The sequence below is a fragment of the Streptomyces sp. C10-9-1 genome, from assembly GCF_024497955.1.
In the GTDB taxonomy this organism is placed as follows: domain Bacteria; phylum Actinomycetota; class Actinomycetes; order Streptomycetales; family Streptomycetaceae; genus Streptomyces; species Streptomyces sanyensis.
Genome location: NZ_JANHKP010000003.1, coordinates 285276 through 342241 on the forward strand (window position 1 = coordinate 285276; position 56966 = coordinate 342241).

Below are 56966 nucleotides of genomic sequence, written 5' to 3' on the forward strand. Positions count from 1 at the left end.
CGACGGTCTCGTTGGACATGCTGCGACTCGGGTTCGAAGAACACGAGACCGTACCGGTGCGCGATGAGCTCACCGGCGAGACCTATCACTGGGGCAGAGCCGTCTATGTGCGCCTAGAGCCGGGCGTCACGCCCGCGCACATCGTCGCCCTGCGACCGTCCCCGCAGACCGGAGGGTCACCCACATCATGATCGTCAACGAGCCCGTCCCCGACACGTTCGAGGACACCCCCGCCCGCGACCGCGACCCCGACTGGTTCAAGCGGGCCGTCTTCTACGAGGTCCTGGTCCGCTCCTTCCAGGACAGCAACGGCGACGGCATCGGCGACCTCAAGGGCATCACGGCCAAACTGGACTACCTCCAGTGGCTGGGGGTGGACTGCCTGTGGCTTCCGCCGTTCTTCAAGTCCCCGCTGAGGGACGGCGGCTACGACGTCGCCGACTACACCTCCGTACTACCCGAGTTCGGCGACCTGGCCGACTTCGTGGAGTTCGTCGACGCGGCGCACCAGCGCGGCATGCGCGTCATCATCGACTTCGTCATGAACCACACGAGTGACCAGCACCCGTGGTTCCAGCAGTCCCGGTCCGACCCGGACGGCCCCTACGGCGACTACTACATCTGGGCGGACGACGACAAGCAGTTCGAGGACGCCCGGATCATCTTCGTCGACACGGAGTCGTCCAACTGGACCTTCGACCCGGTGCGCAAGCAGTACTACTGGCACCGGTTCTTCTCCCACCAGCCGGACCTGAACTACGAGAACCCCACGGTGCAGGAGGAGATCATCTCCGCGCTGCGGTTCTGGCTGGACCTGGGGATCGACGGCTTCCGGCTGGACGCGGTGCCGTACCTCTACCAGGAGGAGGGCACCAACTGCGAGAACCTGCCGCGCACCCACTCCTTCCTGAAGCGGGTCCGCAAGGAGATCGACGCCCACTACCCGGACACGGTGCTGCTGGCCGAGGCCAACCAGTGGCCCGAGGACGTCGTCGACTACTTCGGCGACTACCCCTCCGGGGGGGACGAGTGCCACATGGCCTTCCACTTCCCCGTCATGCCGCGCATCTTCATGGCGGTGCGCCGGGAGTCGCGCTACCCGGTCTCCGAGATCCTGGCCAAGACGCCGTCGATCCCGAAGAACTGCCAGTGGGGCATCTTCCTGCGCAACCACGACGAGTTGACGCTGGAGATGGTCACCGACGAAGAACGCGACTACATGTACGCGGAGTACGCCAAGGACCCGCGGATGCGGGCCAACATCGGCATCCGCCGCCGCCTGGCGCCGCTGCTGGACAACGACCGCAACCAGATCGAGCTGTTCACCGCGCTGCTGCTGTCGCTGCCCGGCTCGCCGATCCTCTACTACGGGGACGAGATCGGCATGGGCGACAACATCTGGCTCGGCGACCGGGACGCCGTGCGCACCCCGATGCAGTGGACGCCCGACCGCAACGCCGGGTTCTCCTCCTGCGACCCGGGCCGGCTGTACCTGCCCACGATCATGGACCCGGTCTACGGCTACCAGGTGACCAACGTCGAGGCCTCGATGTCCTCGCCGTCCTCGCTGCTGCACTGGACCCGGCGGATGATCGAGATCCGCAAGCAGAACCCCGCCTTCGGCCTGGGCTCCTACACGGAACTGCCCTCGTCGAACCCGGCGGTGCTCGCCTTCCTGCGCGAGGCGCCCTCCCAGGACGGCGGCGGGGACGACGTGGTGCTGTGCGTGCACAACTTCTCCCGGTTCGCGCAGCCCACCGAGCTGGACCTGCGCGCGTTCAACGGGCGCCACCCGGTGGAGCTCATCGGCGGGGTGCGCTTCCCCGCGATCGGCGAGTGGCCCTACCTGCTCACCCTCGCCGGGCACGGCTTCTACTGGTTCCGGCTCCGCAAGGACGTCGCGACCGCGGCCCTCACCCCCGGCGCCGCGTCCGGGAAGGCCGCGGGCTCCCCGTCGGCGCGCACGCCGGGCGGCAGCCCGGCGGCCGAGGGCGGCCCACGGGCCTGACCCCCGGGGACCGGGGGCGTCCGAAACGGCGCCCCCTGCTCCAGCGGGGCGGTTTCCCCCGCCCCGCTCCGGGCACTCTCCTCCTCATCCCCGCGCGCCGCCGGACAGCAACCGCTGCAATCCGGGACACTTTGCGCATTCGTGGTGTACCCGGGGAAAGGACGCGATGCCCATGTCGGAGGCTGCATCCATCCGGACTCCGCTCGCCCTGCTTCCCTCCCTCGCACCACTGCTGGACCAATGGCTCCCCCGTCAGAGGTGGTTCGCCGGAAAGGGATCGGCCGTCACCGGATTCACCCTGGTGTCCGCCACCGAACTCCTGCCGGTGCGCGGCCCGGGCCCCGGGCTGCTGCACCTCCTCGTCCGCGTACGGCAGGCCGACCGGCCCCGCTCCGACGAGGGCGACTGCTACCAACTGCTCATCGGCACCCGCCGGGTGCTCCCCCCGGCGCTGGCCCCCGCGCTGATCGGCCCCGCCCGGCAGGGCCCGCTGCGGGGCCTCACCCTCTACGAGGGCACCCACGACCCGCGCCTCGCGGGCCTGCTGCTCGAACGCCTGCGCACCCCGGGAACCCTGGGGCCGCTGCGCTTCGAACGCTACGCGGGCGCGCCCGGCACGCCCGTCCCCCCGAGCGGGCTGGCCGCGCGTCCGCTCGGCGCGGAGCAGTCCAACTCCTCCCTCGTGTACGGCGACGCCTACATCCTCAAGGTCTTCCGGCGCCTGCACCCGGGGCACAACCCGGACCTGGAGCTGCCGCTGGCCCTGGCCCGCGCCGGATGCGACCGGGTGCCCGTCCCCGTGGCCTGGTACGCGTCCGCCGAGCCGGGGCCCTACACCCTGGGCGTCCTCCAGCCGTTCCTGCGCGGCTCGCGGGACGGCTGGGTGCTGGCACTGGAGGCGCTCGCCGCGGGCGACCCCTTCCGCGCCGAGGCGGCCGAACTGGGCCGGGTGACCGCCGAGGTGCACACGGCCCTGGCCGACGCCCTGCCCGTCGTCAAGCTCGGCGGCGCGCAGGCCGGGGAACTGGCCGCGGGGATGGCCGCGCGGCTGGAGGCCGCCGCGCGGACCGTGCCCGCGCTGCGCCCGTACGCGCCGCGGCTGAGGGCCGCCTTCGACGCGGTCGCCGCGCTGGGCCGCCGGGGCCGTATCTGGGCCGCCCAGCGGGTCCACGGCGACCTGCACCTCGGCCAGCTGCTGCGAGGCCCCGGAGGGGGCCCCTGGTCGGTGATCGACTTCGAGGGGGAGCCGACGCGGCCGCTCACCGAGCGCTGCCGCCCCCAGCCCGCCGTGCGCGACGTGGCGGGCATGCTCCGCTCCTTCGACTACGCGGCCCGCACCCACCGGCCGTGGAACCCCGCCTGGGCCCAGGCGTGCCGGGACGCCTACTGCACGGGCTACGCCCGCACCGCCGGTGCCGACCCCCGCGAGGAGCCCGCCCTGCTGCGCGCCTACGAGACCGACAAGGCCGTGTACGAGGCGGTGTACGAGGCCCGGCACCGGCCGGACTGGCTGCCCGTGCCGATGGCCGCCGTCGAGCGCCTCGCCGCCGACGACTGACCACCGCTCCCGTCACCCCGTCACCCCGAACTCGCGCCCCCTGGAGGCCGACCCCGTGACCCCCCGCCGCTCGACCGCCCCCCGCACGCCCCGACTCCCCGACCCCTCGGACGCCGACCCCGCGGCCGCGCCGGAGGCCTCCGCCGACGCGGCACCGGCTCCGGACACGGCTCCCGACCCGGCGGAGGGCGCGGCACCTCCCGCCCGGGAGGCCGCCGCCGGCGGAGAGCGGACCGCCCCGGCGGCGGACGGCGACCGCACGCCCGGCGGCGCGCCGCACGGGGCCTCCTCCGGCGGGGCGCCCGGCGCCCGGAAGCCGCCCGCGGCCCGCCGCGGCAGAAGGCGCGCCGCGGCGGAACCGGCCGCGGGCGCCCCGGGGCCGAAGGCCACCGAAGGGGCACCCGGTTCCGGGGACGGCACGGCCCCGGAACCGCTGGCCGACGTCCCGCCGCAGACGCACGGCGCCGAACCGCACCCCGCGCCCGCGGCGGTCGCGGCGGGCACCGGCCCGGCGCGCGGCGCCGCCCGCCGCGCACCGGCCCGCACCGCCGAGCCCGCGGCCCCCGGGGGCGCGCCCGCCGGAGCCGCGGCGGAGACCGCCGCCCCGGCCCGGCAGGCGTCCGCCGGGGGCGGCGGCCGCGCCGGAAGCGCCGGGGGCGGCGGCCGCGCCGGGGGCGGCCGACGCACGCCCGGCGGCGGCACGCCCCGCCCGCGCGGTCTGCGGGCCGCCGGCCCTCTCGGCGAGGAGGACCGCGGCCGGCTGCTGGGCGGCTGCCACCACGACCCCCACGCGGTCCTCGGCGCCCACACCGTGCGCGGCGGCATCCGGATCCGGGTGCTGCGCCCGCACGCCACCGCCGTCACGGTCCTGGCCAAGGGCCTGCGCACGGAGCTCAACGACGAGGGCGACGGCCTCTTCTCCGGTGTACTGCCGCTGCGCACCGCCCCCGCCTACCACCTGCTCGTCACCTACCCGGACCACCCGGAGGGCTTCGAGACCGAGGACCCCTACCGCTTCCTGCCCGCACTCGGCGACCTCGACCTGCACCTCATCGGCGAGGGGCGGCACGAGCAGCTGTGGACGGCGCTCGGCGCCCACCCCATGACCCACCAGGGCGTGTCCGGGACCCGGTTCACCCTCTGGGCGCCCGACGCGCAGGGCGTGCGGGTGGCGGGAGACTTCAACTACTGGGACGGCACCGGCTTCCCGATGCGCTCGCTGGGGGCCACCGGGGTGTGGGAGCTGTTCGTCCCCGGGGTCGGGGAGGGGGCGCTCTACAAGTTCGACATCGCCCGCCCCGACGGCAGCCACACCGTGCGGGCCGACCCCATGGCCCGCCGGACCGAGGTCCCGCCCGCCAACGCCTCCATCGTGACCGCCTCCCACCACACCTGGCAGGACGGGGAGTGGATGGCGCGCCGGGGCGAGCGGCCCGTCCACGAGGCGCCGTTCTCCGTGTACGAGGTGCACCTGCCCTCCTGGCGCCCGGGACTGAGCTACCGCCAGCTCGCCGAGCAGCTGCCGCGCTACGTGCGCGACCTGGGCTTCACCCACGTGGAGTTCATGCCCGTCGCCGAGCACCCCTTCGGCGGGTCCTGGGGCTACCAGGTCACCGGCTTCTACGCACCGACCGCGCGGATGGGCACCCCCGACGACTTCCGCCACCTGGTCGACAGCCTGCACCGCGCCGGGATCGGCGTGCTGGTGGACTGGGTGCCCGCCCACTTCCCCCGCGACGACTGGGCCCTGGCCGAGTTCGACGGCCGGCCGCTGTACGAGCACGGGGACCCGGCGAGGGCCGCCCACCCCGACTGGGGCACGCTGGAGTTCGACTACGGCCGCAAGGAGGTGCGCAACTTCCTGGTGGCCAACGCCGTCTACTGGTGCGAGGAGTTCCACATCGACGGCCTGAGGGTGGACGCGGTCGCCTCGATGCTCTACCTGGACTACTCCCGCGAGGACGGGCAGTGGTCCCCCAACGAGTTCGGCGGCCGGGAGAACCTGGACGCGGTCTCCTTCCTCCAGGAGATGAACGCCACGGTCTACCGGCGCTGCCCGGGGGTGGTGACCATCGCGGAGGAGTCCACGGCCTGGGACGGCGTGACCCGCCCCACCCACCACGGCGGCCTCGGCTTCGGTCTCAAGTGGAACATGGGCTGGATGCACGACTCCCTCGGCTACGTCGCGCACGAGCCGGTGCACCGCAAGTACCACCACAACGAGATGACCTTCTCGATGGTGTACGCCTACAGCGAGAACTACGTGCTGCCGATCTCGCACGACGAGGTGGTGCACGGCAAGCGCGCGCTGGTGGCCAAGATGCCCGGGGACTGGTGGCAGCAGCGGGCCAACCACCGCGCCTACCTGGGCTTCATGTGGGCCCACCCGGGCAAGCAGCTGCTCTTCATGGGACAGGAGTTCGCCCAGGGCGCGGAGTGGTCCGAGGGCCACGGCCCCGACTGGTGGCTGCTGGACCCCTCCTACGCCGCGGAGCCCGACCACCGGGGCGTGCGGGACCTGGTGCGCGAGCTGAACGCGGTGTACGGCTCGACACCGGCGCTGTGGGAGCGCGACACCGCCCCGGAGGGCTTCTCCTGGGTGGACGGCGGGGCGGCCGAGGACAACGTCTTCGCCTTCCTGCGCTTCGGCGCCTCGGGCGAACCGCTGCTGGCCGTGACGAACTTCTCCCCCGTGGTGCGCCACGGCTACCGGCTCGGGGTGCCCGAGTCGGTCCCGCTGTGGCGCGAGGTGCTCAACACCGACGAGGAGCGCTTCGGCGGTTCGGGGGTGGTCTGCGGGGAGCCGGTGAAGGCGGAGCCGGTGGAGTCGCACGGCCGGGGGACCTCCATCGCCCTCGCGCTGCCGCCGCTGGCCACGGTCTGGCTGGCGCCCGCCCGGATGTGACGGACCGCTTCGGGGGCGGGAGCGCGGTGGCGCTCCCGCCCCCGCCGGGTCACCCGGCGGCGGAGGACACCACCGCGAGGTGCCGGGTGGCCCGGGTGCAGGCGACGTACAGGTCGTTCACCCCGTACGCCGAGGCGGAGCGGATCAGGTCGGGCTCCGCGACGACCACGCTGTCGAACTCCAGGCCCTTGGCCGCCTTCGGGTCGAGCAGCACCAGGGGCCGGGTCAGGTCGGGTTCCCCGCCCGCGCGGACGCCCGGCAGCGCGGCGGCCAGCTCCGCGTGGAGGCGGGCGGGCGCGATCACCGCCGTGCGCCCCTCCTCGCCCTCCGGGCGCCCGTCGCGGGCGGCCCGGCGGCCCTCCGCCGCGGCGGCCGCCACGGCCCCGGCCAGCCCGCCCGGCCCCACCGCGGTCTCCCGCGGCGGAGCGCCGGTGGAGCGCACCGAGCGCGGGGGCTCGAAGCCGGGGTCCCGGTGGCGCCGCAGCTCCGCGGCGAACTCCATGATCTCGGCGGGTGTGCGGTAGTTGACACCCAGCCGGGCGTGCCGCCAGCGGTCCCCGACATGGGGGCCGAGGATCTCCTGCCAGGTCCCGCACCCGGCGGCGTCCCCGGTCTGCGCCGGATCCCCGACCAGGGTCATGGAGCGGGTCGGGCAGCGGCGCATCAGCAGCCGCCACGCCATCGCGGACAGCTCCTGGGCCTCGTCGACGATGACGTGCCCGAAGGCCCAGGTCCGGTCTGCGGCCGCGCGGGCGGCGGCGGAGCGGTGGTCGGCCTCCTCGTGCCGGTCGGCCATCCGTTCGGCGTCGATGACGTCGTGGGCGGCCAGGACCTCGGACTCCTCGTCCTCGAACTCGTACGTCTGGGAGCCGTGCGAGAGTTCCAGCACGCCCCGGGCGTAGGCGATGCGGTCCTGGCGCTCGGCCTCGGCGGCCGCGCGGGCGGCGCTGTCGTCGGAGCCGAGGAGTTCGGCGGCCTCGTCGAGCAGCGGGACGTCGGCCGGGGTCCAGGGGCCGTCCGTGCGGCGCACGGCCTCGGCGTCCCCGGGCGCCAGATAGGGCCCGGGGTCGGCGAGGAGGCCGGCGACCAGGCGCTGCGGGGTCAGCTCGGGCCACAGCTCCTCGACGGCGGCGTGGACGGCCGCGCTGGTGGCGACCTCCTTGGCGAGCTGGGCGACGTCGTCCGGGCCCAGCAGGTTCTCCCCGCCGTAGGGGTCGGCGCCGAGGCGGTCGGCGAGCTGCGCGGTGAGGGCGTCGACGACGCGGAAGGCGAAGTGCGGGCGGGCCAGGTTGTGCGGCAGACCGGTGGAGCGGGCCCGGTCGCGGGCCTCCTGGGCCATCTCGCGGTGCAGCAGGAGCGTGCCGTACTCCTCGTGGTCGATCTCCAGCGCCGGCTCGGGCAGGGTGCCGCCCTCCTCGCCGGCGCCCTCGGGCAGGGCCTCGGGCAGCGACTGCCGGTCGGCGACCGCGCGCACGAGGACCTCCGCCATCGCCGCCCGGCCCTTGACCTCGGCGGCCTCGGGGGTGTCGGTCCCGGTGGCGCGCACGCCGGGGAAGAGCTCGCCGGGGGTGGCCAGCAGCACCCCGGTCTCGCCGAGGGAGGGGAGCACCTCGCCGATGTACCCGAGGAAGGCGGGATTGGGGCCGACGATCAGCACCGCGCGCCGGGCGAGCTGCTCGCGGTGGGCGTACAGCAGGTAGGCGGCGCGGTGCAGGGCGACGGCGGTCTTGCCGGTGCCGGGTCCGCCCTCGACGACGAGCACGCCGTGGCGCGGGGCGCGGATGATGCGGTCCTGCTCGGCCTGGATGGTGCGCACGATGTCGGCCATGCGGCCGGTGCGCGCGGCGCCCAGCGCGGCGAGGAGCACCTCGTCGGCGTCGTGCGACTCGTGCCCGGTGCGGGTGGTGTCGGCGAGGTCGAGGATCTCGTCGTGGAGGGCGGTGACGGTGCGGTCCCGGGAGGTGATGTGCCGGCGGCGGCGCAGGCCCATCGGCTCGTGGCCGGTGGCGAGGTAGAAGGGGCGGGCGACGGGCGCCCTCCAGTCGACGAGGAGCGGGGTGTGCTGCGGGTCGCCGGCGCGCATGCCGATGCGGCCGATGTGGTGCCGGGATCCGTCCAGGTGGTCGATCCGCCCGAAGCACAGTCCCGTGTCGACCGCGTTCAGGGCGGCGAGCCGGCCGGTGTGCTCGGCGACCCCCACGTCCCGCTCGACGCGCGCCTGGAGGCCCGTGGTGACCTGGCCCATCGTGGTCGCGACGGCGTCCTCCGCCTGCTCCCGGAGCGTGTCGAGGCGCTCGTAGAGCCGGGTGACGAATTGCTGCTCGTTCCGCAATTCCTCGGTTGACAATTCTTCTCCTGCCGCGTTAAGGTAAAGCCAGTTGGATTTTCCAGCCTATCCGTCATGCAATTTCGACGGACGTGCCAAAACATTCAATATACGCACTGCCACCCCCCGACCGTCAATGCGGTGGGGGTTTTTTCGTGTGCGCGTCACCCGGTCCGCGCACGAACGGCCGCGAGGCGGGCGGCCGGGGCCGGGGCGCGTGCGGCACCGGTGTCAGTGGTCGCCCCTACCGTGGGGACCTGTTGGGAACGGGCAGCACAGGACTGCCGGTTCGGTCCTGGGGAGGGGTCTGCCATGTCTCGCACGACGACGTATCTGGAGCTGTCTCAGGAGGGCGGCGGCGCCCACAAGTTCTACGAGGTGACGGTGGAGGGGACGGCCGTCTCGGTGCGCTACGGGCGCATCGGCGCCCCGGGGCAGCTCCAGACCTCCTCGTTCCCCACCGAACAGAAGGCCCGCGACGCGGCGCGGCGGAAGATCGGGGAGAAGGTCCGCAAGGGCTACGCCCCCGCGGTGCAGGGCGGCCGCGCGGCGCGGCCGGTGACACGGCGCCAGGTGTCCTCCGCACCGTCCACGGCCCGTTCCGCCGCCCCGGTGCTGTGGCGTTTCCGCACGGGTTCCGCGGCCTTCGGCATCCACATCGGCGAGGACCGCTGCTGGGTGGGCAACCAGGCGGGGGACGTCCACACGCTCGGGCACGACGGCGAGGTGCTGGCCCGCTACTTGCTGCCCGACGGCGTCAAGTGCCTGGTCGCCGACGACTTCTGGATCTACGCGGGCTGCGACGACGGCACGGTCTACGACCTGTCCTCCAAGGTCCCGTTCGCGGCCTACGCCGTCGCACCGGACGTCGACATCTTCTGGCTCGACATCCACGAGGGCGTGCTGGACGTCTCCGACGCCGACGGCGGCCTGACCGTCATCGACCACGAGGACGAGTTCCAGTGGTCGCGCCGCTCCTCGGGCGGCCAGGCGTGGATGGTCCGCGCCGACGGCCGCGCCGTGTACCACGGCCACCAGCGGGGCGTGACGGCCTACGCGCCCGACGGAAACGGCGAGTTGTGGCACACCCCGACCGCCGGGGGCGTGCTGTTCGGCTGGCAGGAGGAGCACGCGGTCTACGCGGGAACCGCCCGCAACGTGGTGCAGCGGCTCGCCAAGGCGGACGGGGCCGTGGAGGCGACCTACCGGTGCGACGCCGCGGTGTACTCCTGCGCCACCTCGGCCGACGGCCGGCACGTGTTCGCGGGGGACTCCGCCTCGTCGGTCTACTGCTTCGACGCCGACGGCACCCGGCTGTGGAAGCTGCGCACCGGTGGTGGTTCCGCCCTGTCGATGCAGTACCGGGACGAGCGCCTGTACATGGTCACCACGGACGGGTCGCTGCTGTGCATGGACGCGAGCGAGGCGGCCGTCGCCGCCGCCCGGCGGGGTTCGGTCCCGGTCGCACGGGACGTGAAGTCGGCGGCCGCGCTGCCGACCTACACCCCGCCCTCCTCGGCGGCCGCCGTCGCCACCGTCTCCGTGCCCCCGGCGGGCGGCGTGGTCGTGGAGTGCGTCCCCTCGAACGGCCGCCTGCGCGTCCATGTGGTCTCCGAGGGCTACGAGCCCTCGTGGAACGTCCAGTTCCCGCGCGGCATCCGGGAGGCGGGGGCCCGGTACGTGGTCGACGCGCTGCACCCGGCGGACTCCGGCTTCTACCGGGTGCGCGGGGAGATACGCCGACTGGTCTGACGCCTCCGGCCCCGGGGGCGGACGGGGCCCGGCGGGGATCACGGCGCGTGGTCCCCGCCGGGGGGCGCTCGTCCGCCCCCCGGGGCCGGGGGAACGCGGGGGCCCCGGTGCACTTCGGGTGCGACCGGGGCCCGCGCGGCCACCGGGTCCGACCGCGCGGGGGAGGGGCGGCCGGACCGGCGGCGTTCGGGGGAGCCGCCGCCGGTCAGAGTGCGGCGGGCGTGCGCGCGTCGTCGCGGCGGCCCGTCGGGCCTTCGCCCTCCGGCCGTCCGGCCGGGTCCTGGGCGGGGGTGCCGTCCTGGGCCCGGTCCGGGGCCGCGTGGTGGTCGTCGACGAGCGTCCGCTCGTCGAAGGGCGCCTTGCCCGCCAGGACCAGCGCGACCCGCTCCTTGTCGATCTCCCTGGTCCAGGTGCCGACGAGGACGGTCGCCACCGCGTTGCCCGCGAAGTTCGTCAGGGCCCGCGCCTCGCTCATGAAGCGGTCGATCCCGACGATCAGGCCCACGCCGTCGACCAGTTCGGGCCGGTGCGACTGGAGGCCGCCGGCGAGGGTGGCGAGCCCCGCACCGGTCACCCCGGCCGCCCCCTTGGAGGCGATCACCATGAAGACCAGCAGGGAGATCTGCTCACCCGCACCGAGCGGCGTACCGGTGGCGTTGGCGATGAACAGGGAGGCCATCGTGAGGTAGATGGCGGTCCCGTCGAGGTTGAAGGAGTAGCCCGTCGGCACGGTGATGCCCACCACGGGCCTGCTGACGCCCAGGTGCTCCATCTTGGCGATCAGCCGGGGCAGCGCCGACTCGGAGGAGGAGGTGGAGAGGATCAGCAGGAACTCCCGGCCCAGGTACTTCAGGAGGGCGAGGATGCCGGTGCCCGCGCACAGCCGCAGCAGCAGCCCGAGCACGACGAAGACGAAGAGGGCGCAGGTGACATAGAAACCGATCATGATGACGGCGAGGGACTTCAGCGCGTCGAGTCCTGTCGCGCCGACCACCGCGGCGATCGCCCCGAAGGCGCCCACGGGGGCCACCCACATGATCATGGCCAGGATGCGGAAGACCAGCCGCTGGATGTGGCCGATGCCGCGCAGAACCGGTTCGCCCGCCGGGCCCATCGCCTGGAGCGCGAAGCCCGCCAGCAGGGCCACCAGCAGCGTCCCGAGGACCTCTCCCTCGGTGAAGGCGGAGACCAGCGTCGTCGGGATGATCCCGAGGAGGAAGTCGGCCGTGCTCTCGGCACCGCCCGCGGCCTGGGCCGCCCCCGCCTCGCGGGCCGCCTCGGTCAGATGGAGCCCCGACCCGGGCTCCAGCAGGTTGCCGACGAGCAGCCCGATGGCGAGGGCGACGGTGGACATGACCAGGAAGTAGCCGAGGGCCAGCCCGCCGACCGCGCCGACCTTGGCGGCCTTGCGCACCGAGCCGATCCCCAGCACGATCGTGCAGAAGATCACCGGCGAGATCATCATCTTGATGAGGCCCACGAAGCCGGTACCGAGGGGCTTCAGCCCGACGGCCGCCGCGGGGGCGGCGAACCCCACGGCGATGCCCAGGACCACCGCGGCGATCACCGCGAGGTAGAGGTAGTGGGTCCGGTCCCGTCCGGTGTCAGCTGCGGCCACGGGGGCCTCCCTGTCGTGTCGCGTGCGTCCCTGTCCCGATGGATCCCCGCGACTATCCACCAGCCCTGTGACCCCGGTCACCGTTGCGGTCGTTTCGTTCACGGGCCCGGTGCGCTCCCGGCCTCACCGCAACGGACGTCAGGAGACGGGAAACCACTCCGACAGGTGCCTGGCGATGACCGGTACGTCGACGCCGTCCTGCGCGACGCGCTCGACGAAGGGGCCCGCGACCGAGACGGGCGGCGGAGCGGTGGCGGCGCTGGCGCCGTTGAACCGCAGGAAGACGCGCATGGCAAGCCAGGCCGTGCGCTTGTTGCCGTCGACCAGCGCGTGGTTGCGGGCAACGGAGTGCAGCAGTGCCGCCGCCTTCTCGTGCAGCGCGGGATACAGCTCTACCCCGAAGACATGGGTCCGGGGACGCTCGATCGCCGACACCAGGAGTCCCATGTCACGCACGCTGTGCCCGGTACCGTTGACCGTGCGGGCGATGGTGAGGATCTCGTCGATCCGGACGGAGCGCACCTCGGTCACTTCAGGTAGTCCAGGATCTCCGCGTCGCTGTCCACGAGTTCGGCCAGGACGTCGTCGACCTTCAGTTCCGCCCGGTTCTGGGCGTCGCGGATGGCCTCGATGGCCAGTTCCTGCTTGCTGCGGCCCTCCCGGCGAGCGCGCTCGGTCAGCTTCGCGTCGAGGTCTTCGGGGAGTCGGAGTGTCATCGCCATACGGCGATGATACCGGGATGGTATCTGGGTGGCGAGACGATACCGGCCGCCCCGTGAAGCCGCGGCGGGACCGTTCCGTGCAGGCGGCCCTCGGCCGGCGCGTGCCACCGGCGAAGGCGCGTCGAAGCACCGTGAGCCTGTCGGGCGCGCGGGGCCACGGTGCAGACTGACCGGATGCGCCTCCCCCGCCCCCGCAGCCTCGCGGGACAGCTGTTCGCGATGCAGGCCGTCCTGGTCGCGGCGATCGTCGCGGGCTGCGCGCTGTTCACCTACACCGCCGACCGCTCGCAGGCCGAGGAGTCCGCCCGGCGGCAGACCGCCGCCACCGCGGCGGCCGCGGCCCGGTCCCCCTCGGTGGCGCAGGCCGTCCGGTCCGCCGACCCCTCCGCTCCGCTCCAGCCGTACGCCGAGGCGCTGCGCAGAGACGCGGGAGTGGACTTCGTCGTGGTCATGGACCCGCGGGGGGTGCGCTGGACCCACCCCGAGCCGGACCGGATCGGGCGCACCTACCTGGGCCACATAGGCCCCGCGCTGGAGGGCGAGGTGTTCAGCGAGCAGTACGCGGGCACGCTGGGCCCCTCCGTGCGGACCGTGGCGCCGGTACGCGACCCGCACAGCGGGGAGGTCGTCGCGATCGTGAGCGCGGGCATCACCGTCGAGGAGATCACCGAGCGGGTGGGACGGCAGGTCGGGGGGCTGCTGCTGGTCGCCGGGGCGGCCCTGGCTCTCGGCGGGCTGGGCACGTACGTGGTCAACGCCCGGCTGCGCCGCCACACCCACGGGATGAACGCCGCCGAGCTGGGCCGGATGTACGACTACCACCAGGCCGCGCTGCACGCCGTGCGCGAGGGACTGGTGATGCTCGACGGCGGACGCCGGATCGCCCTCGCCAACGACGGTGCCCGGGAACTGCTCGGCCTCGGGGAGGACGCCGTGGGCCGCCCGGTGGCGGAGCTCGGGCTGCCCGCGCCCCTGGCCGAGGCGCTGCTGTCCTCGGAACCGCGGGCCGACGAGGTGCATCTGACGGAGGAGCGGGTGGTCGTGGTGAGCACCCGGCCCGTGGTCGGCGGTGAGCGGCGCGGCACGGTGGTGACCCTGCGCGACCGCACGGAACTCCAGTGTCTGGCGGGCGAGCTGGACTCGGAGCGCGGGTTCACCCAGGCGCTGCGGTCGCAGGCGCACGAGGCCGCGAACCGGCTGCACACCGTGGTCTCCCTGATCGAGCTGGGCCGGGCCGACGAGGCGGCGGGCTTCGCCACCGCCGAGCTGGAACTGGCGCAGGCGCTGACCGACCGCGTGGTGGAGGCGGTGGCCGAGCCCGTACTCGCCGCGCTGCTGCTGGGCAAGGCGGCGCAGGCCAACGAGCGCGGTGTGGAGCTGCGCCTCACCGAGGACAGCAGGATCGACGACCGGCAGCTGCCCGACCGGATGTCGCCGCGGGACCTGGTGACGATCCTGGGGAACCTGGTCGACAACGCCGTCGACGCCGCCTCGGGCGCCCCCGGCGTCGGCGGCGGGAACGGGGGCGGCGCCACGGGGAGTGCCGTGCGGCCGCGGGTGACCGTGACGCTGCGGGCCGGGCACGGGGAGCTGCTCCTGCGCGTCCGCGACACCGGGCCCGGGATCGCCCCCGGGCACGTCGAGGCCGCCTTCCGGCGGGGCTGGTCCACGCGGGGCCCCGGGCGGGGCATCGGGCTGGCGCTCGTCCGGCAGGCCGTGCACCGGGGGCGGGGCACCGTCGACGTGGACCGGGGCGCGGAGGGCGGTGCCGTCCTCACGGTGCGGCTGCCGCTGCCGGGCCCCGCCCGGCCCGCACCGCACGGCCCCGCCGGACCGTCCTCCGCGGAAGGGGCGCTGCTGTGACCATCAGGGTGCTGGTCGTCGAGGACGAGGCCGTCGCCGCGGACGCCCACGCCCAGTACGTGGGCCGGGTCCCGGGCTTCGGCGTCGCGGGGGTCGCCCGCTCGCGCGCGGAGGCCGTCCGCGCGCTGGAGCGCACCCCGGTGGATCTGCTGCTGCTGGACCTGTACCTGCCCGACGGCCACGGCCTGCACCTGGTGCGCTCGCTGCGCGCCGCCGGGCACGGAGCCGACGTGATCGCGGTGACCTCGGCCCGCGACCTGGCCGTCGTCCGCGAGGGCGTCTCGCTCGGGGTCGTGCAGTACGTGCTCAAGCCGTTCACCTTCGCCACCCTGCGGGACCGGCTCGGGCGCTATGCCGAGTTCCGGGCGGCGGCGGGCGAGGCCAGCGGCCAGGAGGAGGTGGACCGGGCGCTGTCGGCACTGCGGTCGCCCGGCAGCGCCGCCACGGTCCCCAAGGGCCTCAGCGCACCGACCCTGGAGGCGGTGGCCCGGGCTCTGCGGGACACCCCCGAGGGACTGACGGCTGCCGGGGCCGCCAGCGCCCTCGGCATGTCCCGGATCACGGCGCGGCGCTATCTGGAGCACCTGGTGGCATCGGGCCGCGCGGCGCGGGCTCCGCAGTACGGGCAGGTGGGGAGGCCGGAGCTGCAGTACCGCTGGCTCTCCTCACGCCGCTGAGGCGCGGTACCGGAGTACCCCGCCCCCCGGCCCCGGCGAGCGGCATGCGGACACCGGCGTCCGGAGATCGGAAGATCACCTCGCATGTTCCTCCACCGGGACGGTTCGGAGCTTCCCACGAGCCGTGACTTGAGCCGAACACACCGTGGTCGCCCGTGGCCGGCCGCCCGTACGGTGTGCCGGTGCACCACACCCCGTCCCCACCCTTCAACGCCCTCGCCGCCCGCCGGCTGCGCGAAGCCCTCGGCATGGCCCACGTCCATGTCTCCTACGGGCTGCGCGCGCAGTACGGCCTCCATGTCCCGCCCGAGACGGTCGCCGCCTGGGAACGGGGGGCGGCCACGCCGGACGCGAGGGAACTCAGCGCCCTGGCGGGGGTGCTGTGGTGCTCCCCCGCCGAACTGCTCGCCGCCGCGACGACCCTGCGCGAGCACCGGATCGCCCGCGGCTGGTCCCCGGAGGAACTGGCGCGGAGCATCGGCATGGACGCCTCGTCCTACCTGCGCATGGAGGACTCCGGGCGCTGGCGGGGCAGCGAGCGGCAGACGGAGGCACTGGCCTCGGTCCTCCGGCTGACCCCGCGGGCCCTGCTCGCGGCCACCGGACGCGACGAGCAACTCGCCGAGCTGCTGCGCTCCGCGGTGGGGGCGCGCTGGCAGGCGTACGTGCGTCCGGTGTCCCGGATGGTGCCGCTGGGCCGGGAGCAGGTGGAGGACGTCCTGCGGCGACTGCACGCCGACTACCAGTCCCGCATGGTGGCGACACTGAGCTGGGGGGACGCCTCCGAGGACACGGGCGAGGCGGGGCGCGCCTTCGTGGAGCGGATCGTCGACCACTTCTGGGCGGTGGCGGAGGACCGCGGCCACGGCGGCTGAGCCCCGTCGGCCGCGGCGTCCGGGGCCCGCGGGGCGGCGTCCGCGAAGGCCCCCGTGCAGGGCGCCCCCGCCGGCGCACCCCGTCAGAAGACCGACTCGGCCTCGTCCATCCGGTCCTCCGGCACGGTCTTCAGCCGCGTCACCGCCTCGGCCAGCGGCACCATCACCACCCGCGTGCCGCGCAGGGCGGTCATCATGCCGAACTCTCCCCGGTGCGCGGCCTCCACCGCGTGCCACCCGAAGCGCGTCGCGAGGACCCGGTCGTAGGCGGTCGGGGTGCCGCCGCGCTGGACGTGGCCGAGGATGACCGGCTTGGCCTCCTTGCCCAGCCGCTGCTCCAGCTCCGAGGCCAGCCGGTTGCCGATGCCCTGGAAGCGCTCGTGGCCGAACTGGTCGATCTCCCCCTTGGCGTACTCCATCGACCCCTCGGCCGGGTGGGCGCCCTCGGCGACGCACACCACGGCGAACTTCTTGCCGCGCGCGAAGCGCTCCTCGACCATCTTCACCAGGTCGTCGACCTGGAAGGGCCGTTCCGGCAGGCAGATGCCGTGGGCTCCGCCCGCCATCCCCGACTCCAGGGCGATCCAGCCCGCGTGGCGGCCCATCACCTCGACGACCATCACCCTCTGGTGCGACTCGGCGGTGGTCTTCAGCCGGTCGATCGCCTCGGTGGCGACCGTCACGGCCGTGTCGAAGCCGAAGGTGCGGTCGGTGGCGGAGATGTCGTTGTCGATGGTCTTGGGGACGCCGACCACGGGCATACCGGCGTCGGCCAGCATCCGGGAGGCGGTCAGGGTCCCCTCGCCGCCGATGGGGATCAGTGCGTCGATGCCGTAGCGCCCGGCCAGCTCCGCGGCGTTCTCGGCGGCTTCGCGCAGCCGCCCGCGCTCCAGCCGGGTGGAGCCCAGAATGGTGCCGCCCCGGGCCAGGACACCCCCGACCGCGTTCAGGTCGAGCGGGCGGAAGTGGCCGTCGAGCAGGCCGCGGAAGCCGTCCTCGAAGCCGATGACCTCGTCGCCGTGGCCGGTGAGGGCGCGGTGGACGACCGAACGGATCACTGCGTTCAGCCCCGGGCAGTCGCCGCCCGCGGTGAGGACTCCGATGCGCATCGTGCCGTGTCTCCTGCTCGTCGCCGGATACTGCGCGTACAACGCAACGCTCGGTCCCGATTGTCCCACGGGCGGCGCACCCGCCGCGCCCTCGGCGCCCTGCCCGGGGGCCGCCGCCCACCGGCACGGGACGGACGCTCCGCCTCCCACTCCCCCGACGGGCGCTCTACCGATCACCGAGGGTACTGTCAAGAGGGCGGTGCCGCCCCAGGCGGTTCTTCTGTGCGCCCGTCCGGGCACGCGGCGACCGGGGGCGACCGCGGACGGTGCGAGGCGACGAGGAAGCAGGACGGGAGGGCACGCGTGACGCGCAGCGTGTACGTGAGCGGGATCGACCGCGGTGACGGCCGGCAGGTGGTCGAGCTGGGGGTGATGGAGCTGCTGACCCGCCAGGTGGACCGGGTCGGCGTCTTCCGCCCGCTGGTCCACGACGGGCCCGACCGCATGTTCGAGCTGCTCCGGGCGCGCTACCGCCTCTCCCAGGACCCGGGGACCGTCTACGGGCTGGCCTACCACGAGGCCGCCGACCTCCAGGCGGAGAAGGGCTCCGACGAGCTGGTCTCCCGGCTCGTGGAGCGCTATCTGGCCGTGGCGCGGGAGTACGAGGTCGTCCTGGTCCTCGGCACCGACTACGCGGGCACCCAGCTCCCGGACGAACTCGCCTTCAACGCCCGTCTGGCGAACGAGTTCGGCGCCTCCCTCGTCGCGGTCGTCGGCGGCAAGGACCAGTCCGCCGAGTCCGTCCGGGCGGAGACCCGCAACGCGTACCGGGCCTTCGAGGGGCTGGGCTGCAACATCCTCGCGATGATCGCCAACCGGGTCGCACCCGGCGACCGGGAGGAGGTGGCGAGGCGCCTCGCCGCCCGCCTCCCCGTGCCCTGCTACGTGGTCCCGGACGAGCCGGCCCTGTCCGCCCCGACCGTCTCCCAGATAACCCAGGCACTCGGCGGAACGATTCTGCTCGGGGACGACTCGGGACTCGCCCGGGACGCCCTGGACTTCGTCTTCGGCGGCGCCATGCTGCCGAGCTTCCTGCCCGCGCTCACCCCCGGCTGCATGGTCGTCACCCCCGGGGACCGCGCCGACCTCGTGATCGGGGCCCTGGCCGCGCACGCCGCGGGCACGCCCCCGATCGCCGGACTGCTGCTGACCCTGGACGAGCGGCCCAGCCCCGAGGTACTCACCCTGGCCGCCCGGCTCGCCCCCGGCACCCCGGTGGTCTCCGTGCCCGGCAACAGCTTCCCCACCGCGGCGGAACTGTTCTCCCTGGAGGGCAAGCTGAACGCGGCGACCCCCCGCAAGGCGGAGACGGCCCTCGGCCTCTTCGAGCGGTACGCCGACACCGGTGACCTGCTGGACCGGCTCGCCGTGGCCCGCAGCGAGCGGGTGACGCCGATGATGTTCGAGCACGAGCTGCTGGAGCAGGCCCGCGCGGACCGCCGAAGGGTGGTGCTCCCGGAGGGCACCGAGGAGCGCGTGCTGCGGGCGGCGGACGTGCTGATCCGGCGCGACGTCTGCGACCTGACCCTCCTCGGCGACACCGAGCGGATCCGCAAGAAGGCCGCCGACCTGGGCATCGACCTCTCGGCCGCGCAGCTGATCGACCCGGCAGCCTCCGAGCTGCGGCAGGGCTTCGCCGAGCGGTACGCGCAGCTCAGGGCCCACCGCGGTGCCACGGTGGAGCTGGCCTACGACGTGGTCTCGGACGTCAACTACTTCGGCACGCTGATGGTGGAGGAGGGGCTGGCCGACGGCATGGTGTCCGGCTCGGTGCACTCCACGGCGGCCACCATCCGGCCGTCCTTCGAGATCATCAAGACCAAGCCCGACGCGTCGATCGTCTCCTCGGTCTTCTTCATGTGCCTGGCCGACCGGGTGCTGGTCTACGGCGACTGCGCCGTCAACCCCGACCCCGACGCCGGGCAGCTCGCGGACATCGCGATCCAGTCGGCGGCCACCGCGGCCCGTTTCGGCGTGGAACCGCGGATCGCGATGCTGTCCTACTCGACGGGGACCTCGGGCTCCGGCGCCGACGTGGACAAGGTGCGCGAGGCCACCAAGCTGGTGCGCGAGGCCCGCCCGGACCTGCTGATCGAGGGGCCGGTGCAGTACGACGCCGCCGTCGACCCCTCCGTCGCCGCGACCAAGCTGCCCGGCTCCGAGGTCGCCGGCCGGGCCACCGTGCTGATCTTCCCCGATCTCAACACGGGCAACAACACCTACAAGGCGGTGCAGCGCTCCGCCGGCGCCGTGGCCGTGGGGCCCGTGCTCCAGGGGCTGCGCAAGCCCGTCAACGACCTCTCGCGCGGGGCCCTGGTGGGGGACATCGTCAACACGGTGGCCATCACGGCCATCCAGTCCCAGAACCCGTCACGGCCGCCCGCACCCGCGCACGCCCCGCAGCCGCCGACGCCCCAGGAGCCCGCCGCATGACCACCCCGACCCGCGTCCTCGTCCTCAACTCCGGCTCCTCGTCGGTGAAGTACCAGCTGCTGGACATGCGCGACTCCTCACGCCTGGCGGTCGGCCTGGTCGAGCGGATCGGCGAGAGCACCTCCCGCGTCGCGCACACTCCGCTGGAGGGCGGCGGCGCCGAGCGCCGCGAGCGGACCGCCCCGATCGCCGACCACGCGGCGGCGCTGAAGGCCGTCGCCGAGGAGCTGGCCCGCGACGGCCTGGGGCTGGACTCCCCCGAACTGGCCGCGATCGGCCACCGGGTGGTGCACGGGGGGCTGCGCTTCACGGAGCCGACGGTGGTCACCGAGGAGGTGCTGGCCGAGATCGAGCGCCTAGTCCCCGTCGCGCCGCTGCACAACCCGGCCAACCTGACCGGCATCCGCACCGCGCAGGCCCTGCGGCCCGACCTCCCGCAGGTGGCGGTCTTCGACACGGCCTTCCACACCACCATGCCGGAGGCCGCGTCCCGCTACGCGATCGACGTGGAGACCGCGGACGCGCACCGGATCCGGCGCTACGGCTTCCACGGCACCTCGCACGCCTACGTCTCCCGGGCCACGGCGCAACTCCTCGGCCGGGACCCCTCCGAGGTGAACGTGATCGTGCTGCACCTCGGCAACGGCGCCTCGGCCTCCGCGGTCTCCGGGGGGCGGTGCGTGGAGACCTCCATGGGGCTGACCCCGCTGGAGGGCCTGGTGATGGGCACCCGCTCCGGCGACATCGACCCGGCCGTGATCTTCCACCTCCAGCGGGTGGCGGGGATGTCGACCGACGAGATCGACACGCTGCTGAACAAGAGGAGCGGGCTGGTGGGCCTCTGCGGCGACAACGACATGCGGGAGATCCACCGCCGCATCGGCGAGAACGATCCCGCGGCACGCCTCGCCTTCGACATCTACGTCCACCGGCTGAAGAAGTACATCGGGGCGTACTACGCCGTGCTCGGCCGGGTGGACGCGGTGGCCTTCACCGCGGGCGTCGGCGAGAACGCGGCACCCGTGCGGGAGGCCGCCGTGGCCGGACTGGAGGAGCTGGGACTGGCGGTGGACGCCGGGCTGAACGCGGAGCGCGCCGAAGGGGCCCGGCTGATCTCGCCCGGGTACGCACGGGTCGCGGTGGCCGTGGTACCGACGGACGAGGAGCAGGAGATCGCGCGCCAGACCTTCGCATTGGCGGGCGGAGAAGTGAACGCCTGAGCGGGCGAGCGCCCATTTGTACATTCCACCAGACGGAATATTCCGCAAGGAAACAAACCGATAGGATCCGCCTTATGCGCCGTTCCAAAATCGTTTGCACACTGGGCCCCGCCGTCGACTCCTACGAGCAGCTGAAAGCGCTCATCGAGGCCGGCATGAACGTGGCCCGCTTCAACATGAGCCACGGGACCCACGCTGAGCACGAGGAGCGGTACCACCGCGTGCGCCGGGCGTCGGAGGACACCGGTCACGCCGTGGGCGTGCTCGCCGACCTCCAGGGACCCAAGATCCGCCTGGAGACCTTCGCCGAGGGCCCGGTGGAGCTGGTCCGCGGCGACGAGTTCACCATCACCACCGAGGACGTGCCCGGCGACAAGTCCGTCTGCGGCACCACGTACAAGGGCCTGCCCGGCGACGTCTCCAAGGGCGACCAGGTCCTGATCAACGACGGCAACGTCGAGCTGCGGGTGGTCGAGATCGACGGCCCCCGGGTCAAGACCATCGTCGTCGAGGGCGGCGTCATCTCCGACCACAAGGGCATCAACCTGCCCGGCGCGGCGGTCAACGTCCCGGCACTGTCCGAGAAGGACGTCGAGGACCTGCGCTTCGCGCTGCGGATGGGCTGCGACATGGTCGCCCTGTCCTTCGTCCGCGACGCCGACGACGTCAAGGACGTCCACAAGGTCATGGACGAGGTGGGCATCCGGGTCCCCGTCATCGCCAAGGTCGAGAAGCCGCAGGCCGTGGAGAACATGCACGCCGTCGTCATGGCCTTCGACGGTGTGATGGTGGCCCGCGGCGACCTCGCCGTCGAGTACCCGCTGGAGCGGGTGCCGATGGTCCAGAAGCGGCTCATCGAGATGTGCCGCCGCAACGCCAAGCCGGTGATCGTGGCGACCCAGATGATGGAGTCGATGATCACCAACTCGCGCCCCACCCGCGCCGAGGCCTCCGACGTCGCCAACGCCATCCTGGACGGCGCCGACGCCGTCATGCTCTCCGCGGAGTCCTCGGTCGGCGCCTACCCGATCGAGACCGTCAAGACGATGTCGAAGATCGTCTCGGCGGCCGAGGAGGAGCTGCTGTCCACCGGCCTCCAGCCGCTGGTGCCCGGCAAGAAGCCCCGCACCCAGGGCGGTTCGGTGGCCCGCGCCGCCTGCGAGATCGCGGACTTCCTGGACGGCAAGGCCCTGGTCGCCTTCACCAAGTCCGGGGACACGGCCCGCCGCCTGTCCCGCTACCGGGTGCAGCAGCCGATCCTGGCCTTCACCACCGAGGTCTCCACCCGCAACCAGCTCACGCTGAGCTGGGGCGTCGAGTCCTTCGTGGTCCCCCACGTCGGCAACACCGACGCGATGGTCGACCTCGTGGACGCGGAGCTGCTGAAGCTGCAGCGCCACAACGAGGGCGACACCATGATCATCACGGCGGGCTCCCCGCCCGGCGTGCCCGGCAGCACCAACATGGTGCGCGTCCACCACCTGGGCGGCCAGAAGCCCTGACCCGCCGCGCACGCGGAGGCCGCGGGACGCACCCCCCTGAACGGGTGCGGCCCGCGGCCTCCCTGCTGCCCACGGCGGTCCGGACGGCTCAAGCGCCGCCGGTGAAGTAGTTCTGCAGACCCGGGATCTTCAGGGTGCCGCCGAACTGGCCCGCCTGCTTGACCTTGACGCTGGTGAACATCGCGAAGGGGACGTTCAGCGGCGGCGGGGTCTCCGGGCTGAACGTGATGGGGATGATGCCGAAGAGGTTGCCCTTCAGCTCCTCCGTGTACATCGTCACCGTGCCGTTCCGGATCGTCGAGGTGGAACCGGAACGGGCCTTGACGTGGGCCGTGCTGCCGGCGGGGCCGACGGTGAGCTGGTGGAGGTCCCTGATGTCCACGCTGCTGGCAGTGAACTTCAGCGCCTTCTTGACCTTGCCGCTGCTCGTCCTGACCTCGACGATGCCGTGGTAGTCGAGGCCCGAGAGCGTGAGCATGGAGCTCTCCAGGATCCAGGGGTCGTCCGGGAGCAGCGGGATGCCGGGCTCCAGCTGGGCGTCGGCCAGCGCCTCGGGGTCCGCGGTCGGGCAGGGGAAGCGGGGCTTGGCACCGTCGGGGATGTCCTCGTCCGCCCTGGGCTCCAGCCCCTTGGCGTCCTCGTCCAGCTCCTCCACCTCGGCGCCGACCGCGTCGGCCGCCTCCCTGATCGCCTCCTCGGCGGCGCCGGGGCCGGTGCCGGCGCCCTGCTTCGCAGAGGGTTCCCGGGAGGTCTCCTCCGCGGGCTGCTCCACGGCGGGCTCCGAGGCCGGTTCGCCGGTCGGTTCGCCGGTCGGCTCCTGCGCCGGGGAGGCGTCGGCGGCGGGTTCGGGGGCTTCCTCCGGTGCCGCCGCGGTCTCCTCGCCGGGGCCGTCGAACAGGTCCCTGAGCGCGTCGCCGATGCCCAGCGGGTCCAGCGGGTTCCTGGTCCTGCTCGGTTCGGGGTCCGGCTCCTCCTCGGGCTCCACGGCCTCCACGGCCTCACCGGCCGCCCGGGCGCCCTCCTCGGTGGCGTCGTCGGCCTCGGCGGAGGGGCTCGGCACCGGCTCCCGGGCGGTGTCCCCGCCCGGGTCGGCGCTGCCGCTCGGGGACGGCTCCGGCTCCGGCTCGGCCTCCCGGGTCGCGGTCGGCGTGGGCTCGGGCTTCGCGGAGGGCGTCGGGTTCTCCTCCTCCACCGGTTCGTCCGAGCGGGTCACGCAGGGGCCGGGCGCGAAGGGAATGTCCTTGTCGTCCGCCAGGGCCGCCCGGGGGGTGAGGCCCATGCCCACGAACACGGCGGTGGGCATCGCGGCCAGGGCCATGGCCTTGCCGGCGGGCCGCTGCAACTTGCTCAGCAGCGACTTCCGGGGAGCGGCGTGGCGCGGTCCTCTGCGCTCGCGGAGCTCGCCGCCCGCCTCTATCTCGTCACCCCGCACTGTTCCTCCCGCCGTCGGCGTGGGCAGTCGTCTCGGTCACGTTCGGGTGGTGCTCGTCGGCGCGCGGGGCGGGCACGGCGGCCTCGGCCGGGACCGGTGCGGGTGCCGGGGCCCCGTACTGCTCCGCGGCGGCCGGGTCCGGAGCGGGAGCGGGCGCCGCACGGGGCGCGGTCTCCGCCGCGGCGTCCTGGCCGGCCGCAGACGGCGCCGTGCCGGGGGCCCAGGAGACGGAGAGGGCTCCACCCAGCAGCGCGCAGAGGAAGCCCAGCAGGAATCCGCCGATGTTGGCCACCGGGATGGAGATCAGGGCGAGCACGATCGCGGCGATTCCGGCGAACACCCGCACCGCCGACTGGAACCACATGGTCAGCCCCAGGGTGACCAGCAGGACGCCGATGATCAGAGAGCCGGCGCCGGCCGTGGTGGCCATGGCGATGGTGATGTTGCCGAGACGGAGGTCCGCGTACGGCAGGTAGGCGATCGGCAGGCCGCCGATCATGGTGAACAGGCCCGCCCAGAACGGCCTCTGACCCCGCCAGGTGCGGAAGGCCCGCCGAAAGACGCGGAGGAAGTGCTCGTCCCGCCCCTGTGCTGCTTGAGTCTCGGCGCTCATGGATGAAGCTCCCTGATGCTGGCGTTGCTGTGTGAGGGGGACGGGCGGGCGGGACCACACGGGGCCCGCCCGCCCGGCCGAGGGGGCGTCAGCCCGTGAAGCACTCCTTGACGCCCTTGTGCAGCTTCAGCGACAGGCCGCTGAGCTTGAAGGTGCCGGCGGTGGTCGCCCACGCCTTCTGCTCGACGCCCGTCAGCTTGGCCGTCTCGGCACGCTGGGCGAAGCCGTGCGGGTTGGCCTGGGTACCGGGCTGGATGCCCGGGTCCTTCAGCTGGCCGGCGGCCACACCGATGTCGATGTTGCCGAACTCGGCGTCGGCCTTGAGCTCCGAGACATCGAGGTAGATGTTCGTGGCCTCGACCGGCTTCTTCGCGTCCTGTCCCGCGCGCAGCTCAAGGCTGACGCTGCCGAGGAACGGGACGTTCGGCGTCACGACCGACTGGCACATGTTCACGATGGTCGCGGTCTTGAAGCCGGACACCGCCACCGGAGCGGCGAAGTCCTTGCCGTCCAGCGTCTTGCCGGTGGCGACGCTGCCGTACTGCACGAAGTTGGTACCGGTCAGGCTCTCCGCCTTGACCTTGAACTCCTGGCCGGAAATGCTGAAGGACGCGGCGAGCGCGCCCTGGGCCAGGCCGATGCCTATCGCGGCCGTGGCGGCCACACTCGGCACCATGACAAGGGCGAACCGCTTCCATCTGGTTCCACCGCGAGCCACAGACTCCATGACTTTCCTCCTTCTCGGACGTACATCTCCGGTCCGGACCCTCGGGTCCGTCCTGGGATGGGAGAAGTGCTACGTCCTCGGGAAGGAGAGCGCCCGCTCTCGGCGCGGGCTGCGTCCGAAACACCGGCGATCACCCCCGAGCGACAACCACTGGCCGCGCTCTCGCGCAACCGGTCGGACAGGCCCCGCCGTTCAGCGGGTACCCCCCTGTCCGCGGCCGGCGCCACTGCCGCCGACCGGCCCGGTGGGGACCCAACGGACCGCGGCACGGCGGGTAGCCGGGCTGGTGCGGTATTGGACCGAGCGTCGCCGATCGTGGTCCATTCCCGGTCCCTGCACAAGGGGGTTCGTTACTCGCTAGTAACGCCTCGATAACCGCGGCCTCGCCGCGTGGCGCCGACCGCGCACACAGTGTGTCACCAGTGGGCCGTCCAGAGTGGGGCGAACCCGGGAAAAAGCGGCCGATCCTACAAGGGTGAAGTACTCGCAGTAACCCCGCCGCGTATTACCAAGTTTTGGTAAAGCGGGGTCGGCATTTGTCACTCTGTCGCCAAAACGGCGGCGGAACCGAGTCGGTCACCGCCGCCGCAAAACCGTCAGAACGGTGCAGAGCGGGCGCCGTTGTCAGATTCCCTGTCAATGCGGCGCCCGGGCCTCAGAAGAGCACCCGCGCCAGCGCCTGCCGGGCGGCCGTCACTCTCGGGTCCTCCGCGCCGACGACCTCGAAGAGCTCCAGCAGCCGCTTCCGGGCGGTGTCGCGCTCCTCGCCCGCCGTGCGGCGCACGGTGTCCACCAGGCGCCCGAAGGCGTCCTCGACATGGCCGCCGACCAGGTCGAGGTCGGCCGCGGCGATCTGCGCGGTCACATCGGCGGGGTCGTCCGCGGCGTCCTTGCGGACCTTCTGCGGGTCCATGCCCTTCACGCGGCCGAGCAGTTCGGCCTGGGCCAGGCCCAGCTTGGCCTCGGTGTTGCCCGGGTCGTCGGCGAGGACGTTCCTGTACGCCTGGACGGCACCCGCGAAGTCGCCCGCGTCCAGGGCGTCCACGGCCGCACCGAGCAGGGCGTCGTACGGGCCGGCCGGAACGGGGGCCGGCTGCGCCTCGCCCGCCTCCGTGTCGACGGTGAGACCGGTCAGACCGAAGCGCTCCTCGGCCACCTGGACCAGCTGGTCCAGCGTCTGGCGGATCTGGGCCTCGGGGGCCGCGCCCTGGAAGAGCGGCAGCGCCTGCCCGGCGACGACCGCGAAAACGGCCGGAATGCCCTGTACACCGAACTGCTGCATCAGCATCTGGTTGGCGTCCACGTCGATTTTGGCGAGGACGAACCGCCCGTTGTACTCCGTGGCCAGCCGCTCCAGCAGCGGGCTCAGCTGCTTGCACGGCTCACACCACTCGGCCCAGAAGTCGATGACGACCGGGACCTCGGCGGACTGCTGGAGGACGTCGCGCTCGAAGCGCGCCTCGTCGGTGTCGATCACCAGGCTCGCGGGCGGGACGGCGGCGGTGCCGCCCTGCCGGGCCGCCTCGGCACGGGCCTGCTCGGCCTTGGCCTTGGCCTCCCCGGCCGCCTTCACCGCGGCGAGGTCGACGACGCCGCTCATGGACATGTTCCTAGGCTGCATGCGTACATCCTCCCCCTTCCGCGCGCACAAGTGAAAAGCCGGACGCGCGATCCGGCAGGGTCGGCGCCTGGTCCCCACCTCGGCGCCTCGTGTGGCCGTCGCTCGGGCCCGGCCGGGGGCCGGGCTTTCGCTACGGGTCGTAGCGTATCTGGATCACCGGCGCACCGTGTGAGATTTCCCCGGTGAACTGCCTCACAGCGCTTTGGCTACTGGCCGGTATGGTCTCGGGCATGTCCAGCAGCACTCCCCCGGGGCCGTGCCGCGCGCGGGGCGCGCTGAGGGCCCGCACCGGCGGCCGTACGGGCAGGCCGCGCAGCGCCGAGGCCGACGCGGCGATCCTCGCCGCGACCCGCGCCTCCCTGGTCGAGCTGGGCTGGTCGAAGCTCACGATGGGGGACGTGGCCCACCGCGCGGGGGTCGCCAAGACGACCCTCTACCGGCGGTGGGCGAACAAGAACGAGCTGGTCGTGGACGCCGTGGCAGTGCTGTTCGACGCGCTGGAACTGCCCGACCGGGGCAGCCTGGCGGCGGACGTGGAGGGCGTGGTGCTCCAGTTCGCGGAACTGCTCGCCCAGCCGGAGACCAAGACGGCGCTGATGGGCGTCGTGGCGGAGTCCACGGGGGACGACGCCCTGCGCACACGCATCCGGGCGGCGATCGTGGAGCGCCAGAAGCGCCTGGTGGTGGACGGGCGGCGGCGGGCGCAGGCCCGGGGCGAACTGCCGCTGGAGGAGGACCCGGAAGCCGCCGCGCGCAACACGGACCTGGTCTTCGACGTGGTGGCGGGTGCGGTGGTGCACCGCACCCTGGTGAGCGCGGAGCCGGTGGACGAGGACTGGGCACGCCGGTTCACGGTGCTGCTGCTCTGCGGGCTGGGCGCGATCTCCTCCTGAGGGGGGAGGCGGAGCCCGCCGGGCCCGCGGGTCGCACGCACGGGCCGTGGGGCCGCCGGACGGCGGCTCCACGGCCCGGGGCGGGACCGCGTCAGAAGCCCGGGGGCTCCACGTACACGCCCCACTCCTCGCGCAGCGCGCCGCAGATCTCGCCCAGGGTCGCCTCGGCGCGGACCGCGTCCAGCATCGGGGCGATCATGTTCGAGCCGTCGCGGGCGGCCGTGAGCATGGCGTCCAGGGCCGTGCGCACGGCGGCGTCGTCGCGGCGGGCCTTGCGCTCGCCGAGGATGCGCACCTGCTCCCACTCGACCTCGTGGCTGACCCGGAGGATCTCCAGGTCGCCGCTGACCGAGCCGGTCGCGGTGTTGACGCCGACGACCTTCTTCTCGCCCTTCTCCAGGGCCTGCTGGTAGCGGAAGGCGGACTCGGCGATCTCGCCGGTGAACCACCCGTCCTCGATGCCGCGCAGGATGCCCGAGGTGATCGGGCCGATCGGGTGCCGGCCGTCGGGGTGCGCCCGCAGGCCGCGCTCCCTGATCTGCTCGAAGATCTTCTCGGCGTCGGCCTCGATGCGGTCGGTGAGCTGCTCGACGTACCAGGAGCCGCCCAGCGGGTCCGCCACGTTGGCGACGCCGGTCTCCTCCATCAGCACCTGCTGGGTGCGCAGGGCGATCTCGGCCGCCTGCTCGCTCGGCAGCGCGAGGGTCTCGTCGAGGGCGTTGGTGTGCAGGGAGTTGGTGCCGCCGAGGACCGCGGAGAGGGCCTCCACCGCGGTGCGCACCACGTTGTTGTACGGCTGCTGCGCGGTCAGCGAGACCCCGGCGGTCTGGGTGTGGAACCGCAGCCACTGGGCCTTGTCCGTCTTCGCCCCGTAGACCTCCTTCATCCAGCGGGCCCAGATGCGGCGGGCGGCGCGGAACTTGGCGATCTCCTCGAAGAAGTCGAGGTGGGCGTCGAAGAAGAAGGAGAGACCGGGGGCGAAGACGTCCACGTCCAGGCCCCGGGAGAGACCGAGTTCCACGTAGCCGAAGCCGTCGGCCAGCGTGTAGGCGAGTTCCTGGGCGGCCGTGGCGCCGGCCTCGCGGATGTGGTAGCCGGAGACCGACAGGGGCTTGTACGCGGGGATGCCCGCCGCGCAGTGCTCCATCAGGTCGCCGATCAGGCGCAGGTGCGGCTCCGGCTGGAAGAGCCACTCCTTCTGCGCGATGTACTCCTTGAAGATGTCCGTCTGCAGGGTGCCGTTGAGCACGCCCGGGTCGACGCCCTGGCGCTCGGCGGCGACCAGGTACATGCAGAAGGCGGGGACGGCGGGCCCGGAGATGGTCATGGAGGTGGTGACGTCGCCCAGCGGGATGTCCCTGAACAGGATCTCCATGTCGGCGGCGGAGTCGATGGCCACGCCGCAGTGGCCGACCTCGCCCAGCGAGCGCGGGTCGTCCGAGTCCCGGCCCATGAGGGTGGGCATGTCGAAGGCGACCGAGAGCCCGCCGCCGCCGGCGGCGAGGATCATCTTGTAGCGCTCGTTGGTCTGCTCGGCGTTGCCGAAGCCGGCGAACTGGCGGATCGTCCAGGTCCGGCCGCGGTATCCGGTGGCGTGGAGGCCCCGGGTGAACGGGTACTCGCCCGGCCATCCGATGCGCTCGAAGCCCTCGTAGCTGTCCCCGGGGCGCGGGCCGTAGACCGGCTGCACCTCGTCCCCGGAGAGCGTGGTGAAGTCGGCGTCCCGCTTGCGGGCCGTGTCATAGCGGGCCTGCCAGCGACGGCGGCCTTCCTCGATGGCGTCAGCGTCCATGCTTCAAATTTACTAGGACGTCCTAGTAAATGTCGATGGGACACCGCCGCGGAACCCTCCGCGGCGGTGTGGGACCGCTTACGCCCCGGCCTTGACCGGCCCGGCGCCGCCGTCCGCGATCAGGGCGCGGGCCTCGCGGCTGACCTTCGGCTCCACGAAGAACGAGGCGAAGGGGATGCAGCCCGCGGCCAGCACCCACAGCAGCTTGCCGAAGGGCCACTTCGCCTTGGAGCCGAGGTCGAAGGCGAAGATCACGTAGACGATGAAGAGCACACCGTGGATCTGCGAGATCAGCATGGTGTCGCCGATCGTGAACCCGTACTTCAGGACGATGGCGCCGGTGAACACGAGCAGCCACACGGCGGTGATGTACGCCATCACCCGGTAGCGGGTCAGCACAGTCTCTTTCATGGCCCCGAGCCTAACCGGCCCCCCGGCGCGATCTTCGCGGGGGCGGAGGCCGGGTGCGGCCGCCCGGGAGGCCGGGCTAGCGCTCGTCGAAGTCGTGCGCCGCGACCCGCAGCGGCCGCAGCATCGCGAAGATCTCGGCACACTCCTCGGAGTCGTACGCGCCGAGCCCGAAGTCCATCGCCATCAGGTCCTCGGTGGCCGACTCGACCACCTCCCGGCCCTTGTCCGTGATGGTGGCCAGGGTGCCGCGCCCGTCGTTGGGATTGGGGCGCTTGGCGACCAGGCCGGCCTTCACCAGGCGGTCCACGGTGTTGGTCACCGAGGTCGGGTGCACCATCAGGCGCTCGCCGATCTTCGACATCGGCAGCTCCCCCGCCTTGGAGAAGGTCAGCAGGACCAGCGCCTCGTAGCGGGCGAAGGTGAGCCCGTACGGCTTGACGACGGCGTCCACCTCGGCGAGCAGGATCTGGTGCGCGCGCATGATCGAGGTGATGGCCGCCATCGACGGCACGGGTCCCCAGCGCTGCCGCCACAGTTCGTCGGCGCGTGCGATGGGATCGAAGGGGAGGCTGAGCGGCTTCGGCACGGCCAAGACCTTACCGACTGGTCATATCGTGGTCAGCCCCGTCTCGCCCTTCGGTCGGAGCTGCCGGTGAGGCTGCCGCTCCGGCGGCGCCGCGGCCGCCGCCGGCACCGCTGCGGCGCACCTCCCGGGCGAGGAGCGCCGTGCACCCGATGCCCAGCGCCCCGGCGCCCGCCACCACGAGGTGCGCGTCCGCGAACTCCGCGGCCAGGCCCGCGAGGGCCATGCCCACGCCCTGGACGGTCATCGTGCCGGAGGCCACCAGCGTCATCGCCCGGCCGCGCAGCTCCTCGGGGACGGCCGCCACGAACCAGGCGTCGAGACCGACGAGGTACGCGCCGCCCGCCCCGGCCAGCACCAGGAGCACCAGGCACACCGCGAGACCGGGGCGGGCGGCGTAGCCGACGAGGGGCACCAGGCCCGCCACGGCGCACGGGAGCACGATCCGCGACCGGGCACCCGGACCGAGCCGGGACCCGGCCCACAGCTCGGCGCCCACGTGCCCGGCCGCCATGCCCCCCAGCAGGAGCCCCAGCGCTTCCGGGCCGAAGCCCCGCGCGTCCGCGTAGGGGGCGGCCAGCGCCTCGGGGGCGACCACGAACAGCGGGGGGACCCAGAACATCAGCATCAGCGCCCGGACCCTGCGGTCCCCCAGCAGCAGCCGCGCGCCCGCCAGGGACCCGGCGGGCACCGCCCCCGCGACGGCGGCGCGGGCCGGGCGGGCGCGGGTCCCCAGGCGCAGCAGCAGCGCCGAGAGCAGGAAGGCGCCGGCCGTCAGGCACAGCGCCCGGCGCGGGGAGACGGCGGCGAGCACCGCCCCGCCCAGGCCGAAGCCGGCGATCAGGGTGCTCTGCGAGACGATCCGCAGCAGCGACCGGCCGAGGACGTAGGCACCGCCCCCGCCCAGGATGTCGGCGAGGGCCGCGGTGCGGGTGCCGTGGAAGACCGGCGCCACGGCGGCCATCACGCACCGCAGTACGAGCAGCAGGGCCACGGGCGACCCGGGGAGCACCATCCCGGCCGCGCAGGCCGCGCAGAGCAGGTCGCACCCGACCAGGACCCGGCGGGCGGGGAAGCGGTCGGCGACGGAGGCGCCGAGGGTGCCCCCGAGCAGGTGCGGCAGGAAGCCCAGGGCGAAGGTGAGCGCGCTGAGCAGGGGCGAGCGGGTCAGCTGGTAGACCAGGACGGTGAGGGCGACCTCGGCGACGACGACGCCGAGCAGGGAGAGCAGGTGGGCGGCGAGGACGGCGCGGAACTCGGGCACGCGCAGCACGGTGCGGTAGCCGCGGGAGGCGGCTCGGGTGTTCTGGGGCATGGCGGCAGCCTGCTCCGGCCCACCGCGGCGCCCTAGACTTTCGCCTCCGTCCGAATCATCCCGGCCCGGGGGGACCGTGTGCCGTTCCGTCTGCATCTCGCCGAGCGCGACCTGCTGAACTGCCGCTTCGCGATCTCCCCGCTGTGGGAGACGCAGGAGGCGGTGCGGACCCTCGCCCGGCCCGGGCGCCACGGCTACCACCTGCCCTGGGTGCGGCGCACGCGTGAGGCGGCGGCCTCCCTCGACCTGCGGCCGCTGTGGGCGCTGATGCCGCCCGGCGGGCACAGCCCCGACTTCGTCTGCCCCATGCCCCCGGGGCCCGGGACCTGCTTCGAGGAGGAGGTCGCCCGGGTCCGCTCCACCCCCGCGGACGTGGCCCGCGCGGACATGGCCGCAGCCCTGGCGTGCACACCGGAGGGCACCGGCGGGCGGACGGGGCAGGCCCTGCTGGCCGACCCGGCGCGGACCGTGCAGCACCTGGCCGACCTCCTTCAGGCCGCCTGGCACGCGCTGGTGGAGCCCGAGTGGCCCCGGCTGCGGGCCCTGCTGGAGGCGGACGTGGCCCACCACTCGCGGCGGCTCGCGGAGGTCGGCTTCGCCCGGCTGGTGGGCGAGCTGAGCCCCCGCCTGGCCTTCGAGGACGCCACCCTGCGCATCCGCGGGATGCGCGGCGACCACACGCGGGTCCTGGGCGGGCAGGGGCTGGTGCTCGTCCCGAGCGCCTTCTGCTGGCCGGACGTCATCAGCGGCTACGAGCCGCCCTGGCAGCCCGCCGTCGTCTACCCGGTGCGCGGCATCGGCGGCCTGTGGACGCGCCCCTCCGCGACGGCCCCGGAGGCCCTGGCCGCGCTGCTGGGGCGCGCCCGGGCCGGGGTGCTGTGCGCGCTGGACGAGCCCTCGACCACCACGGACCTGGCCCGCGTCCTGTCGCTGGCCCCCTCGTCGGTCTCCGCGCATCTGTCCGTGCTGCGCTCCGCGGGCCTGCTGACCGCGCGCCGCTACGGCCACCGCGTCCTCTACGCCCGCACGCAGCTGGGCACGGCGCTGGCGGGCGCCGAGGGGTGAGGGGCGGGGGTCAGGTGCGCTCGACCTCCGCCATGAGCAGGCGGAGGGTCAGGGAGTGCTTCTCCGGGGGCAGGGCGTCCAGGGCCGTGCGCGCATGGGCGGACCCGCCGGACGGGTCACCGGAGCGCGTCAGCATGAGACCCCGGTGCATCTCCAGATGGGTGGCGAAGCGGGGCAGCGAGGACGGCAGTTCGGCCCGGGCCGCGTCCTGCGCCGCGACGGCCGTCGCCTCGTCCCCCAGTCTGGCGGCGAGCAGGGAGACGAAGACGTTCACCCGCCACCACGGGACGGCGTAGTCCGACGTCTGCTCGTGCGATCCGGCCCTGTCGAAGACGTGCCACCCCTCGGTGAGCAGCCTCCGGGCCGTGGCGCGGTCGCCCCGGACCGCCGCCGCGTGGGCCTTCCCGAAGACGGCGTTGAGGAGTCCGAGCGACGGCCGGTCGCTGATGGCCATGGCCTGATCGGCCAGCACGTCCGCCACGCCGAGCGCTGCACCCTCGTACCCGAGTGCGATGGCGGCCCGCCCCCGGACCCAGACGCGTGTGTCGTCGTCGCCGGACTCGTCGGCCGCCTGCGCCGCCATCCGGTACCAGTGGACGGCCCTGGCTCCGTCGGACCCCGGGAATGTCTTCGCGTAGAGAGTCATCAGCCTCGCCGCGACGGACCACAACCGGGGGTTGTCGAGCTGCTGCTGGACGGCGACCAGCTCCGCGCTGACGCGTCGCTGGATGTCGGCGGCGCCGAGGCTCATGTACTCGGTTCCGTAGGTGGCCAGTTTGGCTTCCCAGGCGTCGGCCGTGGGCCCCCCGGACAGCCGGGAGGCGAAACCCGCGCTGAGGAGGTCGGAGGCGACGACCGGGGCTATGGCCGCCCCGGCGACATCCGTGAGGAACGCGCGTCGGTCCACTTGACCCTCCAGGACGGCTAGGGGAACGTCGAGCGTGGCGGACAGTGCGGCGAGGTAGAACGGCCCGGGCCTCACCCTGGAACGCTCCCAGTTGCTCACGTACTCCCGTGTCAGCGTCGTGCCGTACACCGCGTTGACCGCTGACGCCAACCGCCCCTGGCTCCATCCGCGAGCCCTGCGGAGATCCCTGATCAGCTCCCCGAGTTCCATGGGATCAGCCTGCCACCGCGATGCCGTACGGCGGAGACCCTTCGGCCCCTTCACCGGGCATTGCCACTAGGGATCGCACTGGGCCGCGGACCGCGCCAGGGGAAGGATCGCCGTACCGACAGAGAGGACGGCGAAACATGGCGACCGGAGACACCACCGACGCACGCCGGTGGGAGTACACGACCTACGCACCGAAGGGTGAGCGGTGCTCCGCGTGCCTGCGGCCGATCCGGTCGCTGGAGCGAGTGCACCGGGCCGCGACGCCCGGGCCTCCGGGCCCGGCCGCGGCCGTCTACCGCCACACCGCCTGCCCGGCGGAGGACGGGTGAACTCCCGGGCGGCGGAAGGAAGGACCCTTCTCACGCTGCGCGTCTCCCGCGACGGCGGCCGCACCTACGGCCCCCCGCGCACGGTGACCGGCGCCGACACCCTGCCCCCGCTCCTCACGGCCACCTGGCCCCCCTGCCGGTGCCCCCGCTGCCGCCGCGGAGGGCGGCGGCCCTGACGGGTGCGCCGAGCCCGGGCCCGCCGTGCGGGCCCGGGGTGCGACGTCACCCGGAGAGGTGACGCTCCACGGTCTCCACCTTGGAGGTGAGCCCGTCGGTGACGCCCGGGCGGATGTCGGCCTTCAGCACCAGGGAGACGCGCGGGGCGCGGGCCTCGACGGCGGCGACGGCGCGCCGGACGACGTCCATCACCTCGTCCCACTCGCCCTCCACGGAGGTGAACATCGCGTCCGTGCGGTGCGGCAGGCCGGAGGCGCGGACGACCCGCACGGCGTCGGCCACGTACGCGCCGACGTCCTCGCCCACCCCGAGGGGCGTGACGGAGAAGGCGACGATCACGCGGCGTTCACCGTGCCCTCGCGGCGGGCGCGGGAGGCGATGACCGCGGCGTCCGCCTCGCGCTTGAGCCTGCGGTCGGCGTAGAAGCCGCCGAACGGGATCACGGAGGCGGCGAAGTAGAGCGCGGCCGTCTTCAGGTCCCACTTGGTGCGGTTCCAGGCGTCCAGCCAGAACAGGACGTACAGGACGAAGAGGATGCCGTGGATCGCGCCCATGACCGGGACCGCGTTGAACTCCGTGGTGCGCTTGAGGACCGAGCACACCAGGAGCAGGAGGAAGGAGACGGCCTCGGGGGCCGATACCAGGCGGAGGCGGTGGAGGGACGAGGCGGTCTTGATGTCCACGTGAGGCACCTTCGACGTCGGGGGTGGGCATGGCGGGGCAGGGCGATCTTGTGAATCGATGCACAAGCGCCCGGACCATTGTGGCAGTCCACTTTGCCAAGCCTTTGTCAGGGTCCGGATCCTCCCTGAGGACCCTGTTCCGGCCCCGTGTCTGCCGCTACCTTCCTTCCGTGGCAATGTTCCGACTGCAAGGCAGCAAGGTGCTGGCCGTCGACATGACGGGCGACAGCGTCAAGGCGAAGAACGGCTCGATGGTGGCCTACGAGGGCCAGATGGCCTTCAAGAAGATGACCGGCGGGGGCGAGGGCCTGCGCGGCATGGTCACCCGGCGGCTCACCGGCGAGCAGATGACGGTGATGGAGGTGAGGGGGCAGGGCACCTGCTACTTCGCCGACCGCGCGAGCGAGATCAACCTGGTGCGGCTGACCGGCGACACCCTCCACGTGGAGGCGGGCAACCTGCTGTGCACCGACGGCGGCCTGCGCACGGGCACCACCTTCACCGGGTTGCGCGGCGCCTCCCAGGGCACCGGCCTGTTCACCACCACGGTGGAGGGCACCGGTCAGGTCGCGATGATGTCCGACGGGCCGGCGGTGGTGCTGCGGGTCACGCCCCAGTACCCGCTGTCGGTCGACCCCGGCGCCTACATCGCGCACCAGGGGAACCTGCGCCAGGACCTCCAGTCGGGCGTGACCTTCCGCACGTTCCTCGGCGAGGGCGGCGGCGAGGCCTTCCAGATCCGCTTCGAGGGCGACGGCCTGGTGTACGTCCAGCCCAGCGAGCGCACCACTGCGGGAGGGGACCTCTGATGCCGTTCCGCGAGGTCAACTCCAAGATGGTCGAGGCGGCCGTCAGCCCCGGGCAGAAGCTGTTCTCCCAGCGCGGCGCGATGCTCGCCTACCGGGGGGACGTCTCCTTCACGCCCAACATCCAGGGCGGCCAGGGCGGCGTGATGTCGATGATCGGCCGGCGGGTGGCGGGCGAGGCCACGCCGCTGATGACGGTCGAGGGCAGCGGCACGGTGATGTTCGGCCACGGCGGGCACCACATCCAGGTGATCCAGCTGAGCGGGGACACGCTCTGCGTGGAGGCGGACCGCCTGCTGGCCTTCGACGGGACCCTCACCCAGGGGACCCTGTTCCTGGGCGCCCAGGGCGGGGTCATGGGCATGGTCCGGGGCCAGGTCACCGGGCAGGGGCTGTTCACCACCACGCTGAAGGGCCACGGCGCGGTCGCGGTGATGGCCCACGGCGGGGTGATCGAGCTGCCGATCACCCCGGGCAGGCCGGTGCACGTCGACCCGCAGGCCTACGTGGCCCATCACGGCGACGTGCGCAACAAGCTCTCCACCGCGCTCGGCTGGCGCGACATGGTGGGGCGCGGTTCCGGCGAGGCGTTCCAGCTGGAGCTCAGCGGGAGCGGTGCCGTGTACGTCCAGGCATCGGAGGAGAAGCTGTGATGAGCACGCCCGTCGTCCACGACCCCACCACGCTGCCGAGCGACGACAACGTCGACTCCTACACCTTCTGCGTCGAGCTCAAGGGGAGCCCCTGGTTCCTGCAGAAGGGCAAGATGATCGCCTACTACGGGAGCATCGAGTTCAACGGGATCGGCCACGGCCGCCTGGACCGGCTGCTGCGGACCTCCTTCCACTCCCCGCTGCACGCGGGCGACTGGGTGGTGGCCGAGGGCAGCGGGAAGATGCTGCTGGCGGACCGGGCCTTCGACGTGAACTCCTTCGACCTCGACGAGGGGAACCTGACGATCCGGGCGGGCAACCTGCTCGCCTACCAGCCCTCCCTGTCGCTGAAGCAGTCGATCGTGCCGGGGTTCCTGACCCTGATCGGGACCGGCAAGTTCGTCGCGGCCTCCAACGGCCCGGTGGTGTTCATGGAGCCGCCGCTGCGGGTGGACCCCCAGGCGCTGGTGGGCTGGGCGGACTGCCCGTCGCCGTGCCACCACTACGACCACGGCTACATGTCCGGCATCCTGGGCGGCCTGCGGTCGCTCACGGGCATCGGCGGGACCTCCGGCGAGGAGCACCAGTTCGAGTTCGTGGGCGCCGGCACGGTCCTGCTCCAGTCGACGGAGTTGCTGATGGCGGAGCAGCCGACAGGGGCCATAGGGGGAGAACCGGGCGTTCCGGGTGGCCACGGGTTCCCGGGAGGGGCTGGTCAGCAGGGTTCCGTACCGCGCCTTCCCGGCCAGCTCGGGGACCTCCAGCGCCGCTTCGGCCTGTGAGCGGTAGTCTGCGGAGTGTGACGTCGAACGTCTGCACCCCTGGCGACGTGGCCGGTGAGAGGGTGCCGGACGCCACATTCAGGGACTTCGTCCATTTTTCAACTTCTTAGGATAGTATCGCTCTATGGAGACCGAGACGGCCACCCCCTGGCTGACCGACGACGAGCAGTGCGCCTGGCGCACCCATCTGGAAGTCAACAAGCTGTTGATGCACCAGCTCGAAAAGGACCTCCAGCCGTTCGGCCTGACCAACAACGACTACGAGATCCTGGTCAACCTCTCGGAGTCCGAGGGCCGCCGGATGCGCATGAGCGACCTCGCCGCGGCGACGCTCCAGTCCAAGAGCCGGCTCTCGCACCAGATCACCCGCATGGAGAACTCCGGCCTGGTCCGCCGCGAGCACTGCGAGTCCGACCGCCGGGGCCTGTACGCCGTCCTCACCGACGACGGCGTCGCCACCATGCAGAAGGTCGCACCGCACCATGTGGCCTCCGTGCGGCAGCACTTCATCGACCTGCTGGGGCCCGGCTCCCTCGACGAGCTGCGCGCCGCGCTCACGCCCGTCGCCGAGCACCTGCGCGGCAGCCGCGGCAGGCTCTGAACCGGCGGCGGCCCGCCCGGAGCGGGCCGCCGGCCGCGCCGCCGCGGCGGGGGCGCGCCCCCGGGCCCGCCTCAGCCGCCGTGCGGCACCGCGCCGCGGCGGCCCGCCGGCAGCCGCAGCTCGAAGCGCGCCCCGCCCAGCGGGGAGTCCGCGACGGACAGCGCCCCGCCGTGGCGGCGGGCCACGTCCCGGGCGATCGCCAGCCCCAGTCCGGCTCCGCCCTCGTCCCGGCTGCGCGCGTCGTCCAGGCGCACGAACCGCTCGAAGATCCGCTCCCGCTCCCCCGGCGGCACCCCGTCTCCGTCGTCCTCCACCACCACCGCGACTCCCCCGCCGCGCACCGGGCGCACCGAGAGGCGGACCACGTGCTCGGCGTGGCGCTGGGCGTTGTCCAGCAGATTGCCCACCACCCGCGCCAGCTGCGAGCGGGAGCCCTCGGCCTCCGTGCCGTCCGGGGCGTCCACCTCGACGGGCACCCGGCCCCCCGGGCGGGCCGCGGCCGTCTCCCGGACCATCTCCGCCACGTCGAAGCGGGTCCGTCCGGGCCGCTCCCCCGCGTCCAGCCGCGCCAGCAGCAGGAGGTCGGCGGCCAGTTGCTGCAGGCGGACGGTGTCCTCCACCGCCCCCGGCACGTCCAGGAGCCCGGGGTGCGCGGCGCCCACCTCCAGCTGCGTCCGCAGCGAGGCGATGGGGCTGCGCAACTCGTGCGAGGCGTCCGCCACGAAGCGCCGCTGGCGCTCCACCGAGGCCTTAAGCGCGGCCAGCGTCTCGTTGGTGGTGCGCGCGAGGCGGGCCACCTCGTCGCGGGAGGCGGGCTCCGGCACCCGGCGGGACAGGTCCTCGGAGGCGGTGATCGCCGCCATCTCCCGGCGGATCCCCTCCACCGGGCGCAGCGCCCGCCGGGTCACCAGCCAGGTCACGGAGCCCACCACGACCAGCAGCACCGGCAGACCCACCAGCATCGTGTCGCGCACCGTGTCCACCGCGTCCTGCTCGGTGGTCAGCGGCGCCCCCGCGTGCACCGTGTACGTCCTGCGGTCGCCCGCGGTCACGAGCACGGCGGCGAAGCGGTAGTCGGCGCTGTCCCCGTCCACGGTCGCCCGGCCCGAGGTGAAGCGCGGCTCCTCGGTGGAGACCTCGCCCCGGGCGGGGTCGTCATCGTCGTCGTCCCCGTCCCCGACCGGGGGCAGCGGGCGGGCGCGCACCTGGGTGCTGGAGGTGCCGGAGACCGCCTCCAGCTGGTCGCTCACCGCCACCACCCGGCCGTCGGCGGCCACCACCTGCACCGGGCGCTCCTCCTCGTCCGGCAGCTCCAGCCGGTCGGGCGGCACGTCCAGCGCGATCTGCGAGGCGACCTCGCGGGCCGCGACCTCGGCCTGGAGGTCGGTCTGGTCGATGAGGTTCTGCCGCAGCACCAGCAGGACCGCCGCCCCCGCGGCGACCAGGGCGACGGCGACGACCAGGGTGGCGCCCAGGGCGGCCCGCGCCCGGACCGACCTCACGGCGCCGCCACCAGCCGGTAGCCCGCGCCCCGCACGGTCTGGATCCGCCCGGCCCCCAGCTTGCGGCGCAGGGCCGAGACGTACACCTCCACGATGTTGGGGTCGCCCTCGTAGGCGAAGTCCCAGACGTGCTCCAGGATCTCGGGCTTGCCCACGACCTCGCCCGCCCGGCGGGCCAGCTGCTCCAGCACGGCGAACTCCTTGGCCGTCAGGGCCGCCTCCGTCTCGCCGCAGTGGACCCGGCGGGCGGCCGTGTCCACCCGCAGGTCGCCGACCGCCAGCACGGGGGACGCGCCCGGCCGGGCGCGGCGGCGCAGCAGCGCGCGGACCCGCGCGAGGAGCACCACGTAGGAGAAGGGCTTGGTGAGGTAGTCGTCGGCACCGGTGTCCAGGCCCTCGGCCTCGTCGTACTCGCCGTCCTTGGCGGTGAGCATCAGGATCGGCACGTCGTGGCCGGCGGCCCGCAGGGCGGCGCAGACGCGGTAGCCGTTCATGCCGGGGAGCATGATGTCGAGCACGACCAGGTCGTACACGCCCTCGGCGGCGCGGTGCATGCCCTCGGCCCCGTCGTGGACCACGTCCACGGCGAACCCCTCGGCGGTCAGTCCCGCCGCGAGCGACAGGGCCAGCCGCTTCTCGTCCTCCACGATCAGCAACCTCATGGGGCAAGGGTCGCAAACCGGCGCTGAAGATCCCTTCAGGTGGCTTCAGCGCCGCTTCAGCCGGACGGGGGAAGGGTGGTGAGACGTCAGTCCGGCCCATCCCCACGGGAGGAACCATGAAGCGCAGCATCGTCCTCGCCACCGCCGCGGCGGCCCTGCTCCTCGGCGGCGGCGCCTACACGGCGGTGGCCGTGACCTCGGACGACGGACGGCCGGAGCCGTCCCGGCCCTCGGCGGACACCCGCTCGGGGGAGGCGGACAAGCAGCACGGGGGCGACGCGGACGACCGCGCGGAGCGGGAGGCCCTGCGCGGCGCCGCGGTGGACGTCCGCGAGGCGGTGGGCGCGGCGCTCGCCGCCCATCCGGGCGCGGCCGTCGCCTCCGTCGAGTTCGACGAGCGGGACGACGACGGCCCGGCGCACTGGGAGGTCGAGCTCTGGGACGCCGAGGGGCGGGAGCTGGAGGTCACGGTGGACGCCCGCTCCGCCGAGACGGCCTCGCGGACCGGGGACTGAGCGGCCCCGGCCGCCGCCCCCGGTCCGGGGCTCAGGAGGCCGTGAGGGACTCGACCAGTTCGTCGGCGGCACGGTAGGGGTCCAGCTCGCCCGCCACGATGCGCTCCGCCAGGGCACCGAGCCGGCGGTCGCCGTGGAGGTCCCCGATGCGCTCGCGCAGGGCGGTGACCGCGATCGTCTCCACCTCGGTCGCCGCCCGGCGGCGGCGGCGCTCGGCGAGCACCCCGTGCTCCTCCATCCACGCCCGGTGCTTCTCCAGCGCCTCGACCAGTTCGTCCACGCCCTCGGCGCGGGCGGCCACCGTCTTCACGATGGGCGGGCGCCAGTCGCCCGGGCCCCGGGCCTCGCCGAGGCCCAGCATGTGGTTGAGCTCGCGGGCCGTGGCGTCGGCGCCGTCCCGGTCCGCCTTGTTGACGACGTACACGTCGCCGATCTCCAGGATGCCCGCCTTCGCCGCCTGGATGCCGTCGCCCATGCCGGGCGCGAGCAGCACCACGGAGGTGTCGGCCTGCGAGGCGATCTCGACCTCCGACTGGCCCACGCCGACGGTCTCGACCAGCACCACGTCGCAGCCGGCGGCGTCCAGCACACGGATGGCCTGGGGGGCGGACCAGGCCAGCCCGCCGAGATGACCGCGGGTGGCCATCGAGCGGATGTAGACGCCCGGGTCGGAGGCGTGGTCGGACATCCGCACCCGGTCGCCCAGCAGCGCGCCCCCGGAGAAGGGCGAGGAGGGGTCGACCGCCAGCACGCCGACCCGCTTCCCGGCCTTGCGGTAGGCGCTGACCAGGGCCGAGGTCGACGTGGACTTCCCCACGCCCGGCGATCCCGTCAGGCCGACCACGTAGGCGCCGCCGGTCAGCGGGGCCAGCGCGGCCATCACCTCGCGGAGCTGCGGGGACGCCCCCTCCACCAGGGAGATCAGCCGGGCCACGGCGCGCGGCCTGCCCTCTCGTGCCTGGGCGACCAGCTGGGCGACGTCCACCATGACTCCTGCACTCCTTACGGGACCGGACGCGGGCGGCCGCGACCGGGACGGGGGTATCTCTTCCCGGCTCCTCCCGGCCGCACGCCGCCCGCGCGGCCGGGAGCTGGCGGCGTCAGGCGCCGGGGACGCGGAGGATCAGCGCGTCGCCCTGGCCGCCGCCGCCGCACAGTGCCGCCGCGCCGGTGCCGCCGCCGCGGCGCTTGAGCTCCAGCGCCAGGTGGAGCACGAGCCGGGCGCCGGACATGCCGATCGGGTGGCCGAGGGCGATGGCACCGCCGTTGACGTTCACCTTGTCGAAGGAGACACCCAGCTCCTTGGCCGACTGGTGGGCGACGGCGGCGAAGGCCTCGTTGATCTCGATCAGGTCGAGGTCGGAGACGGCAAGGCCCTCCTTCTCCAGCGCGTGGGCGATGGCGTTGGCCGGCTGGGACTGCAGGGAGTTGTCCGGGCCCGCGACGTTGCCGTGGGCGCCGATCTCGGCGATCCAGTCGAGCCCCAGCTCCTCGGCCCGGGCCTTGCTCATCACGACCACGGCGGCGGCGCCGTCGGAGATCTGGGAGGAGGTCCCGGCGGTGATGGTGCCGTCCTTGGCGAAGGCCGGGCGCAGCTTGCCGAGCGTCTCGACGGTCGTCTCGGAGCGGATGCCCTCGTCCTTGGCGAACAGGACCGGGTCGCCCTTGCGCTGCGGGATCTCCACCGGGGTGATCTCGGCCTCGAAGAGGCCGTTCTTCTGCGCGGCGGCGGCCCGCTGGTGGGAGGCGGCGGCGATCTCGTCCTGCACCCCGCGGGGGATGCCGAGGCGGGTGTTGTGCTTCTCGGTCGACTCGCCCATGGCGACCTTGTCGAAGGAGTCCGTCAGACCGTCGTGGGCCATCGAGTCGAGCATCTCGACGGCTCCGTACTTGTAGCCCCCGCGGGAGCGGGGCAGCAGGTGCGGGGCGTTGGTCATGGACTCCTGGCCGCCGGCGACGACCACGTCGAACTCGCCGGCGCGGATCAGCTGGTCGGCCAGGGCGATCGCGTCCAGGCCGGAGAGGCAGACCTTGTTGACGGTGAGCGCGGGGACGTTCATCGGGATGCCCGCCTTGACGGCGGCCTGGCGCGCGGGGATCTGGCCCGCCCCCGCCTGGAGCACCTGCCCCATGATCACGTACTGGACCTGGTCGCCGCCGATGCCCGCACGGTCGAGGGCGGCCTTGATGGCGAAGCCGCCGAGGTCGGCTCCGGAGAAGGACGAGAGCGAGCCGAGCAGACGGCCCATGGGCGTGCGGGCACCCGCGACGATCACGGAAGTGGTACCGGTCGTTCCAGACATGTGCGCGATCCCCTTTCAGCCGGAGCTGAGGAGTGAACGAGGGTTTACTTCAATGTACTGAGCGGTACCGGTCCAGGTCACCGGCGAGCCGGTGTGACGGCGCGCACGTTGCGTAACGGGCCCGCGAACGCTGCACTGAGGGAATGCTGACGCGAATCGACCACATCGGGATCGCCTGCTTCGACCTCGACAAGACCGTCGAGTTCTACCGGGCGACATACGGCTTCGAGGTGTTCCACAGCGAGGTCAACGAGGAGCAGGGCGTCCGGGAGGCCATGCTCAGGATCAACGGGACCTCGGACGGCGGAGCCTCCTACATCCAGCTGCTGGAACCCACCCGGGAGGACTCCGCCGTGGGCAAGTGGCTGGCCAGGCACGGTGAGGGCGTGCACCACATCGCCTTCGGCACGGCGGACGTGGACGGCGACGCCGAGGCGATCCGCGGCAAGGGCGTACGCGTGCTGTACGACGAGCCGCGCACCGGTTCCATGGGATCGCGCATCACCTTCCTGCATCCCAAGGACTGCCACGGCGTGCTGACCGAACTCGTCACCTCTGCAACGGAGCACTGACCCACCCATTCCCGGCCCGGTAGAGTGGGCCGTTCCGGGCCGGGGCCGGGTTCGGGGCCGTGCCGCGTCCCCGTCGTCGATCTGTCACCATTTCCCCGGGGGGCCGTTCGCCGTCGGACGGTGCTCGTTCGGAGACAGTTGCGACCAGGGGACGGATGGGACCGCGTAGTGCGGGGCTACGAACGCCAGGAGAGCCACCGAGCTGACGAAGACCACCTCTCGCGGTTCGAAGCCGAGATGGACCGGCTGAAGACCGAGCGGGAGAAGGCCGTCCAGCATGCCGAGGACCTCGGCTACCAGGTCGAGGTGCTGCGCGCCAAACTGCACGAGGCGCGGCGCAACCTCGCCTCCCGTCCCGCCTACGACAACGGCGATCTCGGCTACCAGGCCGAGCAGTTGCTCCGCAACGCCCAGGTCCAGGCCGAGCAGATGCGGGCCGACGCCGAGCGGGAGCTGCGCGAGGCCCGCGCCCAGACGCAGCGCATCCTGCAGGAGCACGCCGAGCACCAGGCCCGGCTCCAGGCCGAGCTGCACGCCGAGGCGGTGCAGCGCCGGCAGCGGCTCGACCAGGAGCTCGCCGAGCGCCGCCAGACCGTCGAGTCGCACGTCAACGAGAACGTCGCCTGGGCCGAGCAGCTTCGCGCCCGGGCGGAGTCCCAGGCCCAGCGCCTGGTGGAGCAGTCCCGGGCGGAGGCCGAGCAGGCCCTCGCCACCGCCCGCGCCGAGGCCACCCGGCTGACCGAGGAGGCCCGCCGCCGCCTCGGCAGCGAGGCGGAGAGCGCGCGGGCCGAGGCCGAGGCGCTGCTGGTGCGGGCCCGCAAGGACGCCGAGCGGCTGCTCGGCGCGGCCTCCAGCCAGGCGCAGGAGGCGACGGCCCACGCCGAGCAGCTGCGCTCGGCGACGACCGCCGAGTCCGACCAGGCCCGCCGGCAGGCGGCCGAGCTCAGCCGGACCGCCGAGACGCGGATGCAGCAGGCCGAGGAGCGACTGCGCGAGGCCCGCACCGAGGCGGAGAAGCTGGTGGCGGAGGCGAAGGACTCCGCCGCCAAGCAGCTCGCCTCCGCCGAGTCGGTCAACGAGCAGCGCACCCGCACGGCGAAGGCGGAGATCGCCCGGCTCGTCGGGGAGGCGACCAAGGACTCCGAGGCGCGCAAGGCGGAGGCCGAGCAGGCGCTCGACGACGCCCGCGCGGAGGCGGAGAAGCTCGTCGCGGAGGCCGCCGAGAAGGCCCGGACCGCCGCGGCCGAGGACTCCGCCGCCCAGCTCGCCAAGGCGGCGCGGACCGCCGAGGAGGTGCTGACCAAGGCCTCGGACGACGCCAAGGCCACCACCAGGGCGGCCGCCGAGGAGGCGGAGCGCATCCGCCGCGAGGCCGAGGCGGAGGCGGACCGGCTGCGCGGCGAGGCGGCCGAGCAGGCCGACCAGCTCAAGGGCGCGGCCCAGGACGACACCAAGGAGTACCGCGCCAGGACCGTCGAGCTCCAGGAGGACGCGCGCCGGCTGCGGGGCGAGGCCGAGCAGCTGCGCGCGGAGGCGGTCGCCGAGGGCGAGCGCATCCGGGGCGAGGCCCGTCGCGAGGCCGTCCAGCAGATCGAGGAGGCCGCCAGCACCGCCGAGGAGCTGCTGACCAAGGCCCGCACGGACGCGGACGAGCTGCGGGCCAAGGCCGCGGGCGACAGCGAGAAGGTCCGCACCGAGGCCATCGACCGCGCCAGGGCGCTGCGCCGGCAGGCCGAGGAGACGCTGGAGCGGACCCGCGCCGAGGCCGAGAAGCTGCGGGCCGAGGCCGAGGAGCAGGCCGAGACGGTGCGCTCCGGGGCCGAGACGGACGCGGCGGAGGTGCGCCGGGAGGCCGAGCGGCAGGCGGAGGCCCGGCAGACCGAGGCGGCCGAGGAGCTCGACCGGCTGCACGCGGAGGCCGCGTCCCGGCTGTCGGACGCGGACGCGCGTCTCGCCGAGGCGCGCGCCGAGGGCGAGCGGATCCGGCGGGAGGCGGCCGAGGAGACGGAGCGGCTGCGCACCGAGGCCGCGGAGCGCCTGCGGGCCCTGACGGAGCAGGCGGAGCAGGATGCCGAGCGGCTGCGCACCGAGGCGGCGGGCGACGCCTCGGCCTCGCGGGCGGAGGCGGAGGCCCTCGCGGTGCGGCTGCGCAGCGAGGCCGCAACCGAGGCGGAGCGGCTCAAGACCGAGGCGCAGGACACCGCCGACCGGGTGCGTGCCGAGGCGGCCGCGGCCGCCGAGCGGGTCGGCACCGAGGCGGCCGAGACGCTCGCCGCGGCCCAGGAGGAGGCGGAGCGGCGCCGCCGGGCCGCGGAGGAGACCCTGCGCTCCGCGCGGGAGGAGGCCGACGAGGAGCGCGACCGCGCCCGCGAGCAGAGCGAGGGGCTGCTGGGCTCGGCCCGCAAGCGGGTCGAGGAGGCGCAGGCCGAGGCGCAGCGCCTGGTCGAGGAGGCGGACGCGCGGGCGACCGAGATGGTCTCCGCCGCGGAGCAGACCGCCCAGCAGGTGCGCGACGCGGTCAGCGGGCTCCAGGAGCAGGCCGAGGAGGAGATCGCCGGTCTGCGCAGCGCCGCCGAGCACGCGGCCGAGCGCACCCGCACCGAGGCGCAGGAGGAGGCGGACCGGGTCCGCTCCGACGCCTACGCGGAGCGGGAGCGGGCCTCCGAGGACGCGGCGCGGCTGCGCGAGCGGGCGCAGGAGGAGACGGAGGCGGCCAAGGCGCTCGCGGAGCGGACCACGGCCGAGGCCCTGGCGGAGGCCGAACGGCTGCGCACCGAGGCCGGGGAGTACGCCCAGCGGGTGCGCACGGAGGCCGCGGACTCGCTGGCGACCGCCGAGCAGGACGCCTCGCGCACCCGGGCCGGGGCCCGGGAGGACGCCAACCGGATCCGCTCGGAGGCGGCCGCCCAGGCGGACCGGCTGGTCGGCGAGGCGAGGTCCGAGGGCGAGCGGCTGGGCGCCGAGGCCGCGGAGCTGCGGGCCGAGGCCGACGCGGAGGCCACGCGCCTGCTGACCGAGGCGGAGCAGCTCAGGGCGGAGGGCGAGGCCGAGGCCGAGCGGCTGCGCGAGACGGCGCTCACCGAGCGCGAGGAGCTGCTCGACGAGGCCCGGCAGGCGGCCGACAAGCGGCGTGCGGACGCCGCCGAGCAGGCCGACCTCCTTCTCACCGAGGCGGGCACGGAGGCGGAGCGGCTGCGTGCCGAGGCGGCGGAGACGGTGGGCTCCGCCCAGCGGGCCGCCGAGCGGATCGCGGCCGAGGCCCGGAAGGTGCGCGCCGAGGCGGAGGCCGCGGCCGAGGAGCTGCGCAGCGAGGCACGCGCCGAGGCGGACCGGGTGCTGGACGAGGCGCGCGAGGCGGGCGCCAAGCGCCGGGCCGACGCGGCCGAGCAGGCCGACCAGCTGATGGCCAAGGCCCAGCAGGAGGCGCTGCGGGCGGCCACCGAGGCCGAGGAGCGGGCCGACACCATGGTGGGCGCGGCCCGCAAGGAGGCCGAGCGCCTGGTGTCGGAGGCGACGGTCGAGGGCAACTCGCTGGTCGAGAAGGCCCGCACGGACGCGGACGAGCTGCTGGTCGGTGCCCGGCGGGACGCGGCCGCCATAAGGGAGCGGGGCGAGGAGCTGCGGGCCCGGGTGGACGCCGAGGTGGAGGAGCTCCACGAGCGGGCGCGGCGGGAGACCGCGGAGCAGATGAAGACTGCCGGGGAGCGGGTCGACCAGCTGGTCAAGGCGGCCGAGGAGCAGCACGCCGAGGCCGAGGCGAAGGCCAAGGAGCTGCTCTCGGACGCCAACACCGAGGCCAGCAAGGTGCGGATCGCGGCCGTGAAGAAGGCGGAGGGCCTGCTCAAGGAGGCCGGCGCCAAGAAGGCGGAGCTGGTCACCGCGGCCGAGCGGGTGAAGGCCGAGGCGGAGGAGGAGGCCGAGCGCCTGGTCGAGGAGGGCAGGCGCGAGCTGGAGGTCCTGGTGCGCCGGCGCGAGGACATCCAGGCGGAGATCTCCCGTGTCCAGGACGTGCTGGAGGCGTTGGAATCCTTCGAGGCCCCCGACGGCAAGGGCAAGAACGGATCAGGGGCGGTCAAGGCGGGGGCCACCGCGGGGACCACCCGATCGGGTGGCAAGTCTTCCGACGGCTAGCCACTCAAAAGGCTGGACATTCTCCAGATCAAACGGGCATCCGCTCGATGACACGCCGGTTCGGCCCCTAGGATTCCTTCTTAGGGGCTGTCCGGCGGGCCTTGGTCGGGTCCGCGGCGCCCGGCACGGTACCTCGCCGTGTCGCCGAAACGCTCGGACGGTCTTCGGCTGTTGGAGCGTTCCGGCGCCCTGCGATGCACCGCACCGGCACACGGCGGCCTTCCGACCCCGGCCCGTCGGACAGCCCCTGACACCTCACCGGTCTCATTCGACAGGAACCCCATGAGCGACACTTCCTCCCCCTTCGGCTTCGAGCTCGTGCGGCGTGGTTACGACCGCGGTCAGGTTGAAGAACGGATCACCAAGCTGGTCGCGGACCGCGACGGCGCCCTGGCCCGGATCACCTCTCTGGAGAAGCGCATCGAGGAGCTCCACCTCGAGACGCAGAACGCCCAGGCCCAGGTGAACGACGCGGAGCCGTCGTACGCCGGTCTCGGTGCGCGCGTCGAGAAGATCCTCCGCCTCGCCGAGGAGGAGGCCAAGGACCTGCGCGAGGAGGCCCGCCGCGCCGCCGAGCAGCACCGCGAGCTCGCCGAGTCCGCCGCCCAGCAGGTGCGCAACGACGCCGAGTCCTTCGCGGCGGACCGCAAGGCCAAGGCCGAGGACGAGGGCGTCCGGATCGTCGAGAAGGCCCAGGGCGAGGCGCAGGCGCTGCGCACCGAGGCCCAGAAGGACGCCCAGTCCAAGCGCGAGGAGGCGGACGCCCTCTTCGAGGAGACCCGGGCCAAGGCCGCCCAGGCCGCCGCCGACTTCGAGACCAACCTGGCCAAGCGCCGCGAGCAGTCCGAGCGCGACCTGGCCTCCCGCCAGGCCAAGGCGGAGAAGCGCCTCGCGGAGATCGAGCACCGCGCGGAGCAGCTGCGCCTGGAGGCCGAGAAGCTGCGCACGGACGCCGAGCGCCGGGCGCGCCAGACGGTGGAGACGGCCCAGCGCCAGGCCGAGGACATCGTGGCCGACGCGAACGCCAAGGCCGACCGGATCCGCAGCGAGTCCGAGCGCGAGCTCGCCGCGCTCACCAACCGCCGCGACTCGATCAACGCCCAGCTGACCAACGTCCGCGAGATGCTGGCCACGCTGACCGGCGCGGCGGTCGCCGCGGCGGGAGCCCCGGCGGACGACGAGTCGATCACCCGCGGGGTGCCCGCGCAGCAGACCCGCTGACGCGGCGTCCGAAGACGCGCGCGGTGCCCGGTGCCCCCGTCGGGGCGCCGGGCACCGGCGCGTTGTGTCCGGTTTCCACACACAGGTCCCAGATGCCCGTCGAACCCGGTGGCGCGGGCCGCCCTGCCCCCGTAGGTTGAACGCATGATCGAGCTCGACGGACTCACCAAGCACTTCGGCCGCAAGGTCGCCGTGGACCGTCTCTCCTTCACCGTCCGCCCGGGCATGGTCACGGGCTTCCTCGGCCCCAACGGTGCCGGCAAGTCGACGACGATGCGCATGATGCTCGACCTCGACAACCCCACGAGCGGGACGGTGCGGATCGACGGGCGCCACTACCGGCAACTCGACGAACCCCTCAGGACGATCGGCGCCCTGCTCGACGCGAAGGCGATGCACGGAGGGCGCAGCGCGTACAACAACCTCCTGTGTCTCGCCCAGGCGAACCGGATCCCCGAGCGCCGGGTCTCCGAGGTGCTGGACATCGTCGGGCTCTCCGCGGTGGCGAAGAAGAAGTCCAAGGGCTTCTCCCTCGGCATGGGGCAGCGGCTGGGCATCGCCTCGGCGCTGCTCGGCGACCCGGAGATCCTGATGTTCGACGAGCCGGTCAACGGTCTCGACCCGGAGGGGATCCACTGGATCCGCACCCTGATGAAGGCACTCGCCCAGGAAGGGCGGACGATCTTCGTCTCCTCCCATCTGATGAGCGAGATGGCCCTGACGGCGGATCATCTGATCGTCATCGGCCAGGGGCGGCTCCTGGCCGACACCTCCATGGCCGACTTCATCCACAGGAACTCACGCAGCTACGTCCGGCTGCGCACTCCCCAGCGCGAGCAGTTCCTGGACGCGCTGAGCGGCGCCGGACTCGCGGCGGCCGAGGCGCAGGACGGCGTGCTGGAGGTCGACGGCTCCACGACGGAGGCGCTCGGGGAGCTCGCCGCCGAGCACCGCATCGTGCTCCACGAGCTCAGTGCGCAGCGCGCCTCGCTGGAGGAGGCGTTCATGCAGATGACCGCGGGCTCCGTGGAGTACCACGCGCACTCGGCCGACGCCGCACCGGCGCCGCCGCCCACCGGTCCCGCCGCCCCGCAGTGGGCCCCGCGCAACGAGGGAGCCTGACCCATGGCATCCGTACCCGCCGTGCTCCAGTCCGAGTGGACGAAGATCCGTACGGTCTCCTCGACCATCTGGACCCTGATCAGCGCCTTCGCCGTCACCCTGGCCATGAGCGCCGCCCTGTCCGCGCTGATGAACGCCACCTTCGACGACCTCTCCGAGGCCGAGCGGCTGACCTTCGACCCCACGTTCGTCAGCTTCTCGGGACTGATCCTCGGCCAGCTGGCCATGGTCGTCTTCGGCGTGCTGGTGGTCGGCACCGAGTACAGCTCGGGCATGATCCGCACCTCGCTGGCCGCGGTGCCCCAGCGGGCCACCTTCCTGTTCAGCAAGATCACCGTGGCCGGGGCACTGGCCCTGCTGGTCGGCATGGTCACCAGCTTCCTGACCTTCTTCGTCAGCCAGGCGCTGCTGGGAGAGCACCGGACCACCCTCGGCGAGGAGAACGTGCTGCGCGCGGTCTTCGGCGGCGGGCTGTACATGGGGCTGATCGCCCTGTTCTCCATGGGCGTCGCCGCGATGCTGCGCAGCTCGATGCTGTCGCTGGGCATCCTGATGCCCTTCTTCTTCCTGGTCTCCCAGATCCTCAGCGCCGTCCCCGGGGCCAAGGAGGTCGCCCGGTACTTCCCCGACCAGGCCGGGGCGAAGATCATGCAGGTCGTGCCGAACGCGCTGGACAGCGACGAGGCGCCCTACGGTCCCTGGGGCGGCCTCGGGATCATGGTGCTCTGGGTGGCCGCCTCGCTGATCGGCGGCTACCTGGTCCTGAAGAAGCGGGACGCCTGACGACCCGCGGACGACCGGCCTGGCCCCTTCGGGGCTTGGCCGGAACCGCGGGCGCACGGCTATCCTCCTGATGCATACGGGGGGCGCACGCCGGCACGGCCACGGGCCCCGACGACCGACAGTCGATGGGGCTGGACAATGATCGAGGCAGTCGGCCTGACGAAGCGCTACGGCGCCAAGACGGCCGTGTACGACCTTTCCTTCCAGGTGCGGCCCGGCGCCGTCACCGGGTTCCTCGGACCCAACGGCGCGGGCAAGTCCACCACCATGCGCATGATCCTCGGCCTCGACCAGCCGACGTCCGGGCACGTCACGGTCTGCGGCAGCCCCTACCGGCAGCTGCCCAACGCGCCCAGGCAGGTCGGCGCGCTGCTGGACGCCAAGGCCGTCCACGGGGGGCGCAGCGCGCGCAACCACCTGCTGTCGCTGGCGCAGCTCTCCGGCATCCCCGCCCGGCGGGTGGACGAGGTGCTCGGCGTGGTGGGCCTTCAGGAGGTGGCCAAGCGGCGCTCGGGCGGCTTCTCGCTCGGCATGGGCCAGCGGCTCGGCATCGCGGCCGCCCTCCTCGGCGACCCCCAGGTGCTCCTCTTCGACGAGCCGGTCAACGGCCTGGACCCGGAGGGCATCCTCTGGGTGCGCAACCTGATGAAGCAGCTGGCCGCGGAGGGCCGCACCGTCTTCGTCTCCTCCCATCTGATGAGCGAGATGGCGCTCACCGCCGACCACCTGATCGTGATCGGGCGGGGTCAGCTGATGGCCGACATGAGCGTCAGGGACTTCATCGCCCACAACTCCGCCGGCTTCGCCCGCGTCCGCACCCCGCAGGGGGACCCCGGGCAGCGGGAGAAGCTGTCCGCCGCCCTGACCGGGGCCGGCGGGCAGGTCCTGCCCGAGCAGGACGGCGCGCTGCGGGTGACCGGTCTGGCGCTCCCGAGGATCAGCGACCTGGCGCACGAGGCGGACGTCCGGCTCTGGGAGCTCTCGCCGCACCAGGCGTCCCTGGAGGAGGCGTACATGCGGATGACCCAGGGCGCGGTCGACTACCGGTCGACGGACGACCAGAAGGAGGGGCTGCAGCCGGACCAGCAGCCCGGCGGCCCGGCGCCGCTCCCCCACGTGCCCGAGGTGCCGCAGCAGGGCTGGTACGCCCCGCCGCCCCCGGCGACGTCGCCCCCGGGGCAGCCGGCCTCCGCCGTCACCGCCCCCGAGGCGCCCGCGGACGCCGCCGCGAGCCGGCCGCCCGCCGCCACCGACCCGACCCAGTCCGAGGACCCGCGATGACCACCCCCCACCAGCAGCCGGCCGCCCCCGCGGCGTCCTACACCTCGCCGATCCCGATCCGCCGGGCGCACCTGGGCGACGCCCTCGCCTCGGAGTGGACCAAGATCCGTTCCGTCCGCTCGACGATGTGGACGCTCGGAGTGATGGTCCTGCTGATGACCGTCATCGGTCTGGGCCTCGCCGCCCTGGTGACCGCCGTGGGCGAGCCGGCGCCGACGGACGAGTCGGTCCTGGGCCTGGGCGTCTTCGGCGCGCTGACGGGTTCGATCTGCGTGATCACCCTCGGGGCGCTGACCGTCACCTCCGAGTTCGGCACCGGCATGATCCGCACCACCCTGACCGCCTGCCCGAGCCGGGCCCGGGTCCTCGCCGCCAAGGCACTGGTCTTCTTCGTCCTGGCCTTCACCGCCGCGCTGGTGACGGTGGGCCTGGTCGCGCTGTGCCAGGTGGCCATGGTGGACGGCCGTGAGCCGACCGGCGAGGAGTGGCTGCTGGGGACCGTGGGCGTCTCGCTGTTCGTCGCCCTGCTCGGGCTGACCTCCCTCGGCGTCGGCGCCGTGGTCCGCCACTCGGCCGGGGCGATCACCATCATGCTCGGCCTGATGCTGCTGCCGCTGGTGGCCGGCTTCTTCATGCTGGGCTCCTCCGCGCTCCAGGACGTCAGCGAGGTGCTGCTGGAGTACTCGGTCCCCGCACAGCTGATCGGGGTCTACGGCGAGGCCGCCGGCTCGGGGCCCGCCGGCTGGGGGGCCGTGGCGACCATGCTCGGCATCGCGGCCGTGGCCCTGGGCGCGGGCTTCGCCGCGATCGGCGCCCGGGACGTCTGAGGCCGGGGCTCAGTAGCGCGGCGCGTTGCGGGACCGCTGCACCGCGGTGGTGCGGCGGTCCCTCGCGTTCCAGCACGCCTTGTGCCAGTGGCGGCGGTCGTCCACGCCGCCGTGCTCGGGCCAGGCGACCACGTGCGGGACGCCCGAGGGGATCTCCTGGTCGCATCCGGGGCAGCGGTAGGTCTTCCCCGTCGCCCCCGCTCCCGGCACATGGCGCACCGACCAGTCCTCGCCCCGCCAGCTCTCGCTGCGCCCGAAGCCGCCGTACCGGTCCGTGCGCTCCTCTGCGTACGCGGCTTCCTTGTCGCCGCCTCGGGGGCGGTTGCGGCGCGGGGACACGTCTCACCTCGGGTGTTCGGCGGTGCAGGTGCACTCCAGGTTAGGGCCTCCCACCAGGCTGCCGGGATCGCGCCGGGCACCCTCCCACGGTCGGTTACCGGACAATCGCAACAACTTCGCGTCCGGCCGTGCCTTTGGCACGTGTCAGGCGTTGTTGCCGGTAGGGGGAGAGCCGCGTCGGCCGCAAGGAGGCAGAAGGCGATGCGCGTCGGGATGTTCGTACTGGCAGCCCAGTTCCCGGGACAGGGACAGGGGGAGGCGCTGTACCGCGCGGTGAGGTCGGCCGAGGCCGCGGAGGAGTCCGGGCTGGACTCGGTCTGGCTGGCGGAACACCATTTCGTGCCGTACGGGGTGTGCCCGTCGGCCGTGACCCTGGCGGCACTGCTGCTGGGCAGGACCCGCAGGATCCGGGTGGGCACGGCTGTCAGCGTGCTGCCGAGCACCCACCCGGTGGCGCTCGGCGAGCAGGCCGCGCTGCTCCACCTGACCTCGGGAGGCCGCTTCACCCTGGGCGTCGGCCGGGGCGGGCCCTGGGTCGACCTGGAGGTGTTCGGGGGCGGACTCGCCGCGTACGAGGGGGAGTTCCCGGAGTCCCTGGATCTGCTGCTGCGCTGGCTGCGGGAGCCCCGGGTCGGCGCGGCGGGAGAGCGCTTCGCCTTCCGCGAGGTCGAGGTGGTGCCGCGGGCCGACGAGTTGCTCGGCGGGCCGCCCGGCGGGCCGGAGACCGTGGTGGCCTGCACCTCCCCGAACAGCGTCCGGCTGGCCGCGGAGCGCGGGCTGCCGATGCTGCTCGGCATGCACTGCGGCGACGAGGACAAGGCCGGGATGGTGGCCCTGTGGCGGCGCCACGCCCTGGAGTCCGGGCGCCCGCGGGAGGAGGTGGAGGGGGCGGGCCACGTCTCGGCGGGCGTGGTGCAGCTCGCCGACCGCACGGACGCGGCGCGCGAGACCCTGGTGAAGTCGATGCCCGGCTGGCTGAAGCAGGGTCTCGACGCCCATGTCACCGTCGACGGCCGGCACCGGGTGATGCGCGACCCGGTCGCGTACACCGAACTCCTCTGCGACCTGCACCCGGTGGGCACGCCGGAGCTGGCGGCGGACCGGCTCGCGGCGACGGCGGAACGGACCGGCATCACGCGCTTCGCCCTGCTCGCCGAGGGCTCGGGCGACCTCGCGGCCACCGAGGAGAACGTTCGGCGGCTGGGCACCGACGTGCTGCCGCTGCTGGGCTGACACGCGGGGCCCCGACCGGGCCGGCCGGGTGCGCCCCGACCGGTCCCGTCGTCCCGGCCGGGGTCGTCCGTGCGGCGCCGGGGCGTGCCGCCGCCCCGCGCGCCGGAGGGCGGTACGGGTCTCGCTCGGGACGCGGCGCGGCAGCGGGCGGGCGTCTCAGCAGTCGCGCAGCTCGGGCGACTGGTTGAGCAGCTGGCCCCGGATGGAGGTGAAGCGGGCGAGCCGGTCGTCCACCGACGGGTCCATCGGGAACACCGCGACGCGGTGGCAGTTCTGGAAGGCCAGACGCACACCGAAGTGCCGCTGGAGCGCCCCGCGAATGGCGTCACTCGCGAGGGCGCGCAGCAGCTGACCACGTGCCTGCTCGTCCGGCGGAGGCGTCTGGTTGTCGGCGAAGTCGCCGCCGTCCACCTTCAGCTGTGCCACCAGAGAACTGATCATCTCCCACGCATAGGGCAGGGAGGTCCGGACGCAGTCGACGAAGGCGGCTTCGTCGACCTCGCCTCGCTCGGCCTGTTCCAACAGAGCCGGTGAGACGTCGAGCGACATGGGTTCTCCTCTCGCGGCCCCGTACGGACGGGGCCTTACGGGCAGGGAAGGAGGAACCGGGCGGTGCACCGCCACACCCGCCACAGGGGCAACGCAGCGTGAACGACCGGCAACCTCCTGCTTCCACGGTAAGTGTGGCGCCGTGCCCGCACCAGGAGATTGGGAGCACAACCGGCCAAACAAGAAGGGGGCTTCCGGGGCGAATCGCGCTCGGTGGGGCCCGTCCAGTAGCGTGGCCGACCATGCGTCTCGTCATCGCCCGCTGCTCCGTGGACTACGCGGGCCGGCTCACCGCCCATCTGCCGTCCGCACCCCGATTGATCCTGGTCAAGGCCGACGGCAGTGTGTCCATCCACGCCGACGACAGGGCATACAAACCGTTGAACTGGATGTCGCCGCCCTGCACCGTGAAGGTGGGCGAGGACGACGTGTGGACCGTCGTGAACAAAGCGGGCGAGAAACTGATCATCACGATGGAGGAGGTCCTCCACGACTCCTCGCACGAGCTGGGCGTCGACCCGGGCCTCATCAAGGACGGCGTGGAAGCGCACCTCCAGGAACTGCTCGCCGACCGGATCGAGGCACTCGGCGAGGGATACACCCTGATCCGGCGCGAGTACCCCACCGCCATCGGCCCGGTGGACATCCTGTGCCGGGACGCGGACGGCGCCACCGTGGCGGTGGAGATCAAGCGCCGGGGCGAGATCGACGGCGTGGAGCAGCTGACCCGCTACCTGGAACTGCTCAACCGCGACCCGCACCTGGCGCCGGTCAAGGGCGTCTTCGCGGCACAGGAGATCAAGCCCCAGGCCCGGGTCCTCGCCACCGACCGCGGCATCGGCTGCGTGGTGCTGGACTACGACGCGCTGCGCGGCATCGAGGACGACAAGCTCCGCCTGTTCTGACCCGGGCCGCGGCACCCGACCGCTCCCGCGGCGCCTGCGGCAGGCCGCCGGCGCCTCGTGCCGGCTCCGGGGAACGCCGGGCCGGCCGGGCCCTCAGAGGACGGAGGGGGAGGGGCTGGCCGAGGGGGCGGGGCCCTCGGCGGAGGCGTCGGAGCCACCGTCCCCCCCGCCGTCCGCCGGCTCGGAGGGCGACGCCGAGGTCGACTCGGAGGGCGTCGGCGACGCCGATCCGGGGCTGGAGGAGGTCGAAGGCGGTGGGGAGCTCGGGACCTCGCTGACCGGGGGCTTCGGGCTCGACGGGCTCGACGTCCTCGTCGGGGGGCTGCCGGGGCGGGTACTCGCGGTGGCCGGGTCGGTGGTCACGGGCCGGGGTGCCGTGGGTGCGGAACCGGCGGGAGCCGGTGTCGCGGACGGCGAGGGCGAGGCGGAGGGCGAGGCCTCCTCGTCCTCCGGGGCGTTGGAGGTCTCGGACACCGCGTCCTGCGGGTCCCAGCCGTCGCCGGTGCCGCCCGCGTCCTGGTCGGTGGGCTGCCCGTGCCGGACGCTGTCGGTGGGGACCTCCGTGCCGTCCGAGGCCGCGCCGAGGGTCACCACGGTGCCGAGGACGCCCGCGAGCAGCACGCCCGCACCGGCGGCGACCAGGTTGCGGCGCGCGCCGCCGAGCAGCGCCAGGCGCCCGGTCGGCTTCCGGTCCTCGTCCGGCGGCTCCGGCGCCTGCCGCGGCGCGCCCCCGGATATCGCCGCGGACGGCGCGGCCGGGCTCTTGGGCAGGATCGCCGTGGGCCCGGTGCCCGGCGCCGCCCCCGGCCCCGCGGGCAGCGCCGCGGGGGTACCGCGCGGCGGGGACAGCGGC

At 73.6% G+C, this 56966-nt stretch carries 51 protein-coding genes (2 of these 51 cut by a window edge); 28 read left to right on the forward strand and 23 right to left on the reverse strand.

Annotation, left to right across the window (positions count from 1 at the left end; genetic code table 11):
• From NPS70_RS05830 to glgB, 4 genes are all read left to right on the forward strand, one after another.
• Positions 1-191: the 3' end of an alpha-1,4-glucan--maltose-1-phosphate maltosyltransferase gene (locus NPS70_RS05830; RefSeq protein WP_256523074.1), read on the forward strand. It extends 1798 nt beyond the left edge of the window; only the last 191 of its 1989 coding nucleotides appear in the window; its start codon lies beyond the left edge, outside the window; it ends in the stop codon at positions 189-191.
• Positions 188-2008, forward strand: a complete 1821-nt coding sequence (gene treS / locus NPS70_RS05835; RefSeq protein ID WP_256522919.1) for a maltose alpha-D-glucosyltransferase — start codon at positions 188-190, stop codon at positions 2006-2008. The genes NPS70_RS05830 and treS overlap by 4 nt, the downstream gene beginning before the upstream one ends.
• 172 nt (positions 2009-2180) lie before the next feature.
• The gene (locus NPS70_RS05840; protein ID WP_256522920.1) at positions 2181-3566 is read left to right on the forward strand and encodes a phosphotransferase; all 1386 of its coding nucleotides are present in this window, start codon (positions 2181-2183) and stop codon (positions 3564-3566) included.
• Between the two features lie 55 nt (positions 3567-3621).
• Complete coding sequence (gene glgB, locus NPS70_RS05845; protein ID WP_256522921.1) at positions 3622-6471, forward strand: 1,4-alpha-glucan branching enzyme; 2850 nt, start codon at positions 3622-3624, stop codon at positions 6469-6471.
• Between the two features lie 49 nt (positions 6472-6520).
• Here the strand turns inward: glgB and NPS70_RS05850 are convergent, their stop codons facing one another.
• Positions 6521-8803, reverse strand: a complete 2283-nt coding sequence (locus NPS70_RS05850) for an ATP-binding domain-containing protein (RefSeq protein ID WP_256523075.1) — start codon at positions 8801-8803, stop codon at positions 6521-6523.
• Positions 8804-9109: 306 nt separating this feature from the next.
• On the opposite strand from NPS70_RS05850, the gene NPS70_RS05855 reads away from it, so the two are divergent.
• Positions 9110-10549 carry a WGR domain-containing protein gene (locus tag NPS70_RS05855; protein WP_256522922.1) on the forward strand — a complete coding sequence of 480 codons (1440 nt, stop codon included), beginning with the start codon at positions 9110-9112 and terminating at the stop codon, positions 10547-10549.
• A 205-nt stretch (positions 10550-10754) separates the two neighbouring features.
• Here NPS70_RS05855 and NPS70_RS05860 read toward each other — a convergent pair whose 3' ends face one another.
• The 3 genes from NPS70_RS05860 to NPS70_RS05870 form a co-directional block, all read right to left on the reverse strand.
• Positions 10755-12167, reverse strand: coding sequence for a cation:dicarboxylate symporter family transporter (locus NPS70_RS05860; protein ID WP_256522923.1), 1413 nt, complete (start codon positions 12165-12167; stop codon positions 10755-10757).
• A 138-nt stretch (positions 12168-12305) separates the two neighbouring features.
• On the reverse strand, positions 12306-12698 hold the full coding sequence (locus tag NPS70_RS05865; RefSeq protein WP_256522924.1) for a Fic family protein: 393 nt from the start codon (positions 12696-12698) through the stop codon (positions 12306-12308).
• A complete protein-coding gene (locus tag NPS70_RS05870) occupies positions 12695-12889 on the reverse strand; it encodes a ribbon-helix-helix protein, CopG family (RefSeq protein ID WP_256522925.1) in 195 nt (64 codons plus the stop codon). Before NPS70_RS05870 ends, NPS70_RS05865 begins: the two co-directional genes overlap by 4 nt.
• Positions 12890-13063: 174 nt before the next feature.
• Between NPS70_RS05870 and NPS70_RS05875 the strand changes: the two genes are divergently transcribed.
• From NPS70_RS05875 to NPS70_RS05885, 3 genes are all read left to right on the forward strand, one after another.
• On the forward strand, positions 13064-14752 hold the full coding sequence (locus tag NPS70_RS05875; RefSeq protein ID WP_256522926.1) for a sensor histidine kinase: 1689 nt from the start codon (positions 13064-13066) through the stop codon (positions 14750-14752).
• Positions 14749-15429, forward strand: coding sequence for a response regulator (locus NPS70_RS05880; RefSeq protein ID WP_256522927.1), 681 nt, complete (start codon positions 14749-14751; stop codon positions 15427-15429). The genes NPS70_RS05875 and NPS70_RS05880 overlap by 4 nt, the downstream gene beginning before the upstream one ends.
• Before the next feature lie 182 nt (positions 15430-15611).
• On the forward strand, positions 15612-16304 hold the full coding sequence (locus tag NPS70_RS05885; RefSeq protein WP_256522928.1) for a helix-turn-helix transcriptional regulator: 693 nt from the start codon (positions 15612-15614) through the stop codon (positions 16302-16304).
• A gap of 83 nt (positions 16305-16387) precedes the next feature.
• On the opposite strand, the gene NPS70_RS05890 is transcribed toward NPS70_RS05885, so the two are convergent.
• Positions 16388-17413 carry an ATP-dependent 6-phosphofructokinase gene (locus NPS70_RS05890; protein ID WP_256522929.1) on the reverse strand — a complete coding sequence of 342 codons (1026 nt, stop codon included), beginning with the start codon at positions 17411-17413 and terminating at the stop codon, positions 16388-16390.
• A gap of 303 nt (positions 17414-17716) precedes the next feature.
• On the opposite strand from NPS70_RS05890, the gene pta reads away from it, so the two are divergent.
• The 3 genes from pta (at position 17717) to pyk (ending at position 22568) form a co-directional block, all read left to right on the forward strand.
• Complete coding sequence (gene pta, locus NPS70_RS05895; RefSeq protein WP_256522930.1) at positions 17717-19846, forward strand: phosphate acetyltransferase; 2130 nt, start codon at positions 17717-17719, stop codon at positions 19844-19846.
• Positions 19843-21066, forward strand: coding sequence for an acetate kinase (locus tag NPS70_RS05900; protein ID WP_256522931.1), 1224 nt, complete (start codon positions 19843-19845; stop codon positions 21064-21066). The genes pta and NPS70_RS05900 overlap by 4 nt, the downstream gene beginning before the upstream one ends.
• A gap of 74 nt (positions 21067-21140) precedes the next feature.
• Positions 21141-22568, forward strand: a complete 1428-nt coding sequence (pyk, locus tag NPS70_RS05905) for a pyruvate kinase (RefSeq protein WP_256522932.1) — start codon at positions 21141-21143, stop codon at positions 22566-22568.
• 88 nt (positions 22569-22656) lie between these two features.
• On the opposite strand, the gene NPS70_RS05910 is transcribed toward pyk, so the two are convergent.
• The 4 genes from NPS70_RS05910 to NPS70_RS05925 form a co-directional block, all read right to left on the reverse strand.
• Positions 22657-24000 (reverse strand): hypothetical protein, encoded by a 1344-nt coding sequence (locus tag NPS70_RS05910; RefSeq protein WP_256522933.1) that lies wholly within the window; start codon positions 23998-24000, stop codon positions 22657-22659.
• Positions 23990-24613, reverse strand: a complete 624-nt coding sequence (locus NPS70_RS05915; RefSeq protein ID WP_256522934.1) for a DUF6114 domain-containing protein — start codon at positions 24611-24613, stop codon at positions 23990-23992. The genes NPS70_RS05910 and NPS70_RS05915 overlap by 11 nt, the downstream gene beginning before the upstream one ends.
• 88 nt (positions 24614-24701) lie before the next feature.
• Positions 24702-25340 carry a DUF6230 family protein gene (locus NPS70_RS05920; protein WP_256522935.1) on the reverse strand — a complete coding sequence of 213 codons (639 nt, stop codon included), beginning with the start codon at positions 25338-25340 and terminating at the stop codon, positions 24702-24704.
• A gap of 655 nt (positions 25341-25995) precedes the next feature.
• A complete protein-coding gene (locus NPS70_RS05925) occupies positions 25996-26961 on the reverse strand; it encodes a tetratricopeptide repeat protein (RefSeq protein ID WP_256522936.1) in 966 nt (321 codons plus the stop codon).
• A gap of 230 nt (positions 26962-27191) precedes the next feature.
• Here NPS70_RS05925 and NPS70_RS05930 point away from each other — a divergent pair, with 230 nt between their 5' ends.
• Positions 27192-27854, forward strand: coding sequence for a TetR/AcrR family transcriptional regulator (locus tag NPS70_RS05930; protein WP_374211943.1), 663 nt, complete (start codon positions 27192-27194; stop codon positions 27852-27854).
• A 91-nt stretch (positions 27855-27945) separates the two neighbouring features.
• Here the strand turns inward: NPS70_RS05930 and NPS70_RS05935 are convergent, their stop codons facing one another.
• From NPS70_RS05935 to NPS70_RS05950, 4 genes are all read right to left on the reverse strand, one after another.
• Positions 27946-29646, reverse strand: coding sequence for a methylmalonyl-CoA mutase (locus NPS70_RS05935; protein ID WP_256522938.1), 1701 nt, complete (start codon positions 29644-29646; stop codon positions 27946-27948).
• A gap of 78 nt (positions 29647-29724) precedes the next feature.
• The gene (locus tag NPS70_RS05940; RefSeq protein ID WP_256522939.1) at positions 29725-30057 is read right to left on the reverse strand and encodes a DUF3817 domain-containing protein; all 333 of its coding nucleotides are present in this window, start codon (positions 30055-30057) and stop codon (positions 29725-29727) included.
• A 76-nt stretch (positions 30058-30133) separates the two neighbouring features.
• Positions 30134-30643 (reverse strand): MarR family transcriptional regulator, encoded by a 510-nt coding sequence (locus NPS70_RS05945; RefSeq protein ID WP_256522940.1) that lies wholly within the window; start codon positions 30641-30643, stop codon positions 30134-30136.
• A 10-nt stretch (positions 30644-30653) separates the two neighbouring features.
• On the reverse strand, positions 30654-31955 hold the full coding sequence (locus NPS70_RS05950; RefSeq protein ID WP_256522941.1) for an MFS transporter: 1302 nt from the start codon (positions 31953-31955) through the stop codon (positions 30654-30656).
• Between the two features lie 78 nt (positions 31956-32033).
• On the opposite strand from NPS70_RS05950, the gene NPS70_RS05955 reads away from it, so the two are divergent.
• Positions 32034-33020, forward strand: coding sequence for a DUF5937 family protein (locus NPS70_RS05955; protein WP_256522942.1), 987 nt, complete (start codon positions 32034-32036; stop codon positions 33018-33020).
• A 10-nt stretch (positions 33021-33030) separates the two neighbouring features.
• Here NPS70_RS05955 and NPS70_RS05960 read toward each other — a convergent pair whose 3' ends face one another.
• A complete protein-coding gene (locus NPS70_RS05960) occupies positions 33031-34137 on the reverse strand; it encodes a helix-turn-helix domain-containing protein (RefSeq protein ID WP_256522943.1) in 1107 nt (368 codons plus the stop codon).
• 137 nt (positions 34138-34274) lie between these two features.
• Between NPS70_RS05960 and NPS70_RS05965 the strand changes: the two genes are divergently transcribed.
• Positions 34275-34466 carry a hypothetical protein gene (locus NPS70_RS05965; protein ID WP_256522944.1) on the forward strand — a complete coding sequence of 64 codons (192 nt, stop codon included), beginning with the start codon at positions 34275-34277 and terminating at the stop codon, positions 34464-34466.
• A 222-nt stretch (positions 34467-34688) separates the two neighbouring features.
• On the opposite strand, the gene NPS70_RS05970 is transcribed toward NPS70_RS05965, so the two are convergent.
• Positions 34689-34982, reverse strand: a complete 294-nt coding sequence (locus NPS70_RS05970) for an MTH1187 family thiamine-binding protein (protein WP_256522945.1) — start codon at positions 34980-34982, stop codon at positions 34689-34691.
• Positions 34979-35326, reverse strand: coding sequence for a DUF3817 domain-containing protein (locus NPS70_RS05975; RefSeq protein ID WP_256522946.1), 348 nt, complete (start codon positions 35324-35326; stop codon positions 34979-34981). The genes NPS70_RS05970 and NPS70_RS05975 overlap by 4 nt, the downstream gene beginning before the upstream one ends.
• A 176-nt stretch (positions 35327-35502) precedes the next feature.
• Here NPS70_RS05975 and NPS70_RS05980 point away from each other — a divergent pair, with 176 nt between their 5' ends.
• From NPS70_RS05980 to NPS70_RS05995, 4 genes are all read left to right on the forward strand, one after another.
• Positions 35503-36135 (forward strand): AIM24 family protein, encoded by a 633-nt coding sequence (locus NPS70_RS05980; RefSeq protein WP_256523076.1) that lies wholly within the window; start codon positions 35503-35505, stop codon positions 36133-36135.
• The gene (locus tag NPS70_RS05985) at positions 36135-36785 is read left to right on the forward strand and encodes an AIM24 family protein (RefSeq protein ID WP_256522947.1); all 651 of its coding nucleotides are present in this window, start codon (positions 36135-36137) and stop codon (positions 36783-36785) included. The genes NPS70_RS05980 and NPS70_RS05985 overlap by 1 nt, the downstream gene beginning before the upstream one ends.
• Complete coding sequence (locus NPS70_RS05990) at positions 36785-37567, forward strand: AIM24 family protein (RefSeq protein ID WP_256522948.1); 783 nt, start codon at positions 36785-36787, stop codon at positions 37565-37567. Before NPS70_RS05985 ends, NPS70_RS05990 begins: the two co-directional genes overlap by 1 nt.
• A 124-nt stretch (positions 37568-37691) precedes the next feature.
• Positions 37692-38168: a MarR family winged helix-turn-helix transcriptional regulator gene (locus tag NPS70_RS05995; RefSeq protein WP_256522949.1), complete on the forward strand. Its 477-nt coding sequence runs from the start codon at positions 37692-37694 to the stop codon at positions 38166-38168.
• A gap of 71 nt (positions 38169-38239) precedes the next feature.
• Here the strand turns inward: NPS70_RS05995 and NPS70_RS06000 are convergent, their stop codons facing one another.
• The gene (locus NPS70_RS06000) at positions 38240-39670 is read right to left on the reverse strand and encodes a HAMP domain-containing sensor histidine kinase (RefSeq protein ID WP_256522950.1); all 1431 of its coding nucleotides are present in this window, start codon (positions 39668-39670) and stop codon (positions 38240-38242) included.
• Positions 39667-40332 carry a response regulator transcription factor gene (locus tag NPS70_RS06005; protein ID WP_256522951.1) on the reverse strand — a complete coding sequence of 222 codons (666 nt, stop codon included), beginning with the start codon at positions 40330-40332 and terminating at the stop codon, positions 39667-39669. Before NPS70_RS06005 ends, NPS70_RS06000 begins: the two co-directional genes overlap by 4 nt.
• Before the next feature lie 116 nt (positions 40333-40448).
• Between NPS70_RS06005 and NPS70_RS06010 the strand changes: the two genes are divergently transcribed.
• Positions 40449-40847 (forward strand): PepSY domain-containing protein, encoded by a 399-nt coding sequence (locus NPS70_RS06010; protein ID WP_256522952.1) that lies wholly within the window; start codon positions 40449-40451, stop codon positions 40845-40847.
• A gap of 31 nt (positions 40848-40878) precedes the next feature.
• Here the strand turns inward: NPS70_RS06010 and meaB are convergent, their stop codons facing one another.
• Positions 40879-41835, reverse strand: coding sequence for a methylmalonyl Co-A mutase-associated GTPase MeaB (gene meaB / locus NPS70_RS06015; protein ID WP_256522953.1), 957 nt, complete (start codon positions 41833-41835; stop codon positions 40879-40881).
• Between the two features lie 112 nt (positions 41836-41947).
• A complete protein-coding gene (locus NPS70_RS06020; protein ID WP_256522954.1) occupies positions 41948-43150 on the reverse strand; it encodes an acetyl-CoA C-acetyltransferase in 1203 nt (400 codons plus the stop codon).
• 143 nt (positions 43151-43293) lie between these two features.
• Between NPS70_RS06020 and mce the strand changes: the two genes are divergently transcribed.
• The 7 genes from mce to NPS70_RS06055 all read left to right on the forward strand — a co-directional run bounded on the left by mce (position 43294) and on the right by NPS70_RS06055 (position 53087).
• Complete coding sequence (gene mce, locus NPS70_RS06025) at positions 43294-43722, forward strand: methylmalonyl-CoA epimerase (protein ID WP_256522955.1); 429 nt, start codon at positions 43294-43296, stop codon at positions 43720-43722.
• 168 nt (positions 43723-43890) lie between these two features.
• Positions 43891-47853, forward strand: a complete 3963-nt coding sequence (gene scy / locus NPS70_RS06030; protein WP_256522956.1) for a polarized growth protein Scy — start codon at positions 43891-43893, stop codon at positions 47851-47853.
• Positions 47854-48135: 282 nt separating this feature from the next.
• Positions 48136-49074, forward strand: coding sequence for a cellulose-binding protein (locus NPS70_RS06035; protein ID WP_256522957.1), 939 nt, complete (start codon positions 48136-48138; stop codon positions 49072-49074).
• 144 nt (positions 49075-49218) lie between these two features.
• Complete coding sequence (locus NPS70_RS06040; RefSeq protein ID WP_256522958.1) at positions 49219-50196, forward strand: ABC transporter ATP-binding protein; 978 nt, start codon at positions 49219-49221, stop codon at positions 50194-50196.
• Positions 50197-50199: 3 nt separating this feature from the next.
• On the forward strand, positions 50200-50979 hold the full coding sequence (locus NPS70_RS06045; protein ID WP_256522959.1) for an ABC transporter permease: 780 nt from the start codon (positions 50200-50202) through the stop codon (positions 50977-50979).
• A 138-nt stretch (positions 50980-51117) separates the two neighbouring features.
• A complete protein-coding gene (locus tag NPS70_RS06050) occupies positions 51118-52260 on the forward strand; it encodes an ABC transporter ATP-binding protein (RefSeq protein ID WP_256522960.1) in 1143 nt (380 codons plus the stop codon).
• The gene (locus tag NPS70_RS06055) at positions 52257-53087 is read left to right on the forward strand and encodes an ABC transporter permease (RefSeq protein WP_256522961.1); all 831 of its coding nucleotides are present in this window, start codon (positions 52257-52259) and stop codon (positions 53085-53087) included. Before NPS70_RS06050 ends, NPS70_RS06055 begins: the two co-directional genes overlap by 4 nt.
• Before the next feature lie 9 nt (positions 53088-53096).
• On the opposite strand, the gene NPS70_RS06060 is transcribed toward NPS70_RS06055, so the two are convergent.
• Positions 53097-53426 carry an ATP/GTP-binding protein gene (locus NPS70_RS06060; protein ID WP_256522962.1) on the reverse strand — a complete coding sequence of 110 codons (330 nt, stop codon included), beginning with the start codon at positions 53424-53426 and terminating at the stop codon, positions 53097-53099.
• Positions 53427-53627: 201 nt separating this feature from the next.
• Here NPS70_RS06060 and NPS70_RS06065 point away from each other — a divergent pair, with 201 nt between their 5' ends.
• A complete protein-coding gene (locus NPS70_RS06065) occupies positions 53628-54659 on the forward strand; it encodes an LLM class flavin-dependent oxidoreductase (protein ID WP_256522963.1) in 1032 nt (343 codons plus the stop codon).
• A gap of 156 nt (positions 54660-54815) precedes the next feature.
• Here the strand turns inward: NPS70_RS06065 and NPS70_RS06070 are convergent, their stop codons facing one another.
• Positions 54816-55208, reverse strand: coding sequence for an SCO5389 family protein (locus NPS70_RS06070; RefSeq protein WP_256522964.1), 393 nt, complete (start codon positions 55206-55208; stop codon positions 54816-54818).
• Positions 55209-55450: 242 nt separating this feature from the next.
• On the opposite strand from NPS70_RS06070, the gene nucS reads away from it, so the two are divergent.
• Positions 55451-56113 (forward strand): endonuclease NucS, encoded by a 663-nt coding sequence (gene nucS / locus NPS70_RS06075; protein ID WP_256522965.1) that lies wholly within the window; start codon positions 55451-55453, stop codon positions 56111-56113.
• 93 nt (positions 56114-56206) lie between these two features.
• On the opposite strand, the gene NPS70_RS06080 is transcribed toward nucS, so the two are convergent.
• On the reverse strand, positions 56207-56966 hold the 3' portion of the coding sequence (locus NPS70_RS06080) for an ATP-binding protein (RefSeq protein ID WP_256522966.1). Its footprint extends 1682 nt past the window's final position; 760 of the gene's 2442 nt are visible here — the last part of the coding sequence; its start codon lies beyond the right edge, outside the window; the stop codon is at positions 56207-56209.

Excerpts from the sequence above, each read along its gene's own strand:
- NPS70_RS06070 (WP_256522964.1), bottom strand. The coding sequence starts at position 55,208 with ATGTCGCTCGACGTCTCACCGGCTCTGTTGGAACAGGCCGAGCGAGGC.
- NPS70_RS05870 (WP_256522925.1), bottom strand. The coding sequence starts at position 12,889 with ATGGCGATGACACTCCGACTCCCCGAAGACCTCGACGCGAAGCTGACC.
- treS (WP_256522919.1), top strand. The coding sequence starts at position 188 with ATGATCGTCAACGAGCCCGTCCCCGACACGTTCGAGGACACCCCCGCC.
- NPS70_RS05890 (WP_256522929.1), bottom strand. The coding sequence starts at position 17,413 with ATGCGCATCGGAGTCCTCACCGCGGGCGGCGACTGCCCGGGGCTGAAC.
- NPS70_RS06010 (WP_256522952.1), top strand. The coding sequence starts at position 40,449 with ATGAAGCGCAGCATCGTCCTCGCCACCGCCGCGGCGGCCCTGCTCCTC.
- NPS70_RS05915 (WP_256522934.1), bottom strand. The coding sequence starts at position 24,613 with ATGAGCGCCGAGACTCAAGCAGCACAGGGGCGGGACGAGCACTTCCTC.
- NPS70_RS06035 (WP_256522957.1), top strand. The coding sequence starts at position 48,136 with ATGAGCGACACTTCCTCCCCCTTCGGCTTCGAGCTCGTGCGGCGTGGT.
- NPS70_RS05985 (WP_256522947.1), top strand. The coding sequence starts at position 36,135 with ATGCCGTTCCGCGAGGTCAACTCCAAGATGGTCGAGGCGGCCGTCAGC.
- NPS70_RS05965 (WP_256522944.1), top strand. The coding sequence starts at position 34,275 with ATGGCGACCGGAGACACCACCGACGCACGCCGGTGGGAGTACACGACC.
- NPS70_RS05995 (WP_256522949.1), top strand. The coding sequence starts at position 37,692 with ATGGAGACCGAGACGGCCACCCCCTGGCTGACCGACGACGAGCAGTGC.
- nucS (WP_256522965.1), top strand. The coding sequence starts at position 55,451 with ATGCGTCTCGTCATCGCCCGCTGCTCCGTGGACTACGCGGGCCGGCTC.
- NPS70_RS05960 (WP_256522943.1), bottom strand. The coding sequence starts at position 34,137 with ATGGAACTCGGGGAGCTGATCAGGGATCTCCGCAGGGCTCGCGGATGG.
- mce (WP_256522955.1), top strand. The coding sequence starts at position 43,294 with ATGCTGACGCGAATCGACCACATCGGGATCGCCTGCTTCGACCTCGAC.
- NPS70_RS05840 (WP_256522920.1), top strand. The coding sequence starts at position 2,181 with ATGTCGGAGGCTGCATCCATCCGGACTCCGCTCGCCCTGCTTCCCTCC.
- NPS70_RS05875 (WP_256522926.1), top strand. The coding sequence starts at position 13,064 with ATGCGCCTCCCCCGCCCCCGCAGCCTCGCGGGACAGCTGTTCGCGATG.
- NPS70_RS06040 (WP_256522958.1), top strand. The coding sequence starts at position 49,219 with ATGATCGAGCTCGACGGACTCACCAAGCACTTCGGCCGCAAGGTCGCC.
- NPS70_RS05935 (WP_256522938.1), bottom strand. The coding sequence starts at position 29,646 with ATGGACGCTGACGCCATCGAGGAAGGCCGCCGTCGCTGGCAGGCCCGC.
- NPS70_RS05930 (WP_374211943.1), top strand. The coding sequence starts at position 27,192 with ATGTCCAGCAGCACTCCCCCGGGGCCGTGCCGCGCGCGGGGCGCGCTG.
- NPS70_RS06065 (WP_256522963.1), top strand. The coding sequence starts at position 53,628 with ATGCGCGTCGGGATGTTCGTACTGGCAGCCCAGTTCCCGGGACAGGGA.
- NPS70_RS05980 (WP_256523076.1), top strand. The coding sequence starts at position 35,503 with ATGTTCCGACTGCAAGGCAGCAAGGTGCTGGCCGTCGACATGACGGGC.
- pyk (WP_256522932.1), top strand. The coding sequence starts at position 21,141 with ATGCGCCGTTCCAAAATCGTTTGCACACTGGGCCCCGCCGTCGACTCC.
- NPS70_RS05925 (WP_256522936.1), bottom strand. The coding sequence starts at position 26,961 with ATGCAGCCTAGGAACATGTCCATGAGCGGCGTCGTCGACCTCGCCGCG.
- NPS70_RS05950 (WP_256522941.1), bottom strand. The coding sequence starts at position 31,955 with ATGCCCCAGAACACCCGAGCCGCCTCCCGCGGCTACCGCACCGTGCTG.
- NPS70_RS06020 (WP_256522954.1), bottom strand. The coding sequence starts at position 43,150 with ATGTCTGGAACGACCGGTACCACTTCCGTGATCGTCGCGGGTGCCCGC.
- NPS70_RS06005 (WP_256522951.1), bottom strand. The coding sequence starts at position 40,332 with ATGAGGTTGCTGATCGTGGAGGACGAGAAGCGGCTGGCCCTGTCGCTC.
- NPS70_RS05855 (WP_256522922.1), top strand. The coding sequence starts at position 9,110 with ATGTCTCGCACGACGACGTATCTGGAGCTGTCTCAGGAGGGCGGCGGC.
- meaB (WP_256522953.1), bottom strand. The coding sequence starts at position 41,835 with ATGGTGGACGTCGCCCAGCTGGTCGCCCAGGCACGAGAGGGCAGGCCG.
- NPS70_RS06055 (WP_256522961.1), top strand. The coding sequence starts at position 52,257 with ATGACCACCCCCCACCAGCAGCCGGCCGCCCCCGCGGCGTCCTACACC.
- NPS70_RS06045 (WP_256522959.1), top strand. The coding sequence starts at position 50,200 with ATGGCATCCGTACCCGCCGTGCTCCAGTCCGAGTGGACGAAGATCCGT.
- NPS70_RS05940 (WP_256522939.1), bottom strand. The coding sequence starts at position 30,057 with ATGAAAGAGACTGTGCTGACCCGCTACCGGGTGATGGCGTACATCACC.
- NPS70_RS05990 (WP_256522948.1), top strand. The coding sequence starts at position 36,785 with ATGAGCACGCCCGTCGTCCACGACCCCACCACGCTGCCGAGCGACGAC.
- NPS70_RS05900 (WP_256522931.1), top strand. The coding sequence starts at position 19,843 with ATGACCACCCCGACCCGCGTCCTCGTCCTCAACTCCGGCTCCTCGTCG.
- NPS70_RS05920 (WP_256522935.1), bottom strand. The coding sequence starts at position 25,340 with ATGGAGTCTGTGGCTCGCGGTGGAACCAGATGGAAGCGGTTCGCCCTT.
- NPS70_RS06050 (WP_256522960.1), top strand. The coding sequence starts at position 51,118 with ATGATCGAGGCAGTCGGCCTGACGAAGCGCTACGGCGCCAAGACGGCC.